Consider the following 57,671-nt stretch of genomic DNA (forward strand, 5'->3'; position numbering starts at 1 on the left):
TTCCCTACGGCTCCCCTAGATGGTTAACCTTGCCACTGAATATAAGTCGCTGACCCATTATACAAAAGGTACGCAGTCACACCACGAAGGTGCTCCTACTGCTTGTACGTACACGGTTTCAGGTTCTATTTCACTCCCCTCACAGGGGTTCTTTTCGCCTTTCCCTCACGGTACTGGTTCACTATCGGTCAGTCAGTAGTATTTAGCCTTGGAGGATGGTCCCCCCATATTCAGACAGGATATCACGTGTCCCGCCCTACTCGATTTCACTTTAAATGCGTTGCCGGTTACGGGGCTATCACCCTGTATCGCACAACTTTCCAGAAGTTTCACCTGACGCATAAAAAGCTTAAGGGCTAGTCCAATTTCGCTCGCCGCTACTTTCGGAATCTCGGTTGATTTCTTTTCCTCGGGGTACTTAGATGTTTCAGTTCCCCCGGTTCGCCTCGCTGCGCTATGTATTCACGCAGCGATACTTACTTATGTAAGTGGGTTTCCCCATTCGGAAATCCCAGACTCAAATGGTTTTTACTACCTAATCTGGGCTTATCGCAAGTTAATACGTCCTTCATCGCCTCTGACTGCCAAGGCATCCACCGTGTACGCTTAGTCACTTAACCATACAACCCGAAGGAGTTTCGAGTTGATGAACAAGTCACCAAAGTTGTCTGCAATTTTTATACATGATGCAGACTCGATTTTGCCGGACTCAAATTCCAAGAACACTTGAATGTGTTGTATTGGTGTTTGTCATAAAGACAAACATTGAGAACTTTACAAACAAACTTAAAAGTTTGTTTTGTCAGCTTTCCAAATTGTTAAAGAGCTAATCACTTCTAATGAAGTAACCATTTTTAAAAGCACTCATCGAATGCGCTTAAAGATGGTGGAGCTAAGCAGGATCGAACTGCTGACCTCCTGCGTGCAAGGCAGGCGCTCTCCCAGCTGAGCTATAGCCCCATCAAGGTGTCGATACTGTATACCAATTCCTTGGGAAGGGAATTGGTGGGTCTGAGTGGACTCGAACCACCGACCTCTCGCTTATCAGGCGAACGCTCTAACCACCTGAGCTACAGACCCAGTATCGTCTCTTTTACTTTATAAACCGTATCAATCTGTGTGGACACTCATCGTGACTCATTTGTCTTCACTTTTTAAAAGTGAAAGCAAACTATCCGTATCGTATAAGGAGGTGATCCAGCGCCAGGTTCCCCTAGCGCTACCTTGTTACGACTTCACCCCAGTCATGAACCACAAAGTGGTAAGCGTCCTCCCGAAGGTTAAACTACCTACTTCTTTTGCAGCCCACTCCCATGGTGTGACGGGCGGTGTGTACAAGGCCCGGGAACGTATTCACCGTGGCATTCTGATCCACGATTACTAGCGATTCCGACTTCACGGAGTCGAGTTGCAGACTCCGATCCGGACTACGACGCACTTTTTGGGATTCGCTCACTCTCGCAAGTTGGCTGCCCTCTGTATGCGCCATTGTAGCACGTGTGTAGCCCTACTCGTAAGGGCCATGATGACTTGACGTCGTCCCCACCTTCCTCCGGTTTATCACCGGCAGTCTCCCTGGAGTTCCCACCCGAAGTGCTGGCAAACAAGGATAAGGGTTGCGCTCGTTGCGGGACTTAACCCAACATTTCACAACACGAGCTGACGACAGCCATGCAGCACCTGTCTCAGAGTTCCCGAAGGCACCAATCCATCTCTGGAAAGTTCTCTGGATGTCAAGAGTAGGTAAGGTTCTTCGCGTTGCATCGAATTAAACCACATGCTCCACCGCTTGTGCGGGCCCCCGTCAATTCATTTGAGTTTTAATCTTGCGACCGTACTCCCCAGGCGGTCTACTTAACGCGTTAGCTCCGAAAGCCACGGCTCAAGGCCACAACCTCCAAGTAGACATCGTTTACGGCGTGGACTACCAGGGTATCTAATCCTGTTTGCTCCCCACGCTTTCGCATCTGAGTGTCAGTATCTGTCCAGGGGGCCGCCTTCGCCACCGGTATTCCTTCAGATCTCTACGCATTTCACCGCTACACCTGAAATTCTACCCCCCTCTACAGTACTCTAGTCTGCCAGTTTCAAATGCTATTCCGAGGTTGAGCCCCGGGCTTTCACATCTGACTTAACAAACCACCTGCATGCGCTTTACGCCCAGTAATTCCGATTAACGCTCGCACCCTCCGTATTACCGCGGCTGCTGGCACGGAGTTAGCCGGTGCTTCTTCTGTCGCTAACGTCAAATAATGCAGCTATTAACTACACTACCTTCCTCACGACTGAAAGTGCTTTACAACCCGAAGGCCTTCTTCACACACGCGGCATGGCTGCATCAGGCTTGCGCCCATTGTGCAATATTCCCCACTGCTGCCTCCCGTAGGAGTCTGGACCGTGTCTCAGTTCCAGTGTGGCTGATCATCCTCTCAGACCAGCTAGGGATCGTCGCCTTGGTGAGCCATTACCTCACCAACTAGCTAATCCCACCTAGGCATATCCTGACGCGAGAGGCCCGAAGGTCCCCCTCTTTGACCCGTAGGTATTATGCGGTATTAGCCATCGTTTCCAATGGTTATCCCCCACACCAGGGCAATTTCCTAGGCATTACTCACCCGTCCGCCGCTCGACGCCGTTATCGTCCCCCGAAGGTTCAGATAACTCGTTTCCGCTCGACTTGCATGTGTTAGGCCTGCCGCCAGCGTTCAATCTGAGCCATGATCAAACTCTTCAATTTAAGATTTTGTTCGGCTCAATGAATACTGAACATTACATAAGTAATGTTTGAATTGACTGTGCTGAATCTTTCGATTCAATGGTCACTTCGTTTCATTGAAACCTAATTTGATACCGAAGTATCTAATTGGATTATCATCAACGAGTGCCCACACAGATTGATAGGTCTATATTGTTAAAGAGCTTGCTTATCGAGAAGTTTTTCTCTCAAAGCGGAGGTGCATTCTAACGAGATAATTGAGAGTGTCAAACACTTTTTTCAATTTATTTTCTCAGAAGCTTTTCACCTCTCCGACCCTGCTGAAGCCTTATCGCGTCTGCCGTGTCGGTGGATGCGCATTATAGGGAACTCAGATCCGTTCGCAACCCTTTTTTGAAAAAAAATGGAAAAAACTAACTGTTCGATGACTATTTCATCAAAAAAGCAAAAAAGAGGGTAAAAAACCCTCTTTTTCTGCCTCAAAAGCTGTATTTAAATGAATGCGTACGCGTCTGCGAACATACGTTCGCTCTTTGCTTTCTTGTTCTGAGTGAACTGTTCACGTGCTGCGCCAGCCATTTCAAAACGGCCTGCAATATAGATATCGTAGTTTTCTAAGCTTTCGAAATCTTCGGCTACTGCTTGTAGCACGTTGCCAACTTTACCTTGCCAGTCTGCAGGTGCTTCTTCTACAACTGGAACAAAGTGAACGTTAGTAAATTTATCAGCAATTTCGACCAGCTCTTCTTTAGCGTACAGCTGGCAGTTATCGCGCGCCCCCCAGTATAGGTAAATAGGGTTGGTTTTGTTCTGTGCAACACAGTGATCTAGAATTGAGCGCACGTAACTAAAGCCTGTACCACCAGCAATCAACAATAGTGGGCGTTCGCTTTCTTCTTGAACCCAAGCATCACCATGTGGAGCATCAATCTCGATATGACCATCTGTTTCTAGTGCCGCTTGCATTGCTTCAACGACTTCTAGCGCATAAGCGTTGTGTTCCGCCGCACCGATATGCAGTTCAAGTTCACCTTCATGACGACATGGACTGCTCGCAATCGAGAAAGGACGTTTGTCTTTTTCACCCATCACAACCATGAGGTACTGACCTGCTTTAAAAGGTACAGGTGATTCTGGGTGAAGAAGGATTTGATAAGTATTACAAGCTAACGGCTGAATAGACTTTACTTTACATTGGATGGTCATGGTGTTCCTCTCGCTTACTCATCAAAAGTAAGCACTAAATTACTTTCTGTATAGGCTTGGCAAGGGAATATCCAACCTTGCTGTTGCTCTTTTTCGGTTAGCATCGGTTCGAGGTGGTAACTCACCTCGCCCGTTAGCTTTTTACACATGCACATGGCGCAAGCGCCAACTTGGCAACGATGTGGGAAGCGAATATTGTTGTTGAGCGCAGCTTCCAACACCGTCTCCCCTTCTTTTACTTGGAACGTAACGTCCATTGGTAGAAGGTGGACTTGATGACTCATAGAATACCTAACTGGTCCCAAATCTCATCGACTTTAGCCACAAGTTTAGGATCTTTTTTGATAGGCGTACCCCACTCGCGCATGACTTCGGATTCAAACTTGTTGGTCGCATCCAATCCTAATTTGGATGAACTAGCAGTCTTACTATGCACTTGAATAGTATCTCTATCTGGATCCATTCGGGTTGTTACAGCCCAAATGATGTCATTCCAATCTCGTGCATTAACGTCATCGTCACACAAGATAATGAATTTGTTATCCGTGTGCTGAGCAAAGAAGTCCCACAGGTATTCCATCAAGGCTTGCGATTGACCAGCTTGGTCTTTCTTCATGGTCACAACAACGAACTGGTTATTTGCTGTTGCAGGTAGATAGATATCGACAATCTCAGGGCGTTGTTGTTTCAACTCATTCAGCTCTGTTTCGGTAATCGCTATGCTGTCTCGCTCAGTGACCTCGGTTCGCGTCGCTAGCTCGGCATCCCATTTAATGGTTGCATCTAGCCCCATCTTGGATCCAAGACCAACCACTGGCGAAGCAAAATCTAGAGAGTCGATTGGCGTGTTATCTATCATCAAGGTATCACGCACAGGATCCATATGCTCTGACATGGCTTTCACGACATCATTCCAATCTCGTGCGTTTACCGATTCATCGCACACAATAACAAACTTGGTATACATGAATTGGCGTAAGAAAGACCACACGCCCATCATTACGCGCTTGGCATGTCCTGGGTACTGCTTCTTCATGGTGACGACTGCCATTCGGTACGAACAACCTTCTGGCGGCAGATAGAAATCTTCAATCTCTGGGAATTGCTTTTGCAGAATCGGCACAAACACTTCGTTTAATGCCACACCCAATACAGCTGGTTCATCTGGCGGACGACCAGTGTAGGTGCTGTGATAAATAGGATCTTTACGCATAGTAATGTGCGTAATGGTGAATACGTGGTGCTTTTCTTTTTCGTTATAGTAGCCAGTGTGGTCACCGTAAGGACCTTCATCAGCAAACTCGTTTGGGTCGATATAGCCTTCCATCACGATTTCCGCGCTCGCTGGCACTTCCAAATCATTACTGACTGACTTCACGACTTCAGTTTTGCTTCCACGCAACAAACCTGCAAATGCGTATTCCGATAGCGTATCTGGCACTGGTGTTACCGCGCCAAGAATGGTAGCTGGGTCTGCACCAAACGCGACCGAAACTGGGAAAGGTTTACCTGGATTGGTTTCCATCCAATCGCGCAGGTCGAGCGCACCACCTCGGTGAGCTAACCAACGCATGATGATTTTGTTCTTGGCAATTTTCTGCTGACGATAAATGCCTAGGTTCTGACGTTTTTTGTTTGGACCTTTGGTTACGGTTAAGCCCCAAGTAAGCAGCGGCGCAACATCTTCTGCCCAACAGCTCATTACCGGAACCTTATCCAAGTCAACTTCATCACCTTGCCAAACAATGTCTTGGCATGGTGCTTTACGTAAACGCTTAGCCGGCATGTTCAATACTTGTTTGAACACAGGCAGTTTTTCCAACGCGTCTTTGAAGCCTTTTGGTGGCTCAGGTTCTTTTAAATAAGCCAGTAGCTTACCGACTTCTCTTAATTCTTTAACGTCTTCGCGTCCCATACCGATTGCGACGCGCTCTGGCGTACCAAATAGGTTCGTCAAAACAGGCACGTCGTAGCCGATTGGGTTCTCAAACAACAATGCAGGACCACCAGCACGCAAGGTGCGGTCACTAATTTCTGTCATTTCGTAAGCGGGATCGACGGGGTGAGTGATGCGTTTAAGTCGACCTTTCTGTTCTAGGTGGTCGATAAATTCGCGTAAATCCTTAAAACTCATAGGCCTTCATGCTGGCTGATTAAACTGTCCGCAGTATAACAAATAGGAGGACGCTAAGATCCTCCTATTTTGTGTGGGTATGTGAGCTAGGTTACTTCAATGATAACAATGCGAAGAAACGGTCTTTAAAGTGTCATCACTTCAAGAATTCCTGAATCTGTCGCGCTTTTACTTGGCGATTACTTGAAACAAGCTCTTCTAACCACGATTGATGCCCCTGTTTTGCTAGCTCTCTCGCAACTAGAGTCGCTTCTTCTGAGAGCGCCATCTTAGCAACGAGGAACTGTTTTACGTCTTGAGAGAGTGGATTGGATCTCGTGAGCAGTTCAATAGCATAAGGTTTTAAGGTCGGATTGACCGTAGAATTCATCAATTGTTGTAATGAGAACTCATCACTAACCTCAGCAAGCCTTTCTAGCTCAGTTTGGCTGTTGTAATCCGCACGCATTCGCCAAAGCAGATCATACATCGCCTCATTTTGGCTAACTTGCGCCAAACGCACCACAACGGCAGTGGATGGTAACCAGCTCGTTACGTTTGCATGGGTCAATTGTTTGGTTAGCGCCTCAAGTGCATCGGGAGATAGGCTATCTAACTCACGTATAAGTAGCGCTTCTCTGGTTTGTACATGTTGCGAAGTGCCTGTTAACCAATCTTTTAGGTTAAGTTCTTGGCGCTCTGCTGCTAGTACAAACTCCAACGTGCTTTGGTCTTGTTTCCAACGTTTAATCAGACGACTCGCAATAGAGGGAAAGTTAAACGCAGGCACAGTGAATTCGTAACCATCACCACGCTCTAAAACTTGGTAAGTTGGGGTGATACTAATTTGGGATTCGACAAAAATCGCCATTCTCGGCGTAAGGATGATTTCTTGTTGCTCTAGTTTTTCGAGCAACAGAAAACGAACGACTTCTTGTTGAGGAAAAGCCAGTCGGTCGAGAGCAAATTTGAGAGAGTCGACCTCGTCTCTGACTGCATAATCGAGCAATTCAGATACTTTGGTCTGTATATGGGTATCCTGAAGCCACTGCTCTACCACGGTCTCCTGCATTTCCTTAGCAGATAAAGTCACGGGTAGCGTGATAAGTGACAAGCTCAGGAGTAATGACGACAACATTCCTTGTTGCATGTTAACCTCCCGATAACATTTTCTTCATTCTGATACTTCTATCGGGAGAAAGCAATAAAAAAGCCACCGATATACGGTGGCTTTTCGCAGAATTACTTATCTGAGACTATTGGCGACGCATTGCATCAAAGAATTCGTCGTTAGTCTTCGTCATCGCTAGCTTGTCGATTAGGAATTCCATTGCATCGATTTCACCCATTGGGTGAACAATCTTACGTAGAATCCACATCTTCTGAAGCTCTTCATTCTTAGTTAGAAGCTCTTCACGACGTGTGCCACTGCGGTTGAAGTCAATCGCTGGGAATACACGCTTCTCTGCGATCTTACGGTTCAAGTGGATTTCCATGTTACCTGTACCCTTGAACTCTTCGTAGATAACTTCATCCATCTTCGAACCAGTATCAACTAGAGCAGTAGCAAGGATAGTTAGGCTGCCACCTTCTTCTACGTTACGCGCTGCACCGAAGAAACGCTTAGGACGGTGTAGTGCGTTTGCATCCACACCACCAGTTAGTACTTTACCTGATGAAGGGACTACGGTGTTGTATGCACGAGCTAGACGAGTAATAGAGTCAAGCAGGATAACCACGTCTTTCTTGTGTTCAACAAGACGTTTTGCTTTCTCGATTACCATTTCCGCTACTTGTACGTGGCGAGAAGCTGGCTCATCGAACGTTGACGCTACTACTTCACCTTTAACTAGACGCTGCATCTCTGTCACTTCTTCAGGACGTTCGTCGATTAGAAGTACCATCAACTCACACTCAGGGTGGTTGTATGCGATGCTTTGAGCGATGTTTTGCAGAAGCATTGTCTTACCCGCTTTAGGCGGAGCAACAATCAGACCACGTTGACCTTTACCAATTGGCGATGCCAAGTCTAAAACACGTGCTGTGATGTCTTCTGTAGAACCGTTACCGCGCTCCATAACCATACGCTCGTTAGCGTGTAGAGGCGTTAAGTTCTCGAATAGGATCTTGTTACGAGCGTTGTCTGGTTTGTCGTCGTTTACTGTGTTGACTTTTAGCAGGGCAAAGTAACGCTCACCGTCTTTTGGTGGACGAATCTTACCAGCAATTGAGTCACCAGTACGTAGGTTGAAACGACGAATCTGACTTGGTGAAACGTAGATGTCGTCTGGACCAGCAAGGTATGAGCTGTCCGCACTACGTAGGAAACCAAAGCCGTCTTGCAGAATCTCCAGAACCCCATCGCCAAAGATGTCTTCGCCGCCTTTCGCGTGCGCTTTAAGAATTGCGAAGATGATGTCTTGTTTTCTTAGACGAGCTAGGTTCTCAAGACCCAGGCTTTCGCCAAGCTTTACAAGGTCAGACACAGGTCTGTTCTTCAGTTCAGTAAGATTCATGGTGGTGGATGCTTGTTTAGTCAAAATAAGATCTGTTTTCTAGTTAAGATGGATTTGGTCTCAGGATCGACCAAGAAGAGAAATTTGTTCAATTAACGCGCGATAAGTTAGCACTAATTAATATTCTAGTCCAGAGTTAGAAAAACAAAACCGCGCATTGTCATATTGCACGGTTTTGTTTGTAATCACTTAGTGATTATAGGTTTGCGTCTAGGAACTCTTTTAGTTGAGTCTTAGACAAAGCACCAACTTTCGTTGCCGCTACGTTACCGTCTTTAAATAACAGTAGCGTTGGAATGCCGCGAATACCAAACTTAGGTGGTGTACCTGCGTTATGGTCAATGTTTAGTTTACCGATAGTGAGTTTGCCTTCGTACTCGTCAGCGATTTCGTCCAGGATAGGAGCGATCATTTTACAAGGACCACACCATTCTGCCCAAAAATCAACTAGAACCGGGCCTGCAGCATTGATTACATCGTTTTCAAAACCGTCATCAGTAAGCTGCAAAATCTTATCACTCATCTTCCACTCCAATGTGTTTTTCGAAACTGGTTGGATGATAACCAGTAAATAGATGCCCTATTGGAATGTATTTACTTTCTTATTGCAAGCTTTAGCTGATATTCTATCGCTATGAAAAAGACGCATATCACAGAGCAAAAGTTCGCCGATTTGGGTTTAAAGCCCCAAGTTATTGAAGGATTGGACAAAAAAGGGTTCGAATATTGTACCCCTATCCAAGCCTTGGCGTTGCCGGTACTGCTCACCGGCCAAGACATTGCAGGCCAGGCCCAAACGGGTACTGGTAAAACCCTCGCGTTTCTTACTGCTACCTTCAACCACCTTCTAACGACACCAGAGCACGAAGGTCGCAAGCCAACTCAGCCGCGCGCGATCATTATGGCGCCAACGCGTGAGCTAGCGATTCAGATCTTTAACGATGCTGAACCTTTGATTGCTAGCACGGGTCTTAAAGCCGCTTTAGCGTACGGTGGCGAAAGCTACGACAAGCAACTGGCAAAACTGCAAGACGGCGTAGACATTCTTATCGGCACTACAGGCCGTATCATCGACTTCTACAAGCAACGCGTATTCAACCTAAACAACATTCAAGCGGTTGTTCTGGATGAAGCGGACCGTATGTTTGATCTTGGCTTTATTAAAGACATTCGTTTCTTGTTCCGTCGTATGCCTGAGCCAAAAGAGCGTTTGAACATGCTGTTCTCAGCAACATTGTCTTATCGCGTACAAGAATTAGCTTTCGAACACATGCACAATCCTGAGCATGTTGTGGTTGAGCCAGAGCAAAAAACGGGTCACCGCATCCAAGAAGAGCTTTTCTACCCTTCTAATGAAGACAAGATGGCACTGCTTCAAACTCTTATTGAAGAAGAATGGCCAGACCGCGCGATCGTTTTTGCTAATACGAAGCATAAGTGTGAGTCGATTTGGGGTCACCTAGCAGCAGATGGTCACCGTGTGGGTCTACTGACTGGCGATGTACCACAGAAGAAGCGTGAAAAGATTCTTGAGCAATTCACTCGCGGTGAAGTTGACCTACTAGTCGCAACCGATGTTGCTGCTCGTGGTCTTCATATTCCTCAAGTAACACACGTATTCAACTTCGACCTACCGGATGACTGTGAAGATTACGTTCACCGTATCGGTCGTACTGGTCGTGCTGGCGCAAGTGGTCACTCTATTAGCTTTGCTTGTGAAGATTACGCAATCAACTTGCCACCAATCGAAGAATACATTGAGCACGCAATCCCAGTTTCTGATTACGATGCCTCGGCTCTAATCCAAGACTTGCCTGCACCACTTCGTATGCGCGCGCCTCGTACTCAACAACGTCGCACCAATACAGGTGGCACTCGCTCTGGTAACCGCAAGCCGCAAGGACGTCGTCCTCGTCAGCCGCGTCAATCAGCGCCAAAACAATCATAAAAGGAAACTGAAGTCGTTTATGAGTCAAGCAGGATCATCACCGCTATACGCCGCCATCGACCTCGGGTCGAACAGTTTTCACATGCTCGTTGTGCGTCACATCGATGGCAGCGTTCAAACTATGGCTAAAATTAAGCGCAAAGTTCGTCTAGCCGCGGGCTTAGATGAACATAACTCTCTTAGTATGGAAGCTATGCAGCGAGGATGGGACTGCTTAAGTCTATTTGCAGAACGCTTGCAGGATATTCCTAAACAGAACATCCGTATTGTGGGTACCGCGACATTGCGTACCGCGACCAATGTGGATGTTTTTCTAGAGAAGGCGAACCAAATTTTAGGTCAGCCTATCGAAGTGATTACCGGCGAAGAAGAAGCCGCCACTATATATAAAGGTGTTGCTCACACCTCAGGTGGCAGCGGTCGTCGCCTTGTGGTCGATATCGGCGGTGCGAGTACCGAACTGATTATCGGTGAAGGTTTCGAAGCCAAAGCACTGACCAGTCTAAAAATGGGCTGTGTCACTTGGTTAGAGAACTTCTTTAAAGACCGCCAATTAAATGCACGTAACTTCGAAGCCGCAATTGAAGGCGCGAAGCAAACTCTGATGCCAATCTTAGAGCAGTACACCGACCTAGGTTGGGATGTGTGTGTTGGGGCATCTGGTACCGTTCAAGCACTACAAGAGATAATGCTAGAGCAAGGTATGGACGAAGTAATTACTCACTCCAAACTTAAGCGTCTACAAAAGCAGGCGATGCTTGCTGATCACTTGGAAGAGCTTGACATTGAAGGTCTGACCCTAGAGCGAGCTTTGGTGTTCCCAAGTGGCTTATCTATTTTGATTGCGATCTTTGAGCTACTAGAAATCGATGCCATGACACTGGCTGGCGGCGCACTACGTGAAGGCTTGGTGTACGAGATGGTTGACGAACTTCGTCAAAACGACATCCGTGCACGCACCGTTTGTAGCGTACAAAACCGTTACCAGCTAGATTGCCAATACGGCGAACAAGTTGCAAAACTTGCGGGCAAACTGCTTGAGCAAGTTGGCGGTGAAGCTTGGGTTGCAGAACCTCAGGGTAAAGTCCTGCTGGAAACAACAGCCAAGCTGCATGAAATCGGTCTAACTATCGACTTCAAAAAGGGCGGTGAGCACAGCGCTTACCTGCTACAGCATCTGGATTTGCCTGGTTACACCCGTGCGCAGAAGTTCTTTATCGGTGAAATTGCTCGCCGTTACCGTGAACAACTGACGTCACTGCCTGAGCAACATGCCCTTTCAGGCACGAGTGGTAAACGCGTACTGCGCCTATTGCGTCTTGCGGTTTTACTCAGCCACCGTCGTAATCCAGCTCTAGAGCCATGTGTGACTCTCACTGCGGAAGGCGACAAACTGACGCTCAATATTGATGCGAAGTGGTTAGAGGCAAACCCATTGACTGCGGCTGAATTGGAAATTGAATCCAACCGTCAAACAGACATTGGTTGGCCGTTAAGTATTGTGACTTGTTAAATCTCACGATGACTTAATACTTGGTTAAAGGTCCCTATTGGGACCTTTTTTATTACTCCATTTTTACCTTTGTACAGCTTAGGGAGCTTTTGGACACCCATGATCTAATTACTCCCCACGCTGTACAAAACACTCTGAACCCAAGCAAACAGGCACAAAAAAGCCGCTTGATTTGAGCAAGCGGCTTTCGGGGTTCCCACTGATATTAAGACTGAACGCTTGTCGTCACCTTAAAGTCAGGGTTCACCGCAGTCAGCTTCTTAATTAGGTAATTCAGTAGTACACCATACATAGGAACGAACAGACCAAGACTGATAATCAGTTTGAAGCCGTAATCCACCAGCGCGATTTCCGTCCAATGCTCCGCCATAAATGGATCTGGGCTTTGGTAGAACGCAATGGCGAAGAAAGCGATGGTATCAAGTGCATTACCGAAAAGCGTTGAACACGTTGGTGCCACCCACCATTGCTTCATTTGGCGTAGGCGGTTGAACACATGCACATCCATGATCTGACCAAGTAGGTACGCCATGAAGCTAGCAATCGCGATACGAGCAACGAATAAGTTAAATTCCCCTAGGTGGCCAAAACCTTGGAATTGACCTTCGAAGAACACCACCGATAAGAAGTAAGACACTGCTAAAGCAGGCAACATCACTAAGAAGATGATCTTACGCGCCAACTGAGCACCGAAAATACGTACGGTTAAATCAGTCGCTAAGAAGATAAATGGGAAAGTGAATGCACCCCAAGTGGTATGGAAACCGAAAATAGTAAACGGTAGCTGAACTAGATAATTGCTAGATGCAATAATGACTAGGTGGAATAGAACCAGATAGATAAGGGCGTTGCGCTGCTGCGCAGGGGTAAAGTTACTCATGCGATACCTTTTTAGTTTGGTTTGGGGGTGAGGGAACCCAAATCGAGTCACTGAATAGAGTGGCTCTTACCAACAATGTAAAATGAAAAATAAACTGGCTTGGCTCATTCTGAGCGAAGCGGTGGGCGATTATACATTAACCACTTTTCGCCGCAAGTCGTCTGTTTTACGCAAACGTTTGAGCATAAAAAAGGGTGTTTCATGTGAAACACCCTTTCAAGAAAAATTCTATTTTAGAAACCGCGCTGGAACAATCCTGCGAGATAATCCAACTCTTCTCTGCTCTCTTCAATCGCTAACGCTTCAAACCAAATCGCTTCGCTGTAATGCTCTGCTTTCATAAACAGTCGGCAACCTTCAAAATCGATCAGCCAAGAGTGAATGTCCGCATCCCACTGCTTTTCCACCACAGTACCAGAAAGCAGTCCGACTAAACGCTCACCTAAGGCAGGAAAGCTATCGAGGTCAAAGCTCGGCGCGGTAATGATTAAGCGCCCTTCTTGTGCCATGTAGTCCGCTAAGCCAAATTCCTTTTGCATCTTGGTTCCTTATCCGTGGTGAGTAATGTGTTCTTGAATCAAATCGAGGAATGGGTCGGCGTACTTTTCCAGTTTGCGCTGACCAACGCCGCTGACTGCCAGCATTTCACCGTAAGACGTTGGCAGAATTTCCGCCATATCAATCAGAGTCGCGTCACTAAAGACCACGTATGGTGGCAAACCATCTTCATCAGCAATCGACTTACGCAGCTTACGTAACTTAGCAAACAGCTTTTTGTCGTAGTTCTTGCTGGTCAGTTTATCTGACTTCGCCGCACGTGCTGCGGTGTCTAAACGCGGAACCGCTAACTCTAGGGTCACATCGCCACGTAGCAGCGGACGCGCCTCTTCAGTAAGTTGCAGCGTTGAGTTGCGCATAATGTTTTGGAACAGCAGCCCTTTGTGGATTAACTGACGGAAAATACTCACCCAGTAATCGTGGCTGTGATCGCGACCTATCGCGTAGGTAGAAATCTTATCGTGCCCGTTTTCACGTACACGAATGTTTTGCATGCCACGTAGCACTTCTACCACGTAACCCATACCAAAGCTCTGATTAACACGGTACACACAAGACAACGCCTTACGCGCTTCTTCTGTTGCATCAAAGTGTTTCGGTGGATCTAAGCAAATATCACAGTTGCCACATGGCTTCTCGCGATACTCACCAAAGTAATTCAGTAGCACCTGACGACGACAGGTTTGCGCCTCAGCAAAGGCACTCATCGCATTCAGTTTGTGAGTTTCCACCTGCTTCTGTGGACCATCGTCCTTCTCATCCAACATACGGCGCAGCCAACTGATATCCGCTGGGTCATACAACATCATCGCTTCCGCAGGCAAACCATCACGCCCTGCACGACCGGTTTCCTGATAGTAAGACTCGATGTTGCGCGGGATATCAAAGTGAACCACAAAGCGCACGTTTGGTTTGTTGATGCCCATACCGAATGCCACTGTCGCCACTACGATTTGGATATCATCGCGTTGGAAAGCTTCTTGAACGTAAGCGCGCTCATCGGCGTCCATACCTGCGTGATAACCAGCAGCACGAATGTGGTTGTTGCACAGCTTCTCAGTCACCATCTCAACTTTCTTACGGCTACCACAATAAATGATGCCGCAATTACCCTTCTGGGTCTCAAGATAACGAACGATTTGCGAAACCGGTTTGTGCTTCTCAACTAAGTTGTAGCGGATGTTAGGACGGTCGAAGCTGCCTAGGTAAACCTCTGGATTATTCAGTTGCAGACGCTCAAGAATATCTCGGCGCGTTGCGTCATCCGCCGTCGCCGTCAGCGCCATAAATGGCACATGGGAAAACTGCTGCTTAAGTTGACCAAGCGCGGCGTATTCTGGACGGAAGTCGTGTCCCCATTGGGAAATACAGTGCGCTTCATCGACAGCAATCATCGATAACGGCAGGTTTTCCAAGCGCTCAATAAAATCACGCATCAATACGCGTTCTGGTGAGACGTACACCAACTTAAGATGACCTGTGTGCATGCGGTTATACACGCTGAGCAGCTCTTCACGAGGCATGGTCGAGTTAATGCATTCAGCCGCTACACCGTTGGCTTTAAGCTGGTCCACTTGGTCCTTCATCAGCGAGATAAGCGGAGAAATGACCAAAGTAATTCCAGAGCGAACCAAAGCAGGAATTTGATAACACAGCGACTTACCGCCACCAGTAGGCAGGATAACTAAGCTGTCGCGACCTTCTACCGCGGCGTCAATCACCAACTGCTGACCATCACGGAACTCTTGGTAACCAAACACATCCTCCAACACACGTTGAGGCGTTACAGGCGAGTCTGATTGTTCGGCTAACAAGGTAGAGGTCATGAAAAATCTCAGATTGGGTCTTAAAAAGAGGTGCTTATGCATGCCACTAGCACGCAAAGTGAGGGCACATTGTAATGGGGTTTCATGGTGAATAAAACCGCAAATTGTTAGGTGATTCAGCTCACGACTCGTATACTGATTTTCTGCTCTATAAAAACTCAATTAGGTGACATCCCATGACACCAGAAGAACAACAACGCTCACGGCAAGGCGTCTTGCTTGCTATTGGCGCGTACACCATGTGGGGCATCGCACCCATTTACTTCAAATCGATTGCTGAAGTCTCGCCACTTGAGATCTTAAGCCACCGAGTGATTTGGTCTTTCTTTTTGCTAGCCGCACTCCTCCATTTTGGTCGCCATTGGCGCTCGGTTCGCGACATCATTAAAAACAAAACCAAGATGATGTTTCTGGTTTCTACTGCCATTTTGGTGGGTGCAAACTGGTTGATCTTCATTTGGGCGGTGAACTCGAATCACATGCTCGATGCCAGCTTAGGTTATTACATTAACCCACTGATCAACGTCTTACTCGGGATGGTCTTCCTTGGCGAGCGTCTACGTAAGCTTCAGTGGTTCGCGGTTGTCCTTGCTGCTTGTGGCGTATTAGTTCAGCTGATCGTCTTTGGCTCGGTGCCTGTGGTCGCGATAGCGCTGGCAATGAGTTTCGGCTTTTATGGCTTGCTGCGTAAGAAAGTCAGTGTGGAAGCACAAACCGGACTGTTTATTGAAACCTTGGTGATGTTACCTGCTGCAGCAATTTACTTGCTGTTTATTGCGAGTTCACCGACGTCCAACATGCTTGATAACCCAATGCAGCTGAATACCTTGTTAATTGCCGCTGGCGTGATCACTACCCTGCCGCTACTGTGTTTTACTGGCGCAGCAACCCGCTTAAAACTATCGACGTTGGGCTTCTTCCAATACATTGGTCCAAGTTTGATGTTCTTGCTTGCGGTGCTGATCTACGGCGAACCGTTCACCAGCGATAAAGCCATCACCTTCGCCTTTATTTGGGGCGCCTTGGTGGTATTTAGCTTTGATGGTCTGCGTAATAACCGCAAGTCACGCAAAGCGGCTCGTGCTGCCTGATCGTTTTTTACAAGACATTTAAGAAATTGATGGATAAGCTTGGTCATAATGTGACCAAGCTTTTTTTATTTAATGGAACATATTCAGTACTACGCAACCGACCATGACAACCTGAGTCTGATAGAGGCGAAATACCAGAAATTTGCTTTTCAAAGGCATTACCATCTGGATTTTCATCTCGGTCTGATCACGCATGGCGCGCAGAAGTTCCAATACCAAGGTAACAGCCACCAAGTTGGTCACGGGCAAATTGTGATTATGCCGCCAGATGAACTGCACGACGGGCAATCTAAGCTCGAAAGTGGCTATGAAGTAAATGTATTTGCGATCGAACCTCACCTATTGAGCGATCTGGCTGATCTTAAGCAAAACGGTCAAATAATACACTTCAACGAGCTGATCATCTCGGATCCACAGATATTTTCACAACTTAGTAACTTACACGGGCTACTTCGTCGTGAAAACCTCAGCCAACTCACCAAAGATTGCCTTCCTTTTGAAGGATTTAACCAGCTTTTTGATCGCTACGGATCGCTTGAGCGACAAAAAGTGGTGCCATTAGGAAATCAATCACTTGGAACGTTAAAAGATTATCTAATGGCGAACCTCGACCAAGCAGTGCGTTTGGATTCACTTTCAGAGCTGTGCCAACTGAGCCCAACTCAGTTCCAGCGCCACTTTAAAGCGCAAACTGGCATGACGCCTTACGCATGGTTCGCACGTCTGCGCCTAGAACAAGGCATGAAGTTACTGCAATCTGGTCAATGTGGTACCGACGTCGCCCATCAAATCGGTTTCTACGATCAAGCGCATTTCAGCAAAGCGTTTAAGCAGACCTACGGTGTTTCCCCTTCTCAAGTGACTCGCTAATTTCATTTACCGAGAAAGCTGTCAGTTTTTTACAAGCGCCACAGGTGACTTGCCACGACAATAGCCGCATTGGTTATATTTGAGATGTGTTATGAATGAGTCCACCATATTGCTGACGCTTGCCAGCATTCACTTTATTGCCCTAATGAGTCCAGGTCCCGACTTTGCGCTGGTCGTACAAAACGCGACGCGTCATGGTCGTCAAACTGGCTTGTACATTGCGTTGGGGTTGTCTGTCGGTATTTTGCTGCACTCTTTGTTTAGCCTGACAGGCGTGAGTTATATCGTCCACCAGCACCCAGTGTTGTACTCCGTGGTGCAACTGCTCGGTGGTAGTTACCTACTCTATTTAGGTATTGGTGCATTGCGCGCCGTGATCTCGATGATCAAAAAACCGCTGGCGGATCAACCTAAGAAGCAAAGCAACCTCGTGATCAGCAATAAGCGTCAGGCATTTGCTAAAGGATTTGCGACCAACATTCTTAACCCGAAAGCTTTGGTGTTCTTTATCAGTTTGATGTCGAGCTTAGTCCCTGCAGGTATGTCGATAACTGGCAAAGGTATTGCTTTGGTCATCTTGTTTAGCTTGTCGCTATTCTGGTTCTCTAGCCTTGCATGGATGCTGTCGACGCAGCGCTTACAACGTAAATTGCAACAAGCAAGCATCTACATTGACGGTCTGTGTGGCGTGGTATTTACTCTCGTGGGCGGCAGCATTTTGTACCAAACCATCAGCACTTTTATCGGATAAAGTACTGATTTAAAAGCGTAGCACAATCGACATTTCTAAGATTGCTGACTCGACGTGACTCTTCATGACTGCCAAGCTGAAAGCACAAAACTGGCAACATGGAGAGTCATCATGCATTGGACGTTCAACCGACTCGTGACCACGGGTCTTTTTCTTACTTCCCCACTCGTCTTATCTACCTCAGCCTTTGCTAACCAAGCAGCAGATGCCGTTGCGCCAGAGCACAGCACTGGCTTCGAGCAAAAGCAATTGGTTAAAGCCAAAGATTATATGGTCACAGCAGCCAACCCACTAGCCACCCAAGCTGGGGCAGACGTTCTTGCACAAGGTGGTAATGCTATTGATGCCATGGTTGCCGTACAACTGATGCTGGGCTTGGTAGAACCGCAATCTTCAGGCATTGGTGGTGGCGCCTTCTTAGTGTATTGGGACAGTGAGAAACAAAAACTGACTACATATGATGGACGCGAAACCGCACCGCTCGCCGCAACGCCGAAACTCTTCCTAGATGACAAAGGACAACCACTGCAATTTTACGATGCGGTTGTCGGTGGGCGTTCCGTTGCCACTCCTGGCACAGTGAAACTACTTTGGGACACGCACCAGAAATACGGCAAGTTAGAATGGAAGAAAATCATCCAACCTGTAATTACCTTGGCTGAGCAAGGTTTCGAAGTCAGTCCTCGTCTCGCGAGTCTGATTGAGAAAGATGCCAAGCGCCTATCACGCTTCCCTGCGACTAAGGCTTACTTCTTCAATCCAGATGACTCACCAAAAACCGAAGGCACGTTGTTGAAGAACCCTGAATACGCGCAAACTCTGACGGCAATTGCAGAACAGGGGGCAAAAGCTTTCTATCAAGGCGATATCGCCACAGACATCATCAAGACAGTACAGAATGCACCGGGCAATCCTGGCGTATTGGCACAACCTGACTTTGATGCGTTCCAAATTAAGCAACGTGAACCGGTTTGTGCGGCTTACCAAAGCTATGACATCTGCGGTATGGGACCACCAAGCTCTGGCGCATTGACGGTTGGGCAGATTCTTGCGATCACCGAGCAATACGATCTGAAAGGATGGGGAGCCGAAAGCGCAAAATCATGGCAAGTGATCGCCGATGCATCTCGTCTTGCGTTCGCGGATCGCGGTAAATACATGGCTGACCAAGATTATGTGCCAATGCCAACCGAAGGCTTGCTTGATAAAGATTATCTCAAACAACGTGCTGAGCTTATCCAAATCGGTAAAGCCTTGAGTAAGGTTGAAGCCGGCAATCCACCGTGGTCACACGCGATGAACTTAAGCATGGATCAATCGATCGAGCTGCCTTCCACCAGCCATTTCAATATCGTTGATAAGCAAGGCAATGTGGTTTCAATGACAACGACCATTGAGAACGCTTTTGGCTCACGCTTGATGGTGCGCGGCTTCTTGCTCAACAACGAACTGACCGATTTCTCTTTCCGCACTCATCAAGATGGTGTGCCAATCGCGAACCGCTTAGAACCGGGTAAACGCCCACGCTCATCCATGGCACCAACCATTATGATGAAGGATGACAAACCTTACATGGCAATTGGCTCACCGGGTGGCAGCCGCATCATTGGTTACGTCGCACAAGCCATTATCGCCCACACGCAATGGGATATGGACATCCAAAGCGCGATTAATCAACCACGATTACTGAACCGTTTTGGTACTTTAGATATTGAGCAAGGTACTGCTGCAGAAGGCTTGCAGCCTGAGTTGGAAAAGATGGGTTTTAAAACTGATGTTCGTGATTTGAACTCTGGACTGCATGCGATACGTATAACAAAAGACGGTCTTGAGGGCGCAGCCGATCCAAGGCGTGAAGGTGCCGCTATCGGGCAGTAAGAGTCTTTCGCTCGACCCCTTGTGCGAGATCTCTCACAAAGGGTTGAGCAAACCTCTCTTTTTTAATGGTAAAACCGTACAACAAAGAACATAAGTCATTGAATTTAATATTTATGTATCTTTTTTGAACGCAAAGAGAGTGAAAAAATGTGAGATTAGCCCGTTGTTGGAAATCGTTAAACACGTAATATTAAACCTGTCGGAAGGATGCTGACACGGAACAGGAAACACCACGGACTTGGTGAACTTCAGGAAGAAGAAACGGTTATTCAGGATGAATAGTCGGGCATGGATTGCAAAATTGGACATTGAACGGAATCAATAGTGACTAGGATGGTTGCTACTAAGGACGGGAAATGGACACCTCTGGACGAGGCAAGGATTTGAACATCAGGATGATGTCAGGGACGCCGCTCAGGGAACAAGTGATGAGAGCTAACGAGGATGGTTAGCAGACCAGGATAAGGTCATTAAGGACACCGCTAGGAAGGCGACGTAAGGATTAAGCTGACGGATTCAGCACACTATCATGGATTAGATGCATGGAGCACTCTTAGTAGCCGGATTGCTGCGAGTAAGACTATAACCCCGATGGGCGCAAGCCCTCGGGGTTTTTCTTTGCCTAAAATTTTTCTCAGCAGCTCTGCTGAAAGTAGACATTCACCCACAACGCTCATCTTTCACTTCAAACGGTATAGTTAAATCGCGCTTTCGCACTCCATTTATCATTCCATTTTTTACTGCATTAGCGACACAAAAACAGCACAAACAAAAAGAGCCGCCGAAGCAGCTCTTGAGTTGATGATACCAATCACAGTAAATTAGTGATCAGAAATAGCGTAGGGAAAATGCTTGAGAACAAGGCGCAATTTTTCGATAAGTAGTTATTCTACAATCAAAAATTGCAACGCAGTTATCGAGTATTTTAACAAGCTAGAATGACTAGTTATTTACTACGATTGGTATGAGTTTTGGGGAAGCCTTACAGTTTCTCTAGTCGAGCGTAAGCAGTCACCAACCATTTGATGCCCTCACCATTAAAGGCAATCTGTACGCGGCTCTGTGGACCACTGCCTTCGAAGTTGATGATGGTGCCTTCACCAAACTTAGGATGCATCACACGAGAACCTAGCGTAAAGCCAGTTTCATTGAAGCTCTCTTTCACTGCCGTTTGGCTAAATCGACCACTGCTTGCAGGACGGCTAACTTGCGCCTTCATGCGTACTTCGTCTAAACAAGTTTCTGGCAGTTCACGGATAAAGCGAGACGGTTTATGGTACTTATCCTGACCGTACAAGCGGCGCATTTCAGCATAAGTGATGTACAGTTTCTGCATCGCACGGGTCATGCCTACGTAACACAGACGACGTTCTTCTTCCAAACGCCCTGCTTCTTCTGCCGACATTTGGCTTGGGAACATGCCTTCTTCCACACCGACCATAAACACCAATGGGAACTCTAGACCTTTCGCACTGTGCAATGTCATGAGCTGAACCGCATCTTCAAACTCATCCGCTTGTCCTTCACCCGCTTCTAATGCTGCATGGGTAAGGAATGCCGTCAGCAGTGACATGTCTTCGGCTTCTTCTGGTTTCTCGAATTGGCGAGTTGCGGTCACCAATTCCTCCAAGTTCTCAATACGCGCCTTAGACTTTTCGCCCTTCTCTTGCTCGTACATTGCGAACAAGCCCGAGTATTTGATCACATGGTCAGTTTGGTGATGCAGCGGCATCTCGATGGTGTCGTCTTCTAGTGCTGTGACAAGCTCGATAAAACGGCTCAGAGCACCAGCAGCACGACCAGCAAGCACCTTCTCATCCAACATCGCCACACTCGCTTCCCACATGGTGCAACCACGATCACGAGCCGCAAAACGGATGGTTTCAAGCGTCTTATCACCCAAGCCTCGCGTTGGCGTATTCACCACACGTTCAAATGCCGCATCATCATTACGGTTGGCAATCAAACGCATGTAGCTCAAGGCATCTTTGATTTCCTGACGTTCGAAGAATCGCATGCCGCCGTAGATACGGTAAGGCAGACCAGCTTGGATTAATGCTTCTTCAAGTACACGCGACTGGGCGTTATTACGGTAAAGCATTGCAGCGTCATTCAGAGCCCCGCCCTTGTCTTGCCACTCTTTGATTTTGTTTACCGCAAAACGGGCTTCGTCTAGTTCGTTGTAAGCGCTATATACCGAGATAGGCTCACCGACAACGCCATCAGTCCAAAGCTCTTTCCCCATACGCTCGGTGTTATTCGCGATCAGAGCATTGGACGCTTCCAGAATAGTCTTGGTTGAACGGTAGTTTTGCTCAAGACGAATGGTATTCACGCTTGGGAATTCCAGCGTAAACTTCTCAATATTCTCGACTTTTGCACCACGCCAACCGTAAATCGACTGGTCGTCATCACCTACAATCATAACGTGACACTCAGGACCCGCCATCATACGTAGCCAAGCGTATTGGATGTTGTTGGTATCTTGGAACTCGTCCACCAAGATATGCTTAAAGCGTGCTTGGTAGTGTTCACGAACGAACTTGTTATCACGCAGTAGCTCATGTGCGCGCAGCAAGATTTCCGCAAAATCGACTAAACCAGCACGATCACACGCTTCTTGGTAAGCGGTGTATAGCTGCAGATATGTCTTGGTCACTGGATCATGGTACGCATCAATGTGCGACGGGCGCAGACCTTCGTCTTTCTTACCGTTAATCCACCATGCCACTTGGCGTGCTGGCCACTGCTTCTCATCGAGGTTTTGCGCTTTGATCAAACGCTTTAGCAAACGCTGTTGGTCGTCACTGTCGATGATTTGGAAATCTTCCGGTAGCTTGGCATCAAGATAGTGCGCGCGCAGAATACGGTGACAAATGCCGTGGAAAGTACCATTCCACATACCGCCTGCACTGCCCATCATTAGCTCTTCGATACGTCCACGCATCTCTGCCGCCGCCTTATTGGTAAAGGTTACCGACATGATTGAGAACGGAGATGATTGCTCGACCGACATCAACCAAGCGATACGGTGAACAAGAACGCGTGTCTTACCACTCCCTGCACCAGCAAGGACGAGCAAGTTTTCTAAAGGTGCTGCAACGGCTTCACGTTGTTTGTCGTTCAAACCGTCGAGTAATAGAGATGGATCCATCATGATGAGAGCTACTGGTTATTTATACATAAAAATAGATTATAACCTAAACAACCTCTTCAGATTAGACAAAAATTCATAAAAAATTCGTCGTTTTTTTACTCTACACATCAATAAGTTATATAAATTCCATTCTTTAAAACCATTTGTTTCGAAAATTTTTCTGAAAGTTTTTTAGCCAGTTTCCTATCTTTTAAGTTAAGCAAGTTGATAACAAAAACGCCAAAACAGGCGATTCATCTTGCCAACTTAAAGTAAAGGAAATCATTCAGAGGAATTTATTATGAAAAAGTCGAATCTAGCTGTTACTGCTGCTGTTACTGGTCTTCTAGCTCTTGGTGGCACAATGCTAACTGCAGCTCCAGCTGTCGCTGCTGATAAAGAAAAGTGCTACGGCGTTTCTAAAGCAGGTAAAAACGACTGTGCAACGAAAAGCAGCTCATGTGCTGGTACTTCTAAAGAAGATAACCAAAAAGACGCATTCGTAGTCGTACCAAAAGGTCTATGTGACAAACTCGTTGGCGGTAGCACTTCTTCTTCATAATCTTTTATCGCTAGCTACTGCAAGGATGCGTTGACGCTCAACCAGCGCATCCTTCTCTTCCCGCACGATTTGAAAAGGAGTTTCACGTGAAACACCACACCTTCCACGACCTAGTTGGAGTTGGATTAAGAACCCCTCACCTCGATTACTTTAGCCAAAACAAACCCGAGTTATCTTGGTTAGAAATCCACAGTGAAAACTATTTTCAACCCAACGCTGCTGAGCGCAATCAATTACAAGCATTGCGCGAGCAGTATCAAATTAGCTGCCATGGCATTGGTCTGTCACTAGGTTCGGTGGAACGTGTGAATCAAAAGCACCTTGCTCAACTTAAAGCGCTGATTGACTCAATCGACCCGATTCTTGTTTCTGACCATTTGAGTTGGAGTGAAAACGGCGGTCACTACTTTAATGACCTGCTTCCACTTCCTTATACGGAAGAAGCGCTCAAAGTGTTCACTCGTAACGTGAATGAAGTGCAGGATTATTTGCAACGCGAGATCTTGATAGAGAACCCATCTAGTTATGTGAAGTTTCAACATTCGACCATCAGCGAATGGGAGTTTCTTACCGAAGTGCAAAAGCGCACTGACTGTCGTTTATTGCTCGATTTAAACAATGTTTATGTCTCGGCGTTCAACCACGGTTTTGATTGCGACACATACCTAGATGCAATTCCAGCCGACAAAGTGGATGAGATTCACTTGGCAGGTTTTACCATCAAACAACTCGACAAAGGTGAGATATGGATCGATACCCATAGCCGCCCAGTTAGTGATGAAGTTTGGCAGCTGTTCGCACAGTGGACCAAAAAACACGGTCCACGTCATGCGTTGATTGAATGGGATTTGGATATCCCCGCGCCAGAAGTCTTGCTCGGAGAAGCGCAGAAAGCATCCCGACTGCTGTTGCAAGGCACACTTCCAAGTGAACAAAGCGAACCAAGGAAGGCATCATGAATCTAGCCACCTTACAAAGCCAGTTTGCTAAAGCCCTACACTATCAAGCACTCGGTGAAGATTGCGATATTGCCAGTGATGAGTTTACCGCTGATGAACGCATGCAGATTTACCGCAATAACTTTATCGTCAGCTTAAGCGAAGTGTTATCCGCTACCTACCCAATGGTTGAAGCGCTACTTGGTGAAGAATGCTTTGAACAGATGGCTCGCCAACATGTTCTCACTTATCCATTAGAGGAAGGAAATGTGGTGCATTATGGCGAAGGTTTTCAAGACACCATCATGCAGTTTAGTCAGGTGATCGCACAAGCCCCTTACAGCCCTGAAGTCGCACGCTTCGAGTGGCATATCGACCTCGCTCGTCAAGCGCAGTATGAACAATCCAGTGCTGCACAATTAAAACCGCTTGCGTTACTTGGCGAAGTGAGTGAAGAGCAACAACCCGCTTTGGTTTTGCACCTCAAACAAGGCTGCCGCAGCTTTGACTCCAGTTATGCAGTATTTGATTTGTTCAGCGCGATTCAAACTGGGCAATTCGAACAACTTAATATCAACCAATTACAGCAAGGTGTCATCTCGATTCAAGCCAATGGAGAAGCCTTGTGTCACGCACTCGATGCCGATGTGTTCCAACTGCTGCAATGTTTAGAGCAGAAACAGAGTTTGAGCGAAATACCTGAAGTTTTACTCGCTCATCTCAATAGCATCATGGCACTCGATCTCGTTGACGGCTTTACATTGAAATCAATCTAAGGAGCACTCTATGACGGATACGGTTAAAAACTTAGTGAATCGGTACGACGATTTAATCAGCACCCTACAAGCTGGCTTTGTCCCTTTACTACTTCTCTTTTGTCGCTTGTGGGTTGCATGGGTGTTCTTCAATTCAGGGCTAATCAAACTCTCGTCTTGGGATAGCACACTGTATTTATTTGAGCTGGAATACCAAGTGCCAATACTGCCATGGGAATTGGCGGCTTACTTAGGAACGGCTGCAGAATTGGTTCTACCGGTGTTCTTGGCACTAGGATTGATTACCCGCCCGATGGCTGCGATTCTGTTTGTATTCAACATCATCGCCGTGGTCTCTTACCCGCTGTTATGGGAGAAAGGTTTCTATGATCACCAACTTTGGGGATTGATGATCCTAGTTGTGATTGTTTGGGGACCAGGACCATTATCCCTCGACCACATACTGAAGAAGAAAATCACTCACTAAAAAAATCCCCGCATGATGCGGGGATTTTTTTATTATTTATTTAAGTAAGCCAGTAGCTCTTCAGGTGAGATACCCTGCTTCGCGAGATCTTTTGCCATCTGCTCTACTTGCTCGCCTTTACGTGACTCAATCACTTGCTGAAATTGGTACACGATATCGCGTAGGACTGGCACTGGAACTTGTTTTGCCGCGCTACGAATGCGCTCAGAGCTTTGGTTACCTAATTCGTTAAGCAACTTACCAAACATCACCTTTTCTGGTGACTCTTCCATTTGCTCTAGGATACGAGCCATTTCATACGTGGTTAACGACATTACTTTATGAGTTCCGTTATGGTGTCGAGAAAAGTTTGAACGACAAATATACACGCGTTAAGTACATTGGAAAATACTAAATTACCGAGTTTTACGCATTCGCCAATTTCGCATGCCAGTTCTTACCAGCTTTGCTAAACAGAATCACTAATGCTGGAAGCAATACCCACATATGAATCGCAATCAGAGTTTGTGGATCCAGTGATAAACGCTGTAGCGTACCCACCAACAAACCAGAGCCACTCATTTGGAACAAACCAAGTAGTGCAGCCGCAGTACCCGCTTTATCACCGAACGGTTCCAACGCTTTACCTGCTGCTGCGCCAAGAATCCAAGCAAAGCCGACCGATGAGATAAAGATTGGTAGCATGAAAGACAGTGCCGTGTGGTGCTCTTTCATCACCATCATGATCACGCCAGCAATTGCCAGTAAGCAGATACCAACAACCAGTGAATTGTGTGTGCCCCAGCGATCCATGAACTTAGGCGCAAGCATACAAGCAGCAATGTTGAACGCCGCATTCAGACCAAACCAGAAGGTGAATTCATTCATCGATAGTCCCATGCCTGTCATCAACACTACAGGTGCAGACGTTACATAAGCAAGAATGACCGCCATCGCCATCAAACACAGTGAAGCGTGGAAGATGAATGATGGTGTGCTCAAGACTGCCCAGTAGCGGCTCAGTTTAAATACCGCCTGCTTTTCTGTTGCAGGGTTGGTTTCCTTCATTCCAAAGAACATCATCGCTCCTGCAATTACAGCGAAACCCGCCATAAAGCTGAAGTTTGCACGCCAATCAAATTGTTGGGTTAACCAACTACCAAGAATCGGTGCTAATGCTGGGATAAAGCAGATCGCACCGTTAAGGTAGCTGATCATTTTGCCGCTTTTTTCCGGACCAAATATATCGCGAACTGTTGCAAAGGCTGCTACAGATGTTGCACAAGCACCTAAGCCTTGTAGCAAGCGAGCCGCCAACATCCACTCAATATTTTGAGCACTCCACGCCAATAAAGCGCTCAATGCGTAGATGGTGATGCCTCCCAATGCAACAGTTCGACGTCCGAGTTTATCTGCCAAGGGACCAGCGAATAGCTGACCAACGCCCATAGCAAATAGGAACCAAGTGATGGTGTCTTGTGCCAATGCATTTTCTACCTGAAAAGTGGACGCGATAAGAGGCAAAGCAGGTAGATAGATATCAATCGCAAGCGGACTGAACAGAACTAACATGGTCAACAGCGCCATCTGTTTTTTGCTATTTGTAATATGGCTAGACACAAAACACTCCAAATTGAACAAGAACTTTTGAGCAAAGCTTAATCATCTGATGATATGAATGGAAATGATGTATACTCATGACCATTATTCCAATGGGGAAAATCACTGTGAACGTAGAGAAACTGGCACGCATCGACCTCAATTTGCTGGTCTGTTTTAAAGTGCTGATTGAAGAGTTGAATGTCACCCGAGCCGCCCACCGACTGTGCTTGAGTCAGTCTGCCGTAAGTAAATCCTTAGCGAAATTACGTACCCAATTTGATGATCCTCTATTCACTCGAAACTCACACGGATTGACGCCAACACCGCGCGCATTGTTCCTTAAACCAAAACTGGATCTGTTGATAAACCAACTTGAGGTGCTGACTCAACCCGAAGAGTTCTCGCCACAGAGCAGTGAGTACCGTTTTCAAATCGCAGCGGTAGAGAGTGTCTACCCGCTCATTCTGCCCCACTTCTTGCCAGCAATATTCCAACAAGCGCCAGGCGTGACCATAAGCACCCACTCTTGGTCGGAACAAACGTTCAAGATGATTCAACGCGGTGAAATCGATTTAGGCATGACAGGTCGAGATATCGACATCAACGATGCCAAGCTGACTATGCTGCCGCCCGATGACATTTGTGAACAGGAAATCTATCGCGACCACCAAATGTGTATCGTACGTAAAGACCACCCGGCTTTGCGTGGAAATTGGAACTTAGAAGCTTATCTAGCCCTGCGTCATGTACAGGTGCGTTGTGATGGCAACGACCGTTGGTTGCTCGATTATCGTTTAGCCGACATTGGTCGTGAACGTGATATCGCAGTCACCGTCCCGGACTTTAATAGCGCCGCCAGTTTGTGCTCTTACACTGATTTTGTGTTTACCGCGCCAAGTCACTTTGTAAAGCTGGCAGCCAAGCAACACGACATGGCATTGCTGCCGCTGCCACTCGAATTCCCGCCAATGGCTTACACTTTGTTCTGGCACCGAGACAGAGAAAATGACCCGGCTTTAACTTGGCTACGTACCATGATCACGCAAAAAACCGATCATCTTAGATAAAAATCCCGAACGTGATTTGCGCTCTTACGGTAAAATGAGTAGCTTAACAGTCGATAGTCCTTTTTGGCTCATCTATGGCCTGTTGTACTCCGACTCTATTGAAGTGATTGCGAACCTCAATGGAATCGTAAACTGCATGAAGCAGATGGAAACAGCTCCCACACCTGAGCATGAAGGAGCGGTAATTTGAAGGAATAACACAGATGCACAACGATACCCAAAGCCGCGTGAATGCAATTCGCGAATGGCTAGCACAACATAATATTGATGCCCTACTTGTCCCACATGAAGACGAGTACTTGGGCGAATACGTACCAGCGCACAACGAGCGTTTACACTGGCTAACTGGTTTTACCGGTTCTGCTGGTGCTGCGGTAATCACCAAAGACAAAGCCGCTATCTTTGTTGATGGTCGCTACACGGTACAAGTCACTAAGCAGGTTCCTGCTGATCTATTCGAATACCGTCACCTGATTGAAGAGCCTGCACTAGATTGGATTAAAGACCATCTTGCAAATGGCGCATCTGTGGCAATCGACCCTCGCATGCACAACTCTGCTTGGTTAGACATGGCACAAGCAAAACTTACAGGTGCACTTGAGCTTAAGATTCTCGACAGCAACCCAATTGATGAACTGTGGCACGACCGCCCTGCTCCTGTGGTTTCTGATGTTCGCCTAATGGCAACAGAAGCAGTTGGTCAATCAAGTGAAAGCAAACGCCAAGAAATCGCAGAGCTAGTGAAAAAAGCCGGCGCAGACAGTGCAGTGATCACAGCACTTGATTCTATCTGTTGGCTGCTTAACGTTCGTGGTCTAGATGTATCACGCCTACCAGTTCTGCTCTCTCATGCGATTCTGCATTCAGATTCAAGTGTGGAATACTTCCTAGATCCAGCTCGCCTACCTGCTGAGTTTGACGCTCACGTTGGTTCTGGCGTAACAGTTCATCACCCAGAAGCATTACAAGCACGACTAGAAACTCTAACTGGCAAGAATGTACTGGTTGACCCTGCGACAAGTAACGCGTGGTTTAAGCTGGTTCTACAAAATGCTGGTGCATCAGTGGTGAGTAAAGCTGACCCATGCCTAATGCCAAAAGCAGCGAAGAACCCAGTTGAAATTGCAGGCATGAAAGCATGTCATATCCGCGATGGCGTGGCGATGAGTAAGTTCCTATCATGGTTAGATGCTGAAGTCGTTGCGGGTAACCTGCATGATGAAGCGACGCTGGCAGACAAACTGGAAGCGTTCCGTAGCGAAGACCCGACACTTATGGATCTTAGCTTCGATACTATTTCAGCTGCGGGCGGCAACGCGGCAATGTGTCACTACAACCACGAGAACCAACCTGAACCTGGCAAGCTAGAACTGAACACGCTTTACCTAGTGGATTCAGGCGGTCAGTACCTAGATGGCACGACAGACATCACGCGTACCATCGCGATCGGTCAGCCTTCACAAGAGATGATTAAACAATTCACTCTCGCGCTAAAAGGTCACATCGGCGTTGCTCGTGCACGTTTCCCGAAAGGCACACGTGGTTACCAAATCGATACGCTAGCTCGTCAGCACCTGTGGGCGGAAGGCTACGATTACGACCACGGTACTGGTCACGGTGTTGGTCACTTCCTAAGTGTTCATGAAGGTCCAGCGAGCATTTCTAAGAAGCAAATCGACGTGCCTCTAACAGAAGGCATGGTGCTATCCAACGAGCCAGGCTACTACCGTGCAGATGCGTTTGGTATCCGTATTGAAAACCTAGAGCTTGTTGTTGAAACACCAACTAACGGTGACTTCCCTGTTTTGTCATTTGAGTCGCTAACACGCTGCCCAATCGACAAGCGCAACATCAACGTTGATATGCTAACTCGTCCAGAACTTGCTTGGCTGAATGATTACCATCAGAAAGTATGGGATGAGATCAGCCCACTTGTTGAAGGTGATGTGAAAGAGTGGCTTCGTCAAGCAACGCTACCAGTAGCACACAGCTAGAAGCTAGAAGCTAGAAGCTAGAAGCTAGAAGCTAGAAGCTAGAAGCTAGAAGCTAGAAGCTAGAAAAAGTAGAGGGTTGATGTTTTACATCAACCCTCTTTTTTTGCTTATGTTTCACGTGAAACATAACGATGACAGTGGCTTTATTTGTTACTTAACCGGAATACGCCGAGTGCCAATCTCGCCATACAGGGTCAAAGCCTTTGGCTCGAATCATATCTTCAACAGAAGCCGCGCTTCGCTCATCACTGATCTCAAACTGCTCGAGTTCAACATCATCCATCGCATACCCCCCCGGCTGAGTTTTCGATGCAGCAGACATACTGGTGATACCTAACGGTAATGCGTTGTCTCTGAACTTCGGTGATTCACGAGTCGATAATGACAACTCAACTTCTGGATTCAACAAACGATAAGCGCAAATCAACTGAACAAGCTGCTTATCCGTCATGACTGATTTTGGTTGGAGCGCGCCCTCACAAGGACGTAAACGCGGGAAAGAAATCGAGTAACGAGTCTGCCAATATGTGCGCTCTAGATAGTCCAAGTGCGCTGCCACATAAAAGCAATCGGTACGCCACTCTTCCAACCCTATCAAAGCACCGATACCGATCTTATCAATACCCGCTTTTGCAAGACGATCGGGTGTATCCAATCGGTATTCGAAATCCATCTTGTTGCCACGCAAATGGTGCTCGGCGTAAGTCGAAGGATGATACGTTTCTTGATAGACCATCACCGCATCCAAACCCAATGTCTTGAGCTCAGCGTATTCGTCTTGATCTAGTGGCTGTACTTCCATCGCCAAATAGTTAAAGCGCTTCTTAATCATCGGCACCATTTCGCGGAAGTATTTCATGCCCACTTTGGTTTCGTGTTCGCCAGTCACCAGCAATACGCTATCAAACTTCATGCGTTTAATAGCTTCAACTTCAGCAGCCACTTCGTCCCTATTCAAAGTACGACGCTTGATTCTGTTCTCCATAGAGAAGCCACAATAAGTACAAGCATTGGCGCACAAGTTAGAAAGGTACAGTGGAATGTAAAGCGACATGGTATTACCAAAACGCTTGCGAGTTGCCGAGTATGACAACTGCGCCATTTGCTCTAAGTACGCTTCAGCCGCTGGTGAAATTAGCGCTTTAAAGTCTTCCAAATCACGTTTGGGTTTATTCAATGCTCGCTCGACATCTTGTGCCGTTTTCGCGTAGATCGACATCGATATGTCATCCCAATTAAGCTGCTTAAATTGTTCAACGAAGCTCATGTTTTCCTCGCTTAATAGCTAAACCAATCTAGGACTAAAGCTCATCTAGGAATGACGTCAGTGGACTCGACGCAACCGCATGAGAAACCTTACCGGCAAGTCCGGCTTCATAAGCCATACGCCCCGACTCTACCGCCAACTTAAATGCCTTCGCCATCGCAACGGGATCGCTCGAAGCTGCAATCGCAGTATTGACAAGCACAGCATCCGCACCCATTTCCATCGCACGCGCGGCATGTGAAGGAGCGCCAATACCCGCATCCACAACCACAGGAACATTAGCTTGGTCGATAATAATCTCTAGGAAATCGTGAGAAACTATCCCTTTGTTGGAACCAATCGGCGCACCTAATGGCATGACTGCAGCACAGCCTACTTCTTCCAATCGTTTACACAGAACCGGGTCAGCATGACAATAAGGAAGGACAATGAAGCCCTCACGAACCAGTTGCTCAGCGGCTGCAAGTGTCTCAATTGGATCGGGCATCAAGTACTTCGGGTCTGGATGAATTTCCAGTTTTAGCCAGTTTGTACCTAACGCTTCTCGCGCCAGTTGCGCAGCAAACACAGCATCTTTAGCATTCTTTGCACCTGAGGTGTTCGGCAATAAGTTCACACCCGATTGTACTAACGGTAGCAAAATATCGTCTTGTTGGTCGTTCACATCGACACGCTTCAACGCCATGGTCGCAAGTTGAGATCCCGACACTTGAATCGCTTCTGCCATTAATCGGCTGTTGGCAAACTTCCCTGTTCCCGTGAACAGTCTTGATTCGAATTGTTTATCACCAATTTTAAGCATCGACGTTAACCCCCTGCGATCGCTTGAAACAAAGAGATGCTATCTCCCTGTGAAAGAACTGTGCTAGCCCACTCACTGCGCGGCACAACATTGTTGTTAATTGCAAAAACACAGCCCATTTCAGGCAGCGCAAATTGACTAATGATTTGCTGTAGATTCGACTCACTAGCAACTTGATGTGACTGGTCATTGATGACAATAGTGATCACATCTAAGTCAGCAGCGATCATTTGTGTTGTTTGTTGTTCTGATAACGTCATTGCTTCCAACTCTCTTAATTCTGCCCATTGCTCGTAAGCTAAATCTGAGCACACACTTGGCACTGTTTGTCTTTGCTTATCGCCATGGTTTGCCATTGCATTTTCAACCCATCAAACAGATGCAACTTGGCAGTCTCGACATGAAACTTTCCCGTCGCCAGTTTTTGAATTGCCGCTATCGCTTGGTAGTTACCAAGTGTGCCCACCACCGGACCGACGACACCGCTCTCACTGCATTTTTGACTTTGTGGTAATTCGTCAAACGGATACAAACAGCGGTAACAGGCTTTACTCTGCGCTTCTTGTTCACTTGGTGTTTGGTAATCAAAGACAGCGAATTGTCCTTGCCAACCAATTGCTGCCGCCGAGATGAGCGGCGTATTTTGCTCGAAACAAACTTGGTTAATTAGCTGGCGCGTTGGCATGTTATCGGTGCAGTCGAGCACCACATCCGCTAGCATCACCTCAAGCTGCAGTTGTGCTTTGTCTAATCGCTTATTGAGAGCTCGAATTTGGACCATAGAATTAAGTTCGGCCAGTTGCTTTACAGTCGCTTTTGTTTTCGCAACTTGGAGGTCTTGTTCACGATAAATGATCTGACGTTGTAGGTTACTGCTATCAACTTCATCGTCATCGACCACAACCAATTTACCAACACCCGCTGATGCCAAGTACAAACTCGCAGCACTTCCTAACCCACCACAACCGATGATCAGCACATGCGATTTACTCAATCGCTCTTGCCCAACTTCGGCAATTTCTGGCAGAGCGACTTGACGTTGATAGCGAAGGAACTGCTTATCCGTGAGCATGCTCGCCTCTCTTGCTATGCGCCAACTCACTATTCTGCTCAGTAAACGTTAGTTGTCTTTCCTTCATCAGTTGTGCAAAAAACTCGATAACGGACTGAGGTGATTCTGCCAACGTAAGAGCACGCACAACCGCCAAACTAGAAACACCCGTTTGCCAAACTTGGTCTGCATTAGATTGATCAATGCCACCAATTGCGACCGTCGGAAAGCCAAGCACACAGTCACTACCTGCTTTGTCTTTTGCAGGTCTGAAAGCAGCCTCTGTATTTGTATAAGGAATGCTATCAATCAGCTTTTGATACAGAGCCAAGCGCACCAAACCTTGTGGTTTCGATGGCATCTGTTTTGTGGTGGTTGGGAAAATATGCCCTAGTGCGATGTAGCTAGGATGAATTTGTACGATGCGCAGTAGTTCGTAATAACCATGCGTAGAAAGACCAAGACGAATGCCGGCTTTAGTTATCTGAGCCAAATTCGATTCTTCTATGTCTTCTTGTCCTAGGTGAACACCATAAGCGCCATGCTTGATTGCCAACTGCCAATAGTCATTGATGAACACTTGTGCTTGATACTGACGACCTAGCTCAATTGCTCGAATGATCTGTTGTTCTAAATCGGCTTGTTGTGGGTTCTTGATTCGCAGTTGAATAGTGTTGATGCCTAGTGACAGTAAACGCTCAATCCAAGCAACATCATCAACGACTGGGTAGAGCCCAAGACTTTGCTTGATTAGAGTTGGAAAGCTAACGCACTCCCCTTGTGCAGACCAACCAACTTGAATACCTAGTCGGTTATCCTCCAGTACAGGTGTGGGGAAATCATCAAATTGGTCAGCCCACCGAGTAGATCTTCCCTCGTCAAGGTTGTCATTCAACAGTGTTTCACGTGAAACATTCGCTTGTTGAGTTAGCATTCCTCGAGCAAGTGTTAACGCATCTTCGATAGGAAAATCGAGTACTGTCAGCGTTACAATCCAAGCAAGGTGATGTTCGGGATCGAACATTGCGTTGAGTTTGGACTTAACAGAGAGCGCTCTCACTTCGTCGTTAATTGGGTGACGCCAGATATCAAGCTGAAGCACTTTCTCCTTTTCATCGGATACCTGCGTATCAGCAATGCCAATATAAATCGCTTTCGACGGTTGCTTAGCACACGCTTCTACCGATAAAGCAGAGCGGTAATAGAGCACAAATGAACTCTCATGCTCGGAGTCATAACCATCAATAAGATCTGTCATTATGCGTGTGGTCTGTTGGTCGCGAACAAGCTGAATAGATTGAGTTGGGCTCACACCCAACTCAATGTCTTCGATGCTAAAACCCTGTTCTTTCGCCAACAACAAACATTGCTGAACTAAACCTGTCAGTTCAATCAATGATGACGGAATAAGGATTTTGCTCATTAGTCACTTACCTCGGCATGTGCTGCTGGGTGGTATAACTCTGAACCTGTGTCTCTAAACTCTTGCGATTTCTGACGCATCCCCTCAAGAGGATCATCAAGCATTTTGATTGAGATAGCTTGGTCCGCAGCAACTTGCTCAGTATCTTTCGCGTATTCTCGTACCTCTTGCGAAATCTTCATCGAGCAGAACTTTGGTCCGCACATGGAACAGAAGTGAGCAACTTTTCCAGACTCTTGAGGCAATGTTTCGTCATGGAAAGCGCGCGCGGTATCAGGGTCGAGCGACAAGTTAAATTGGTCTTCCCAGCGGAACTCGAAGCGAGCTTTAGAAAGCGCGTTATCACGAACTTGTGCACCAGGGTGTCCTTTCGCCAAATCAGCGGCGTGCGCAGCAAGCTTGTAAGTGATCATGCCTACTTTCACGTCTTCTTTGTTTGGTAAACCAAGATGCTCTTTAGGAGTTACGTAGCAAAGCATTGCACAGCCATACCAACCAATCATGGCAGCGCCAATACCTGAAGTAATATGGTCGTATCCAGGAGCGACGTCTGTCGTCAATGGACCAAGGGTATAGAAAGGAGCCTCATGACAGTGCTCTAACTGCTCTTCCATGTTCTCTTTGATCATGTGCATTGGAACATGACCAGGGCCTTCAATAATCACCTGTACGTCGTATTCCCACGCAACCTTGGTCAATTCGCCAAGAGTACGAAGCTCTGCAAATTGCGCTTCATCGTTAGCATCAGCAACCGAGCCAGGACGCAGACCATCACCAAGAGATAGTGCGACATCGTACTTAGCACAGATTTCACAGATCTCTCGGAAATGGGTGTATAAGAAGCTTTCTTGGTGATGCGCTAAACACCATTTCGCGATGATAGAACCACCACGAGAGACGATGCCAGTAACGCGTTTTGCAGTCATTGGCACATAACGAAGTAGTAAACCGGCATGGATAGTGAAGTAGTCAACACCCTGCTCTGCTTGCTCGATCAGAGTATCGCGCATCACTTCCCAGTTAAGGTTTTCAGCAACACCATTCACTTTCTCAAGCGCTTGATACATAGGTACGGTACCGATCGGAACCGGACTGTTACGTAGAATCCACTCACGAGTTTCGTGAATATTACGTCCAGTAGAGAGATCCATAACGGTATCGCCACCCCAGCGCGTTGCCCATACTAACTTCTCTACTTCTTCCTCAATCGAAGAAGTGACCGATGAGTTACCGATGTTGGCATTCACTTTGACCAAAAAGTTACGTCCAATGATCATTGGTTCGGATTCTGGGTGGTTGATATTAGAAGGGATAATCGCGCGACCTTCGGCGACTTCTTTACGCACAAACTCGGCGGTAATGTCTTTTGGAAGATTCGCTCCGAAGCTTTGACCCGAATGTTGTTGATTCAGCACTTCATCGCGGTATTGAGCACGTCCCATATTTTCACGTAGGGCGATGTACTCCATTTCTGGGGTAATAATGCCTTTGCGAGCATAGTGTAACTGAGTCACACACAGCCCATCTTTGGCACGTCGAATACGTGGTAGATTACCGTAGCGAAGATCGTCTAACGTTTCATCTTCTAAGCGCTCTTTGGTGTATACCGAGCTTACTTCATCAAGTAGTTCAGTATCAGCGCGCTCTTCAATCCATCCTTCTCTCAGCTTAGGTAAGCCGTTGTAGAGGTCTATGGTGTGTTCTGGATCTGTGTATACACCCGAGGTATCGTAAACGCGGACTGGCTCATTAGGCTCGAAAATAGGCGCCTCTTTTGTGCCTCCAATAAGGCTATCAGCGAGTGATATTTCACGCATTGGCACACGAATATCGGGACGTGAACCTTCTACGTAGACTTTGCTTGAATTTGGGTACGGTTGTACCGAGAGTGTATCAATGAACTGTTTTGCTTCCAGTCTCGCTTGCTTGCGACTCGACATAGCATTTTTCCTTGCTTTGTTATGCTTAGATAAAAAGTATTGGGATAAAAATGCTTGGCGGATAGATGCGACAAGAGGAATCGAATTAAAGACAAGTTGAGCGAGTGCTCTTCGTCTATAACAACATTCGACTATTTGATAGGTCAACCAGATAGAACTCTGGTGTAGATATCTTCTCTTGTTCCCTTCGCAGATTCTAATCTGATCAGGTTCAACGGATCCCGAATTAACGGTCTCAGCCTTATGGCACTCCGACAAGTAAAATCAGTATATAAAAACGGCTTGGTTAAACCAAGCCGACCTGATTAAGATTTGAGTATTTTTGCTAGCTACGCATCAATAATTGGAAACCAATCCACGCAGCTGAAATGCTTAACACGACATTCAGTAGTACGTTCAATCCCATCTTAAAGAAAGCGCCCTGCTGCATAAGCAACACGTTGTCCATCGAGAAAGTAGAGAATGTAGTTAATGCGCCCAAAAAGCCAAGACCGATGATTTGACGCCATGGGTCAGTGACCATCAACTCCGTTTCAAACGCAGCAATCAGTAGACCCATAATAAATGAGCCAACCACGTTCACGGTTAAGGTACCGTACGGAAAGCCACGACCGAGTAGCATCACACAAAGTTCAGAAATTAAGTACCGAGAACATGCACCAAATGCACCACCCAATGCAATAAAACCCAAAACGGATAGTTGTCCCATAATTCCCCCAGAAAAGTTAATGGCGATATTGTAATCAAATTTACGGCAATAGTGATTATACAATCTTAGAATTCAGCAAAGTATAGCGCTTAAAACTTATCAAGATTTAAAAAGTTACAGGAGTCACTTTACTTCAATATAACCCATCAACCCCGTCTTCATGTGTTCGATCACATGGCAATGGTACATCCAACGTCCTGGGTTATCTGCAACAAATGCCGCTTTCGCACTGCCGTTTTTTCCAAGCAAGACAGTATCGGTATGAAACGGTTCATCAAGTTTTTTGCCATCTAACTCAAGAACAGTAAATGTGTGCCCATGAAGGTGAATAGGATGATGATATTGGGTGACGTTCTTAAGGTTGAAAATATAGGTTTTCCCGAGATCCAATGTTGAAAGTGGCGCAGGGATATTATCTTTACTCATCCCCTCCCAAGCTCGTTTATTCATCAGCCAGAACTTAGGTATCGCTTTGCCCGATTTATCGGCAGGAGTGACCGCCCCCTCCCATTCAAACACATAATCAATTTGTTCCGCATTTTCCAAATCAAGATCTGGCACAGGGTTGAGAGGCAATAAAGGCAGTTTCTGATTACTCAGCAGGTCAGACTCAACAACTTCGAACTCACACAAAGGGAATGGGAAGCGTCCTTTCATTTGACGCACATAAACACGTTCTCCAGCCTTCGGAGCAATCAATCCGACATCTAACCTCATTCCCGGACCAATTTTGTGCTGAGTGAGCTGATAAGGCGTTTTAACAGGATTACCATCTATAGCAATAACCCAAGCCTCTGCGCCTTCTATAGCGATCGGGTAAGTAATGGTGTTATCGACATTAGCAATTCTTAATCGCGTGGTAGCATTCTGCTTCAGCGTATAAACAGGTTCATGCACACTATTGACGCTACTCCACTCTCCGGGAGTCCCCATACGTGCGCTCAAGCGCGGCACCATAAGGTTCTTCCACTGACCTTGGTTGTCTATATGCCAATGCTTGAGAACGACTTCATGCTCTTCATCAAACTGAACAGGCTCTGCCTCTTCAACGACAATTAGCCCGACTAAGCCCATACCAAGCTGCTTAACACTATTCATATGTGGGTGATACCAAAATGTGCCCGCATCTGGCGGTGTAAATTCATAAACGAATGTTTCACCTGGCATGATAGGCGGCTGGCTCAAGAAAGGGACACCATCCATTTCAATAGGGATTCGCAAGCCATGCCAGTGGATTGTAGTTGGCTCTGAAAGCTTGTTAGTAAACCGAATAATAACTTTCTCGCCTTGGCGACAACGAATCGTAGGCGCTGGAATCGAGTCATTAAATACAAGTACATCCGTGGTAAACCCTGGTACCAATTCAGCAGTAGAAGGCTCTGCAGTGATGTCGTATATACGCTGACCCTGTTTATTAGTGCTCTCGGATAGAGAACATGCAGGTAGAACGGTAAGTGCAGAGATCGCTAAGGAAGATTGAAGAAAGCGTCGACGAGATATATCCATGTATTTAGTCACTCATTATTCCAATTGATGTGAGTGTAACTAAATATTAATAATGATTCTCAGTTATCTTTTAAAGGTGTGCACTTATGATGCTTAGGGTCAGAGATTGTAAGTGAAGATCCATATATTGTGGACACTAAAAAGGTAGTAAGCACCTACACACATATAGTAAACAAGTAAAAGAGTTCAGTTTAAGAAGAAGGGAGCTTAATGGTAAATAAGGCTAGAGCGAGTAGGAAATTGAAGGCTCTAGAAACGACGAAAGCCTTGCTATTTCTAGCAAGGCTTTCTGAATAAGTGGCGGAGCGGACGGGACTCGAACCCGCGACCCCCGGCGTGACAGGCCGGTATTCTAACCAACTGAACTACCGCTCCGCACTGGTTAGACCTAAAGTCTAAGTTTTTGTCTTCACTTTTTCATAAAAAGTGAAAATAAAATACAAGCCTGGCGATGTCCTACTCTCACATGGGGAAGCCCCACACTACCATCGGCGCTAATTCGTTTCACTTCTGAGTTCGGAATGGAAGTCAGGTGGGTCCAAATCGCTATGGTCGCCAAGCAAATTCTTTAATCTGGAAAACTGATTTTAAGTTCTACTTACACACATTCAATGTTCTTACATTGAGTCCATCAAAACCCCTTGGGTGTTGTATGGTTAAGCCTCACGGGCAATTAGTACAGGTTAGCTCAACGCCTCACAACGCTTACACACCCTGCCTATCAACGTTCTAGTCTCGAACAACCCTTTAGGATACTTAAAGTATCAGGGAAGACTCATCTCAGGGCTCGCTTCCCGCTTAGATGCTTTCAGCGGTTATCGATTCCGAACTTAGCTACCGGGCAATGCGTCTGGCGACACAACCCGAACACCAGAGGTTCGTCCACTCCGGTCCTCTCGTACTAGGAGCAGCCCCCTTCAATCTTCCAACGCCCACGGCAGATAGGGACCGAACTGTCTCACGACGTTCTAAACCCAGCTCGCGTACCACTTTAAATGGCGAACAGCCATACCCTTGGGACCGACTTCAGCCCCAGGATGTGATGAGCCGACATCGAGGTGCCAAACACCGCCGTCGATATGAACTCTTGGGCGGTATCAGCCTGTTATCCCCGGAGTACCTTTTATCCGTTGAGCGATGGCCCTTCCATTCAGAACCACCGGATCACTATGACCTGCTTTCGCACCTGCTCGAACCGTCATTCTCGCAGTCAAGCGGGCTTATGCCATTGCACTAACCTCACGATGTCCAACCGTGATTAGCCCACCTTCGTGCTCCTCCGTTACGCTTTGGGAGGAGACCGCCCCAGTCAAACTACCCACCAGGCACTGTCCGCAACCCCGATTAGGGGTCAACGTTAGAACATCAACACTACAAGGGTGGTATTTCAAGGACGGCTCCACACAATCTAGCGACCGTGCTTCAAAGCCTCCCACCTATCCTACACATGTAGGGTCAATGTTCAGTGCCAAGCTGTAGTAAAGGTTCACGGGGTCTTTCCGTCTAGCCGCGGGTACACTGCATCTTCACAGCGATTTCAATTTCACTGAGTCTCGGGTGGAGACAGCGTGGCCATCATTACGCCATTCGTGCAGGTCGGAACTTACCCGACAAGGAATTTCGCTACCTTAGGACCGTTATAGTTACGGCCGCCGTTTACCGGGGCTTCGATCAAGAGCTTCGACCGAAGTCTAACCCCATCAATTAACCTTCCGGCACCGGGCAGGCGTCACACCGTATACGTCATCTTACGATTTTGCACAGTGCTGTGTTTTTAATAAACAGTTGCAGCCACCTGGTATCTGCGACTCTCAATAGCTCCATCCGCGAGGGACTTCACCGTCGAGAGCGTACCTTCTCCCGAAGTTACGGTACCATTTTGCCTAGTTCCTTCACCCGAGTTCTCTCAAGCGCCTTGGTATTCTCTACCCGACCACCTGTGTCGGTTTGGGGTACGATTCCTTACAATCTGAAGCTTAGAGGCTTTTCCTGGAAGCATGGCATCAATGACTTCACTACCGTAGTAGCTCGACGTCGTGTCTCAGCCTTAAAAAGAGCCGGATTTACCTAACTCTTAAGCCTACGCACTTGAACCTGGACAACCGTCGCCAGGCCCACCTAGCCTTCTCCGTCCCCCCATCGCAATTGTAAGAAGTACGGGAATATTAACCCGTTTCCCATCGACTACGCCTTTCGGCCTCGCCTTAGGGGTCGACTTACCCTGCCCCGATTAACGTTGGACAGGAACCCTTGGTCTTCCGGCGAGGAGGTTTTTCACCCCCTTTATCGTTACTCATGTCAGCATTCGCACTTCTGATACGTCCAGCATGCGTTACCACACACCTTCAACCGCTTACAGAACGCTCCCCTACCCAATGCACTAAAGTGCATTGCCGCAGCTTCGGTTTACTACTTAGCCCCGTTACATCTTCCGCGCAGGCCGACTCGACCAGTGAGCTATTACGCTTTCTTTAAATGATGGCTGCTTCTAAGCCAACATCCTGGCTGTCTGAGCCTTCCCACATCGTTTCCCACTTAGTAGTAATTTGGGACCTTAGCTGGCGGTCTGGGTTGTTTCCCTCTCCACGACGGACGTTAGCACCCGCCGTGTGTCTCCCGGATAGTACTTACTGGTATTCGGAGTTTGCAAAGGGTTGGTAAGTCGGGATGACCCCCTAGCCTTAACAGTGCTCTACCCCCAGTAGTATTCGTCCGAGGCGCTACCTAAATAGCTTTCGGGGAGAACCAGCTATCTCCAGGTTTGATTGGCCTTTCACCCCTAGCCACAAGTCATCCGCTAATTTTTCAACATTAGTCGGTTCGGTCCTCCAGTTGATGTTACTCAACCTTCAACCTGCCCATGGCTAGATCACCTGGTTTCGGGTCTATATCCAGAGACTGAACGCCCAGTTAAGACTCGGTTTCCCTACGGCTCCCCTAGATGGTTAACCTTGCCACTGAATATAAGTCGCTGACCCATTATACAAAAGGTACGCAGTCACACCACGAAGGTGCTCCTACTGCTTGTACGTACACGGTTTCAGGTTCTATTTCACTCCCCTCACAGGGGTTCTTTTCGCCTTTCCCTCACGGTACTGGTTCACTATCGGTCAGTCAGTAGTATTTAGCCTTGGAGGATGGTCCCCCCATATTCAGACAGGATATCACGTGTCCCGCCCTACTCGATTTCACTTTAAATGCGTTGCCGGTTACGGGGCTATCACCCTGTATCGCACAACTTTCCAGAAGTTTCACCTGACGCATAAAAAGCTTAAGGGCTAGTCCAATTTCGCTCGCCGCTACTTTCGGAATCTCGGTTGATTTCTTTTCCTCGGGGTACTTAGATGTTTCAGTTCCCCCGGTTCGCCTCGCTGCGCTATGTATTCACGCAGCGATACTTACTTATGTAAGTGGGTTTCCCCATTCGGAAATCCCAGACTCAAGTGGTTTTTACTACCTAATCTGGGCTTATCGCAAGTTAATACGTCCTTCATCGCCTCTGACTGCCAAGGCATCCACCGTGTACGCTTAGTCACTTAACCATACAACCCGAAGGAGTTTCGAGTTGATGAACAAGTCACCAAAGTTGTCTGCAATTTTTATACATGATGCAGACTCGATTTTGCCGGACTCAAATTCCAAGAACACTTGAATGTGTTGTATTGGTGTTTGTCATAAAGACAAACATTGAGAACTTTACAAACAAACTTAAAAGTTTGTTTTGTCAGCTTTCCAAATTGTTAAAGAGCTATGTTTCTTCACAAGGAAGTACATTTTCTAAAGACTTTCAGAGACGAAGATTCTAACCACGTACGTTTTACTGAAGTGGTTTGGAATTCCTATCCAAAAATACTTAGAGAATGGTGGGCGATACCGGGCTCGAACCAGTGACCCCCTGCTTGTAAGGCAGGTGCTCTCCCAACTGAGCTAATCGCCCACGTAAGTTTTGATTCTTCGTGGAGAAGAATGGTGGGTCGTGCAGGATTCGAACCTGCGACCAATTGATTAAAAGTCAACTGCTCTACCAACTGAGCTAACGACCCAATGGTATCCCGTAGGGGAGTCGAACCCCTGTTACCGCCGTGAAAGGGCGGTGTCCTAGGCCTCTAGACGAACGGGACACTGGATTGAAGAGTTTGGGAACTCTTCCTCTCTTACTTTATAAACCGTATCAATCTGTGTGGACACTCATCGTGAGTAATCATCGTATAAGGAGGTGATCCAGCGCCAGGTTCCCCTAGCGCTACCTTGTTACGACTTCACCCCAGTCATGAACCACAAAGTGGTAAGCGTCCTCCCGAAGGTTAAACTACCTACTTCTTTTGCAGCCCACTCCCATGGTGTGACGGGCGGTGTGTACAAGGCCCGGGAACGTATTCACCGTGGCATTCTGATCCACGATTACTAGCGATTCCGACTTCACGGAGTCGAGTTGCAGACTCCGATCCGGACTACGACGCACTTTTTGGGATTCGCTCACTCTCGCAAGTTGGCCGCCCTCTGTATGCGCCATTGTAGCACGTGTGTAGCCCTACTCGTAAGGGCCATGATGACTTGACGTCGTCCCCACCTTCCTCCGGTTTATCACCGGCAGTCTCCCTGGAGTTCCCACCCGAAGTGCTGGCAAACAAGGATAAGGGTTGCGCTCGTTGCGGGACTTAACCCAACATTTCACAACACGAGCTGACGACAGCCATGCAGCACCTGTCTCAGAGTTCCCGAAGGCACCAATCCATCTCTGGAATGTTCTCTGGATGTCAAGAGTAGGTAAGGTTCTTCGCGTTGCATCGAATTAAACCACATGCTCCACCGCTTGTGCGGGCCCCCGTCAATTCATTTGAGTTTTAATCTTGCGACCGTACTCCCCAGGCGGTCTACTTAACGCGTTAGCTCCGAAAGCCACGGCTCAAGGCCACAACCTCCAAGTAGACATCGTTTACGGCGTGGACTACCAGGGTATCTAATCCTGTTTGCTCCCCACGCTTTCGCATCTGAGTGTCAGTATCTGTCCAGGGGGCCGCCTTCGCCACCGGTATTCCTTCAGATCTCTACGCATTTCACCGCTACACCTGAAATTCTACCCCCCTCTACAGTACTCTAGTCTGCCAGTTTCAAATGCTATTCCGAGGTTGAGCCCCGGGCTTTCACATCTGACTTAACAAACCACCTGCATGCGCTTTACGCCCAGTAATTCCGATTAACGCTCGCACCCTCCGTATTACCGCGGCTGCTGGCACGGAGTTAGCCGGTGCTTCTTCTGTCGCTAACGTCAAATAATGCAGCTATTAACTACACTACCTTCCTCACGACTGAAAGTGCTTTACAACCCGAAGGCCTTCTTCACACACGCGGCATGGCTGCATCAGGCTTGCGCCCATTGTGCAATATTCCCCACTGCTGCCTCCCGTAGGAGTCTGGACCGTGTCTCAGTTCCAGTGTGGCTGATCATCCTCTCAGACCAGCTAGGGATCGTCGCCTTGGTGAGCCATTACCTCACCAACTAGCTAATCCCACCTAGGCATATCCTGACGCGAGAGGCCCGAAGGTCCCCCTCTTTGACCCGTAGGTATTATGCGGTATTAGCCATCGTTTCCAATGGTTATCCCCCACATCAGGGCAATTTCCTAGGCATTACTCACCCGTCCGCCGCTCGACGCCGTTATCGCTCCCCGAAGGTTCAGATAACTCGTTTCCGCTCGACTTGCATGTGTTAGGCCTGCCGCCAGCGTTCAATCTGAGCCATGATCAAACTCTTCAATTTAAGATTTTGTTCGGCTCAATGAATACTGAACATTACATAATGTAATGTTTGAATTGACTGTGCTGAATCTTTCGATTCAATGGTCACTTCGTTTCATTGAAACCTAATTTGATACCGCTTTCCGTTAAGAAAGAAATATCTAATTGGATTATCATCAACGAGTGCCCACACAGATTGATAGGTCTATATTGTTAAAGAGCTTTCCTATTGAGCTTTGCTCAAATCGGATGGCCATTTTAGCGAGTTAAAGTTTAGTGTCAATCACTTTTTTCAAACTTTTTATCAAGCGTTTCCGCTTAGCTAATTGGCTTGCTAACTTGAATTCGTTTCTTTCGAAGCGTTGCCGTGTCAGCGAGGTGGCATTATAGAGATTGCGATCACATTGGCAAGCCCTTTTTCTCGTTTTTTTTGATTTTTTTATTGTTTGAGTGTTTTTTATTCTAAAAGGCGAGTTTTTGCTACTCTTCCCTCCAGATATCCCGATTATTAACGCTTTATAAGGAGTAAAGATGGGTTCTATTAGAAGTTATAAAGGTATTCGACCTCAACTAGGCAAGCGCGTATATGTCGACTCAACTTCTGTTCTTGTCGGTGATATCCAAATTGGTGACGACTCGAGTGTTTGGCCATTAGTTGCAGCTCGTGGTGATGTGAACCATATCCACATTGGTGCTCGAACCAATATTCAAGATGGTAGCGTACTGCATGTAACCCATAAAAATACTGAGAATCCCAACGGCTATCCGCTAATCATTGGTAATAATGTCACTATTGGTCATAAAGTCATGTTGCACGGCTGCGAAATCCACGATCGTGTATTGGTTGGTATGGGAGCGATCGTTTTAGATAACGTTGTTGTCGAATCAGACGTAATGATAGGCGCTGGAAGTTTAGTCCCACCGGGGAAAAGGTTGGAAAGCGGCTATTTATATGTTGGTAGTCCAGTAAAACAAGCTCGCCCCTTATCAGAGAATGAACGAGCTTTCTTACAAAAGTCTGCCAATAACTATGTACAGAATAAAAATGACTACATAAACGAAGTAGAAGACGTCAACGACGAATGATGTAGTTGGTTAGCAATAAGCTAATCGATGATGATATTGCCTTCTTCATTGAAGGCTTCATCTTCAATTAGCTCTTCCGCGATTTCTTCTAGGTCGAATCGATAATCAATAAATACTTTAATTGCCGCTTGTTCAGTTTCAACCAAGGAGCCACTAAGCTTTTCTAGCTTCTGCTTTGTTACATAGCATTCAATCAGAGCTCCTGATTGCTGCGCGGTAAAGTTTACCGCTTGTAATGTTTTATCCCATGATTGCATATCTGGGAATAAGATGGACTGATTCATCGTTTACTGACCTTCAAGGTTCTTTCTTAATTCTCTAAGGATTTGTTTTGCGCCAGGGCGTAAACCACGCCACAGCATAAAGCTTTCCGCAGCTTGTCCCACTAACATTCCAAGACCATCATAAGCATGAGCGGCACCACTTTCTTTTGCCCATAAGTTAAAACTGGTCGTCCCTTGCCCGTAAATCATGTCGTAGCTCGTACTGTTAGCTGCAAAGATAGAAGAGGAGATAGCCGGCAGCTCACCGCTTAGGGAAGCAGACGTGGAGTTAATAATCACGTCGAACTCATCACTAATATCATCCATCTCTTTGGCAATGATAGAGCCATGTGCAATAAACAACTCCGCAAGCTCCTGCGCTTTGCTGAAGGTTCGATTAGTAATGGTTAAAGAACTAGGCTTTTGATCAAGAAGTGGCTTGATCACTCCACGAGCGGCACCGCCAGCGCCAATGATCAGGATTCGCGCACCTTCTAACACAACTTGATGTTGAAGTAGGTCTTGAACCAAACCTGCTCCATCGGTGTTATCGCCAATGATCTCACCATCATCTAACTTCTTGAGCGTATTGACTGCCCCGGCTAACTGAGCACGTTCGGTCAGTCTACTAGCAAATTGATAAGCATCTTCTTTAAATGGCATGGTGATGTTGCACCCCTTGCCTCCTTCAGCAAAGAACAGCTTCGCTGCGTCAATAAAACCATCTACAGGAGCACTTTCTGCGGTATACACCAAAGATTGATTGGTTTGACGAGCAAACAAGGTGTGAATGAATGGCGACTTGCTGTGTCCAATAGGATTACCAAACACGGCATAGCGATCAATTTGCTGAGTCATTTCCTTACCTTTATTCCTTACCTACTATAGAGAAAAAACAGGGCCATCTGATTACAGATGACCCTATCACTATCTATCTATATAGAAAAGGAGATTCAACGCTCACCACTCTCGTGGCGTTAAGTATCGCTCGTAAAGTTCAGCCTCTGGAGAACCAGGTTGTGGCTCATAGCTGTATTCCCAACGCGCAAGTGGTGGCATCGACATAAGAATTGACTCTGTACGACCGCCACTTTGCAGACCAAATAGAGTTCCACGATCATACACTAGGTTGAATTCAACGTAGCGACCACGACGGTAAAGTTGGAATTCACGCTCACGCTCACTGAATTCAATTTCTTTACGACGAGACACAATCGGTAGGTAAGCTTGGCAGTATCCTTCACCAACCGCCTTGATGTAATCAAAACACTTGTCGAATTCCCACTGGTTTAGGTCATCAAAGAACAAACCACCAACACCACGAGTTTCATTTCGATGCGGTAGGAAGAAATACTTATCACACCAAGCTTTATGCTCTGCATAGACATCATCACCGAAAGGTGCACAAAGTTGTTTTGCGGTTTCATGCCATGATTGGCAATCTTCTTCGAATGGATAGAAAGGTGTTAGATCAAAACCACCACCAAACCACCAAATAGGCTCTTCACCCTCTTTCTCTGCGATAAAGAAGCGTACGTTAGCGTGAGAAGTCGGTACATATGGGTTGTGGGGATGGATAACCAAAGAAACACCCATCGCTTCAAAGCGGCGACCAGCTAACTCTGGACGATGCGCCGTAGCTGATGCTGGCATCTCATTACCTTCGACATGAGAGAAATTCACTCCCCCTTGCTCAAAAACGTCACCATCACGCAAAACACGGGTACGACCACCACCACCAAGGCGCTCCCCTTTTTCACGTTGCCATGCGTCTTCAACAAAGACGGCCTTTCCATCTTCTTGTTCTAACTGCTGACAAATGGAATCCTGAAGTGACATCAGGAACTGTTTTACGGCGTGCTTATCGATTGCTGACATACGTGTAGTACCTATTGATTGCTGACTAGCAGGGTTAGCCCTGTCTTAATATTTGCGAGGTTTTAGCATCACGAATTTCACTAGGCTTGTCACGACCGCTGGTTTCACCACGTAAGATCGCCACAAGCCGGTCACCCAATTGTTGCTCTACTTCTTCAGTCGTCATACAAGGAGGCTGACCAGTGAGGTTCGCGCTGGTAGAGGTTAGCGGCTTTCCGAAAGCATTACACATCTTTTGTACCAAAGGATGATCCGTCACACGCACTGCAATCGAATCAAATTGCCCCGATACCCAATGAGAAACTTTGTCACTCGCAGGCATAATCCAAGTGTATGGACCAGGCCATGTTGCGTGTACTTTATCTAACTGCTCTTGAGTCAACTGAGATTCATCAACATAAGGCAAAAGCTGTTCATAGTTTGCCGCAATTAAGATTAATCCTTTCTCAACAGGGCGTTGTTTTAGCTCTAGCAATTTTTGAATCGCTTCTGGGTTATCTGGGTCACAGCCAACACCAAACACCCCCTCTGTTGGGTAGGCAATCACTTCGCCTTTTTGTAGTGCTTCTAGCACCTGTTCAAAGTTCTCCACCGGTACTTCCTGATAATCTTGTCTGTTGTGTTTGTACTAAGTGTACAAATATTCATTCTCAGAGACTAAAGCAATTTGTTTATAAAATGTATCAATCGTATTTACAAACGCACGCAAACGTTTGCTTGAGGTAAAAATCCCCGTATAATGCGCACAAATTTATCAGCTCACCTAATTTTGCAGCTTGAAGGAGTTTGAGATGAAAGTCGGTATCATCATGGGTTCTAAATCAGATTGGCCAACCATGAAACTAGCAGCGGACATGCTGGATCAATTTGGCGTGTCTTACGAAACAAAGGTGGTGTCAGCTCACCGTACTCCTCAATTGTTGGCTGATTACGCAAGCAGTGCTAAAGAACGTGGCATTAAAGTCATCATCGCAGGTGCGGGCGGTGCTGCCCACCTACCAGGCATGGCGGCGGCGTTTACCAGCGTACCTGTACTTGGCGTTCCCGTTCAGTCTCGCGCACTGAAAGGCATGGACTCACTACTTTCTATCGTACAGATGCCAAAAGGTATTGCGGTTGGTACATTAGCTATTGGCGAAGCAGGCGCAGCAAACGCTGGTATCCTAGCGGCTCAAATCCTTGGTACACATGATGAAGCGATCATGGCAAAAGTCGAAGCGTTCCGTAACGAACAAACGGAAACCGTATTGGCGAACCCAAACCCTTCTGAGGATTAATCAGATGCATGTACTGGTTCTTGGTGCGGGTCAGTTAGCTCGTATGATGTCTCTGGCTGGTGCGCCACTGAATATTCAAATTTCAGCTTACGATGTGGGCAGCGGTAATATCGTTCATCCACTGACTCAACATGTACTAGGCAACGGCTTAGAAAATGCGATCGAACAAGTTGATGTAATCACTGCTGAGTTCGAGCATATCCCGCATGACGTGCTTGATATTTGCGAAGCGAGCGGTAAGTTCTTACCAAGTACACAAGCTATCAAAGCAGGCGGTGATCGCCGCATTGAAAAGGCATTACTTGATGATGCTGGCGTACGTAATGCGAAATACTATGTGATCAAAACTCGTGAAGATTTTGACCGCGCAATTGAACACGTCGGCATGCCAATGGTTCTGAAAAGTGCATTGGGCGGTTACGATGGAAAAGGTCAGTGGCGTTTAAAAGAACCTTCTCAGATCGACATAATTTGGACAGAAATGGTGGAATGCATTGCTTCAACACCAAATCAAGCCATTGTTGCTGAGGAGTTTGTTCCTTTTAACCGTGAAGTTTCACTGATTGGTGCTCGCAGTAACGATGGCAGTATTGAAGTTTACCCTCTCGCAGAAAACATCCACACAAATGGTGTATTAAGCCTCTCAACAGCAATTGATGCTCCAGAGTTGCAAGAACAAGCAAAAGAGATGTTCACGGCCGTCGCCAATAGTTTGAATTACGTTGGCGTGCTAGCCCTGGAGTTCTTCGACGTTGACGGCAAGTTGCTGGTTAACGAAATCGCACCACGCGTACACAACTCAGGTCACTGGACTCAGCAGGGTGCAGAAACTTGTCAGTTTGAGAACCACCTACGCGCTGTGTGTGGTATGCCTTTAGGTAGTACTAAGCTCGTTCGCGAGACCTCGATGATCAATATTCTCGGTGAAGATACCTTGCCAGATGCGCTACTCGCGATGAATGGTTGCCATATTCATTGGTATGGCAAAGAGAAACGAGAAGGTCGTAAGATGGGTCACATCAACGTATGCGGTGATTACACTGGTGAGTTGAATCGTAGGTTGTGTGCATTAACAAACGTGCTTGATGAAGAAACCTTCCCAGCAGTTCATGAATTTGCCAAACAGTGGCAAGCATAGAAAAGTTGATAAATAGACAACAAAGGGTCGCATGATGCGACCCTTTTTAATTTTGCCTGAGATTTATTGTGATTGTGTATGCTGGCACTTGCGACTTGCACATTGCAACTTAACCCCGCTGGCGAGTTTCTTTTCTACCAACAAGGTAAACCCGCATTCCTCACAGCGACCTCTTACAGGTGGTAAGTTTACCGCAAACTTGCACTTCGGATAGTTATCACACGCGTAGAATGTCTTACCAAATCGGGTCTTACGTTCAACTAAATGCCCTTTACCACACTCAGGGCAAGCGTATAGCTCTTTCGATTCTTGCTCGGGTTCGGGCTGATTGATTGATTCGATATGATGACAAGTTGGGTAATGACTACAGCCAACGAACATGCCGTATCGCCCTTGTCGGAGCACCAACTCATTGCCACAGTCAGGGCAAGGCACACCTAACTCTTTTACGATGTGGCCATCATTACTGTGCAACGGCTTGATATAGTCGCAGCTTGGGTATTGGCTACAACCAAGAAAAGGACCATGTTTGCCATGTTTCAGCCTGACTTCCCCACCACATTTAGGGCACGGCTCTCTCTCAAGCGCATGCTCGTGTGCCGAGAAAAGGTTGTGATCGATTTTACTACTCATACTCACCGTTAAAGCAGAAGATATTAGTGAAGAATACCCTGTTCCTTGGTGTACAGCAGCTCTTCCATCAGCGTGTAGGCATTTTCGTTGCCAGGGACATTAAACAGAACCATAAGAATGATCCACTTAAGGTCTTCAAGCTCAAATTCATTGGTTTCTAGCCCCATTACACGATCGATAACCATCTCACGTGTTTCTGTGGTTAGAACATTAATTTGCTCTAAGAACAGCAGAAAACCACGACATTCAAGATCTAAGCGCTGCATCTCTGATGCCGTATAGATACGTGTCGATGCCGATGCTATGCAAGTTGAAATCGCTGAATGCTCATCACTTTGTTGCAATGCTGCCAGCTCTTCTAACCAGACAAGGGCTTTGTAGATGTCTTTTTGCTGGAAGCCTGCACGAAGCAATTCATCTTCCAACTCGTCTTGTTCGACCTGTAACTCTGCATCGCTATGGATGTAGGTTTCGAATAGATACATAAGTATATCCATCATCATAGCTAGCCCCTCCCCTTTCGAATATAGCCACCGGATACTGCAACAACATGCCCTGAAAGCTCAAGCTCTAAGAGCTGCATCATGACTTCTTGGACAGGTATATTGGTCCTGCTTGCAAGAATATCAACTGGTGTAGCCTCATTTCCTACGTTAGCTAACAGCTGAGGAAATGGCAATTCTTCTTCATCAATTGCCGTAGAAAATAAATCCAAGCTCTGATTAATAGACCAGTCGAGCAAAGACTGTATTTCATTCAACACCTCCTGAGTATTTTGTACGAGACAAGCCCCATTACGAATCAACTGATTACCACCACTGGCATTGGGAGCATTAATCGAAGCTGGTATAGCGAAAACTTCACGGTCTTGCTCAAGAGCGTAGCGAGCGGTGATTAATGAGCCACTCTTTTCTGCTGCTTCGACAACCAACACGCCAAGCGACAAACCACTAATGATTCGATTACGTCGTGGGAAGTTTTCTGCTCGAGGTTTTGCATCTGGGCGAAACTCAGAGACTAACGCACCGTTTTCCATCACTCGCCGCGCTAAACCTCGGTGACGGGCTGGATAAACTTGCTCTAACCCTGAACCCAATACCGCAATGGTTTTACCGTCCGCTTGCAAAGCACCATCATGAGCGTGTCCATCGATACCCAAAGCCAAACCACTGGTAACAATCAGATCATGTTTCACCAAATCTGCAGCGAACTGACGTGCGTGTTGAAGCCCATCAACACTAGCATTACGGCTGCCGACCATGGCAATTTGAGGTTGAGACAAACAACTCGCTTCTCCCTTTATAAATAGTAAAGGAGGTGGAGCGACCGTTTGTTTGAGAAGTGGGGGATACAGAGTATCCGCCAAAGTAACAATATGATGATGAGATGAGGCGCTAACCCAAGTAAGACAAGCGTCGACTTCTTTATCGACCTCAGACCATGCTTGCAGTTGCTTCGTGGTAAAACCCAAAAGCTGAAGCTGCTCAGTTGAGTATCCGACAATATTGCTTGGCGTATCTTTACTCAGCAGCTTATTCATCTTCACCCCGCCAATGCCTGGCAAGCAGCTCAGCTTTAACCAGGCGGCGAGGTCAGTATCATTGCGTAGTTTCATTCGTGGTCGATTCCTCAGCCAGAGGAGAAACCACTGATACCTCTTTATTGATTGGCTTAGTGCTATTGGTAATCAGTGCAAGACTGAAATATTCATAAGGACGAATGACCAGCAGTTCACCAACCTTACTTTGCGGCAAGGTGATCTTAGAGTCGAGTAAGCCACTGTCTTTCACAAAACCATCGCCACCTTTGAAAACCGGGTGCGCATCTTCTTTAAGATCAAACACACTGCCTTGGCGAAGTTGATCGGATGTTCCTTTATCAATCACAACCACTTGATTGGTTGAGCTAAATCGAATGCCCTCAATATTACCCAGCAATGCTGCAGAACTGCCTTTTGGTGATGGCAGTGGGTAAAAGGTCGTCGTGAAATCACCATTTTCTAATGTTTGGACCGGCAAAGCGATATCGTTACGAATAATCTCTTGCAGTTGAGTGGTGATCTTTAGTCCTGAGTACTCGCTTGATGCCTCGATAAGTTCCCCTTTTGCAATCAAACGTAAAGCGGTAATTTGCTTAGATACGTCTTCACGGGAAAATGTTTCGACTGGACGATAGATAGCCCAACCTGTCGCCGTTTGTTCACCACTAATATACAGGGTGTCCTCAGCAGTCAGATATTTACTGCCTTTGCTACTACCCATCACTTTAGCCGCGTTTTCTAGCGTTTCATCGTCCACCAAACGGTCCGACTTGAGGTAAGGCATAACCAAACCTTCAGCAACGGTTGGCACCGCTTTCTTTTCCGTGATACGAGCTTTAGGGCTGAGCTTTTTCACCGCTTTTAAGCTCAATACTGGTTGACCATTAATCCATACCAGCGACAACTTGTCTCCGGGATAAATAAGGTGCGGATTATCGATCTCTGGATTGACCTGCCACAAACGAGGCCACAACCATGGGCTATCCAGATACATTGCTGAAATATCCCAAAGCGTGTCACCTTTGACCACAACATAAGTTTTAGGTGCGTCATCTTTGACGGTAAGCGGTTGGGAGTCCGTGTTTGCTACGGCATTGAAAGAGAAAAGTAACGGCAACGTAATGCGAGAAACGTTGCGGAAAATTCGATTCATGACCCTCGTCCTTGGTCTGTTAGGCAACTACCAGAATGGAAATTGGTATAAGGATGCTGTCATTTAGGTCATAAAATGTCTAGAATTGAGCCAACAAGGTTTGTGCTGTTACGGCACAGTTCAATATTTCGAGTGAATATGTCTGTATTACAAGTATTAACATTCCCAGATGATCGCCTGCGTACCGTTGCAAAACCTGTAGAAGAGGTGACACCTGAGATTCAAAAAATCGTCGATGACATGATTGAAACCATGTACGACGAAGAGGGTATTGGCCTGGCTGCAACGCAGGTTGATATCCACAAACGTATCGTAGTAATTGATATTTCAGAAACTCGTGATGAGCCAATGGTGCTTATCAACCCTGAGATTCTGGAAAAGCGTGGCGAAGATGGCATCGAAGAAGGCTGTCTATCGGTACCAGGTGCTCGTGCACTTGTGCCGCGTGCTGCTGAAGTTACTGTTAAAGCACTAGATCGTGATGGCAAAGAGTACACTTTTGAAGCCGACGATCTGCTAGCCATCTGTGTTCAACACGAACTAGACCATTTGATGGGTAAGTTGTTCGTTGATTACCTATCGCCACTGAAGCGTAAGCGTATTCAGGACAAGCTAGCAAAAATCAAACGCTTTAACGAGAAACAGCAAAACGCTTAATCTCGATACAATTTAATTAGAAGGAAGCCTACCTTGAGTCAGTCTTTACGTATTGTCTTTGCAGGTACTCCGGATTTCGCCGCCCGTCACTTGGCGGCGTTGTTGTCTTCGGAGCACGAAGTAATTGCGGTTTATACTCAACCAGATCGCCCAGCAGGCCGTGGTAAGAAGCTTACTGCAAGCCCAGTAAAAACCATCGCGCTTGAGCATGACATTCCGGTTTATCAACCAGAAAACTTCAAATCAGATGAGGCTAAGCAAGAACTAGCGGATCTGAATGCCGACATCATGGTTGTTGTCGCTTATGGTCTATTACTTCCGCAAGTTGTGTTAGACACGCCTAAACTAGGCTGTATCAATGTTCACGGTTCGATTCTTCCTCGTTGGCGTGGCGCAGCTCCTATCCAACGTTCAATTTGGGCAGGTGATACTGAAACTGGTGTTACCATTATGCAGATGGACATTGGTTTGGATACGGGTGACATGCTTAAAATCGCAACGTTACCGATTGAAGCAAGCGACACTAGTGCATCAATGTACGAAAAACTCGCAGGTTTAGGTCCTGATGCGCTGATTGATTGTTTAGCAGACATCGCAGCCGGCAAAGCAGAGCCCGTGAAACAAGACGACGAGTTAGCAAACTACGCGAAGAAGCTGAGCAAAGAAGAAGCGCGCATTGATTGGAACGATGATGCTGCGCACATTGAACGTTGTGTTCGCGCATTCAACCCATGGCCAATGAGCCACTTTGAAGCGGCTGAAAACAGCATCAAAGTATGGGAAAGTCGTGTCACGGATCAAACCAGCGACAAGCCAGCAGGCACCATTTTGCAAGCGGACAAAACCGGTATTTATGTTGCGACAGGCAACGGTGTATTGGTTCTGGAACAACTGCAAGTTCCGGGCAAAAAAGCCATGTCAGTTCAAGATATTCTGAACTCACGTGCATCTTGGTTTGAAGTTGGCACTCAACTGGTTTAAAAACCAGATAACCGTGTCAAAGACCAATAATACGAACTTTTAGAGGGCAGAGATGCCCTCCTTTACTTTAAGGTACTTATCATGAATGTTCGCGCTGCGGCTGCCAACGTCTTGTATCTTGTCGTCGACAAGGGCCACTCACTTTCAAGCGCTCTTCCAGCGGCTCAACAAAACGTACGACCACGTGATCACGCTCTTTTGCAAGAAATTTGCTATGGTGCTCTACGTTACCTCCCTCGCCTAGAAATGATTGCAAACCAGTTGATGGACAAGCCGTTAAAGGGCAAACAACGCGTTTTCCATCACCTGATTTTGGTTGGCATTTACCAATTGAGCTTCATGCGTATTCCTGCACACGCTGCAGTGGGTGAAACGGTTGAAGGTACTAAAGAGCTGAAAGGCCCCCGCTTGCGCGGTCTTATCAACGCAGTATTACGTAACTACCAGCGCAACCAAGAAGAACTGGATCAAATGGCTGTCAGCAACAATGCGGGCAAATACGGTCACCCGAGCTGGTTACTTAAACTGCTGCAAGAAGCTTACCCACAACAATGGGAAAGCATTGTTGAAGCCAACAACCAGAAAGCGCCAATGTGGCTGCGTGTAAACCACCAGCACCACACTCGTGATGAATACCTTGCGCTACTCAAAAATGAAAACATTGATAGCACGCCACACACACAAGCAATGGACGCCCTAAAATTGGCGGCGCCATGCGATGTGATGAAACTGCCGGGCTTTGAAAAAGGTTGGGTATCGGTGCAAGATGCGGCAGCGCAGCTGTCGATTAACTATCTTGAGCCAAAAGATGGCGAGCTGATCCTAGACTGCTGCGCAGCACCAGGCGGTAAGACAGCGCACATTCTTGAGCGTACATCTGGTAGTGAAGTGGTTGCCATTGATTGCGATGACACGCGCCTTAAACGTGTGCACGAAAACCTGAAGCGCCTCAACCTTCAAGCAAAAGTGGTTTGCGGCGATGCGCGTAATCCTCAAGAATGGTGGCAAGGCGAACAATTTGATCGCATTTTGCTGGATGCTCCGTGTTCTGCAACTGGCGTGATTCGTCGTCACCCAGACATCAAATGGCTACGTCGTGCTGATGATATTGCCGCACTTGCGGATCTACAGAGCGAAATTTTTGATGCAATGTGGGCGCAACTAAAACCTGGCGGCACCATGGTTTACGCGACTTGTTCAATCACACCACAAGAAAACGTGGAACAAGTAAAAGCGTTCTTAGCACGTACTGCAGACGCGCAATTAGTGGACTCCGATCCAAAGCAACCTGGTCGTCAGATTCTACCAGGCGAAGAAGATATGGATGGTTTCTACTACGCAGTGCTAACAAAAAAACACGCGTAACAGCATGCTAAATAGGGCGATTGAAGTGAATTCAATCGCCTTTTTCAGATAACGAGTAAAGAGTATGAAGATCATTATTCTTGGTGCTGGTCAGGTTGGCGGCACACTGGCGGAAAACCTAGTTGGTGAGAACAACGACATCACCATCGTCGACAAAAATGGCGACCGACTGCGTGAGTTACAAGACAAATACGACCTACGAGTGGTCAACGGTCACGCAAGCCACCCAGATGTTCTGCACGAAGCCGGTGCGCAAGACGCCGATATGCTTGTCGCAGTAACCAACACCGATGAGACCAACATGGCAGCCTGTCAAGTTGCGTTCACTCTGTTCAATACCCCAAACCGTGTTGCACGTATTCGTTCTCCAGAGTATCTGGCAGAAAAAGAAGCCCTATTTAAGTCTGGTGCCATTCCTGTCGATCACCTTATCGCACCAGAAGAGCTGGTAACGAGCTACATCGAGCGCCTCATCCAATACCCAGGCGCACTGCAAGTGGTAAGCTTTGCCGAGCAGAAAGTCAGCCTAGTAGCCGTTAAAGCCTATTACGGTGGTCCGCTTGTGGGCAACGCTCTGTCTGCCCTGCGTGAGCACATGCCACACATCGATACTCGTGTTGCTGCGATTTTCCGTCAGGGTCGTCCTATTCGTCCACAAGGCACTACCATCATTGAAGCTGATGATGAGGTGTTCTTCGTTGCAGCAAGTAACCACATTCGCTCGGTAATGAGTGAGCTTCAGCGACTTGAGAAACCTTACCGCCGCATCATGATTGTTGGCGGTGGTAACATCGGTGCAAGTTTAGCCAAACGCCTTGAACAAACTTACAGCGTGAAGCTGATCGAACGTAACTATCAGCGTGCAGAAAAGCTGTCC

Annotated in this window: 47 protein-coding genes, 6 tRNA genes, 5 rRNA genes and 1 riboswitch (2 of these 59 only partly in view); of the genes, 19 read left to right on the plus strand and 39 right to left on the minus strand. The window is 46.9% G+C overall.

The window, feature by feature from the left end; translation table 11 throughout:
- The 10 genes from J4N44_RS16430 to trxA form a co-directional block, all read right to left on the minus strand.
- Window positions 1-620: ribosomal RNA gene (locus J4N44_RS16430) — 23S ribosomal RNA — on the minus strand; it reaches 2,270 nt to the left of the window's first position.
- A 264-nt stretch (window positions 621-884) separates the two neighbouring features.
- Window positions 885-960, minus strand: a tRNA-Ala gene (locus J4N44_RS16435).
- 43 nt (window positions 961-1,003) lie between these two features.
- Window positions 1,004-1,080 (minus strand) — tRNA-Ile (locus J4N44_RS16440).
- A gap of 105 nt (window positions 1,081-1,185) precedes the next feature.
- Window positions 1,186-2,737 (minus strand): 16S ribosomal RNA (locus tag J4N44_RS16445).
- Together the 16S and 23S rRNA genes with 2 tRNA genes alongside form the textbook arrangement of a ribosomal RNA operon.
- Window positions 2,738-3,208: 471 nt before the next feature.
- Entirely contained in the window at window positions 3,209-3,922 is a 714-nt protein-coding gene (gene fre, locus J4N44_RS16450; RefSeq protein WP_154203322.1) for an NAD(P)H-flavin reductase, read from the minus strand.
- 14 nt (window positions 3,923-3,936) lie between these two features.
- Window positions 3,937-4,206 carry a 2Fe-2S iron-sulfur cluster-binding protein gene (locus tag J4N44_RS16455; RefSeq protein WP_009696789.1) on the minus strand — a complete coding sequence of 90 codons (270 nt, stop codon included), beginning with the start codon at window positions 4,204-4,206 and terminating at the stop codon, window positions 3,937-3,939.
- Entirely contained in the window at window positions 4,203-6,056 is a 1,854-nt protein-coding gene (gene ubiD, locus J4N44_RS16460) for a 4-hydroxy-3-polyprenylbenzoate decarboxylase (protein WP_252044674.1), read from the minus strand. Before ubiD ends, J4N44_RS16455 begins: the two co-directional genes overlap by 4 nt.
- 136 nt (window positions 6,057-6,192) lie before the next feature.
- Window positions 6,193-7,185 (minus strand): hypothetical protein, encoded by a 993-nt coding sequence (locus J4N44_RS16465; RefSeq protein ID WP_005451187.1) that lies wholly within the window; start codon window positions 7,183-7,185, stop codon window positions 6,193-6,195.
- Between the two features lie 106 nt (window positions 7,186-7,291).
- Entirely contained in the window at window positions 7,292-8,551 is a 1,260-nt protein-coding gene (rho, locus tag J4N44_RS16470) for a transcription termination factor Rho (RefSeq protein ID WP_005440042.1), read from the minus strand.
- A 196-nt stretch (window positions 8,552-8,747) separates the two neighbouring features.
- Window positions 8,748-9,074, minus strand: a complete 327-nt coding sequence (gene trxA / locus J4N44_RS16475) for a thioredoxin TrxA (protein WP_004745500.1) — start codon at window positions 9,072-9,074, stop codon at window positions 8,748-8,750.
- A gap of 111 nt (window positions 9,075-9,185) precedes the next feature.
- On the opposite strand from trxA, the gene rhlB reads away from it, so the two are divergent.
- A complete protein-coding gene (rhlB, locus tag J4N44_RS16480; protein ID WP_005451190.1) occupies window positions 9,186-10,499 on the plus strand; it encodes an ATP-dependent RNA helicase RhlB in 1,314 nt (437 codons plus the stop codon).
- 19 nt (window positions 10,500-10,518) lie between these two features.
- Complete coding sequence (gppA, locus tag J4N44_RS16485) at window positions 10,519-12,012, plus strand: guanosine-5'-triphosphate,3'-diphosphate diphosphatase (protein WP_252044675.1); 1,494 nt, start codon at window positions 10,519-10,521, stop codon at window positions 12,010-12,012.
- A 205-nt stretch (window positions 12,013-12,217) separates the two neighbouring features.
- Here the strand turns inward: gppA and J4N44_RS16490 are convergent, their stop codons facing one another.
- From J4N44_RS16490 to recQ, 3 genes are all read right to left on the minus strand, one after another.
- The gene (locus J4N44_RS16490; protein WP_005378770.1) at window positions 12,218-12,892 is read right to left on the minus strand and encodes a 7-cyano-7-deazaguanine/7-aminomethyl-7-deazaguanine transporter; all 675 of its coding nucleotides are present in this window, start codon (window positions 12,890-12,892) and stop codon (window positions 12,218-12,220) included.
- A gap of 233 nt (window positions 12,893-13,125) precedes the next feature.
- Complete coding sequence (locus J4N44_RS16495) at window positions 13,126-13,431, minus strand: DUF3630 family protein (RefSeq protein WP_154203321.1); 306 nt, start codon at window positions 13,429-13,431, stop codon at window positions 13,126-13,128.
- Between the two features lie 9 nt (window positions 13,432-13,440).
- Window positions 13,441-15,276 (minus strand): ATP-dependent DNA helicase RecQ, encoded by a 1,836-nt coding sequence (gene recQ / locus J4N44_RS16500; protein ID WP_154203320.1) that lies wholly within the window; start codon window positions 15,274-15,276, stop codon window positions 13,441-13,443.
- A 176-nt stretch (window positions 15,277-15,452) separates the two neighbouring features.
- On the opposite strand from recQ, the gene rarD reads away from it, so the two are divergent.
- The 4 genes from rarD (at window position 15,453) to ggt (ending at window position 19,866) form a co-directional block, all read left to right on the plus strand.
- Window positions 15,453-16,367, plus strand: coding sequence for an EamA family transporter RarD (rarD, locus tag J4N44_RS16505; RefSeq protein WP_005440031.1), 915 nt, complete (start codon window positions 15,453-15,455; stop codon window positions 16,365-16,367).
- 72 nt (window positions 16,368-16,439) lie between these two features.
- On the plus strand, window positions 16,440-17,237 hold the full coding sequence (locus tag J4N44_RS16510; RefSeq protein WP_009696782.1) for an AraC family transcriptional regulator: 798 nt from the start codon (window positions 16,440-16,442) through the stop codon (window positions 17,235-17,237).
- Window positions 17,238-17,328: 91 nt separating this feature from the next.
- Window positions 17,329-17,988, plus strand: coding sequence for a LysE family translocator (locus J4N44_RS16515; protein ID WP_252044677.1), 660 nt, complete (start codon window positions 17,329-17,331; stop codon window positions 17,986-17,988).
- A 111-nt stretch (window positions 17,989-18,099) separates the two neighbouring features.
- A complete protein-coding gene (gene ggt, locus J4N44_RS16520; RefSeq protein ID WP_252044679.1) occupies window positions 18,100-19,866 on the plus strand; it encodes a gamma-glutamyltransferase in 1,767 nt (588 codons plus the stop codon).
- Between the two features lie 982 nt (window positions 19,867-20,848).
- On the opposite strand, the gene uvrD is transcribed toward ggt, so the two are convergent.
- Entirely contained in the window at window positions 20,849-23,023 is a 2,175-nt protein-coding gene (uvrD, locus tag J4N44_RS16525; RefSeq protein WP_017817563.1) for a DNA helicase II, read from the minus strand.
- 280 nt (window positions 23,024-23,303) lie between these two features.
- Between uvrD and J4N44_RS16530 the strand changes: the two genes are divergently transcribed.
- From J4N44_RS16530 to J4N44_RS16545, 4 genes are all read left to right on the plus strand, one after another.
- Window positions 23,304-23,564 carry a BufA1 family periplasmic bufferin-type metallophore gene (locus J4N44_RS16530; RefSeq protein WP_005451246.1) on the plus strand — a complete coding sequence of 87 codons (261 nt, stop codon included), beginning with the start codon at window positions 23,304-23,306 and terminating at the stop codon, window positions 23,562-23,564.
- An 86-nt stretch (window positions 23,565-23,650) separates the two neighbouring features.
- The gene (gene bufB, locus J4N44_RS16535) at window positions 23,651-24,523 is read left to right on the plus strand and encodes an MNIO family bufferin maturase (RefSeq protein ID WP_009703117.1); all 873 of its coding nucleotides are present in this window, start codon (window positions 23,651-23,653) and stop codon (window positions 24,521-24,523) included.
- Window positions 24,520-25,278: an HvfC/BufC N-terminal domain-containing protein gene (locus J4N44_RS16540; RefSeq protein ID WP_009703118.1), complete on the plus strand. Its 759-nt coding sequence runs from the start codon at window positions 24,520-24,522 to the stop codon at window positions 25,276-25,278. The genes bufB and J4N44_RS16540 overlap by 4 nt, the downstream gene beginning before the upstream one ends.
- Window positions 25,279-25,288: 10 nt before the next feature.
- Complete coding sequence (locus tag J4N44_RS16545) at window positions 25,289-25,744, plus strand: DoxX family protein (RefSeq protein WP_009696777.1); 456 nt, start codon at window positions 25,289-25,291, stop codon at window positions 25,742-25,744.
- Between the two features lie 32 nt (window positions 25,745-25,776).
- Here the strand turns inward: J4N44_RS16545 and tsrA are convergent, their stop codons facing one another.
- Window positions 25,777-26,058: an H-NS-like global regulator TsrA gene (gene tsrA, locus J4N44_RS16550; protein WP_005447240.1), complete on the minus strand. Its 282-nt coding sequence runs from the start codon at window positions 26,056-26,058 to the stop codon at window positions 25,777-25,779.
- Window positions 26,059-26,149: 91 nt separating this feature from the next.
- Window positions 26,150-27,343: a multidrug effflux MFS transporter gene (locus J4N44_RS16555; RefSeq protein ID WP_009696776.1), complete on the minus strand. Its 1,194-nt coding sequence runs from the start codon at window positions 27,341-27,343 to the stop codon at window positions 26,150-26,152.
- A gap of 107 nt (window positions 27,344-27,450) precedes the next feature.
- On the opposite strand from J4N44_RS16555, the gene J4N44_RS16560 reads away from it, so the two are divergent.
- Together J4N44_RS16560 and J4N44_RS16565 are read left to right on the plus strand one after the other, a co-directional pair.
- On the plus strand, window positions 27,451-28,392 hold the full coding sequence (locus tag J4N44_RS16560; protein WP_005447244.1) for a LysR substrate-binding domain-containing protein: 942 nt from the start codon (window positions 27,451-27,453) through the stop codon (window positions 28,390-28,392).
- A gap of 203 nt (window positions 28,393-28,595) precedes the next feature.
- Window positions 28,596-30,386 carry an aminopeptidase P family protein gene (locus J4N44_RS16565; protein ID WP_252044680.1) on the plus strand — a complete coding sequence of 597 codons (1,791 nt, stop codon included), beginning with the start codon at window positions 28,596-28,598 and terminating at the stop codon, window positions 30,384-30,386.
- Window positions 30,387-30,540: 154 nt separating this feature from the next.
- Here the strand turns inward: J4N44_RS16565 and thiH are convergent, their stop codons facing one another.
- The 15 genes from thiH to J4N44_RS16640 form a co-directional block, all read right to left on the minus strand.
- Window positions 30,541-31,653: a 2-iminoacetate synthase ThiH gene (thiH, locus tag J4N44_RS16570; RefSeq protein ID WP_252044681.1), complete on the minus strand. Its 1,113-nt coding sequence runs from the start codon at window positions 31,651-31,653 to the stop codon at window positions 30,541-30,543.
- Between the two features lie 34 nt (window positions 31,654-31,687).
- Window positions 31,688-32,455: a thiazole synthase gene (locus J4N44_RS16575; protein ID WP_045403455.1), complete on the minus strand. Its 768-nt coding sequence runs from the start codon at window positions 32,453-32,455 to the stop codon at window positions 31,688-31,690.
- Between the two features lie 5 nt (window positions 32,456-32,460).
- Window positions 32,461-32,715 (minus strand): sulfur carrier protein ThiS, encoded by a 255-nt coding sequence (gene thiS / locus J4N44_RS16580; RefSeq protein ID WP_045403475.1) that lies wholly within the window; start codon window positions 32,713-32,715, stop codon window positions 32,461-32,463.
- A 38-nt stretch (window positions 32,716-32,753) separates the two neighbouring features.
- Window positions 32,754-33,527, minus strand: coding sequence for a HesA/MoeB/ThiF family protein (locus J4N44_RS16585; protein WP_199479541.1), 774 nt, complete (start codon window positions 33,525-33,527; stop codon window positions 32,754-32,756).
- Window positions 33,514-34,929 (minus strand): thiamine phosphate synthase, encoded by a 1,416-nt coding sequence (locus J4N44_RS16590; RefSeq protein ID WP_252044682.1) that lies wholly within the window; start codon window positions 34,927-34,929, stop codon window positions 33,514-33,516. Before J4N44_RS16590 ends, J4N44_RS16585 begins: the two co-directional genes overlap by 14 nt.
- Window positions 34,929-36,869, minus strand: coding sequence for a phosphomethylpyrimidine synthase ThiC (thiC, locus tag J4N44_RS16595; protein ID WP_252044683.1), 1,941 nt, complete (start codon window positions 36,867-36,869; stop codon window positions 34,929-34,931). Before thiC ends, J4N44_RS16590 begins: the two co-directional genes overlap by 1 nt.
- Window positions 36,870-37,034: 165 nt before the next feature.
- Window positions 37,035-37,133: riboswitch (TPP riboswitch) on the minus strand.
- Window positions 37,134-37,194: 61 nt separating this feature from the next.
- Window positions 37,195-37,578 carry a fluoride efflux transporter CrcB gene (gene crcB, locus J4N44_RS16600; RefSeq protein WP_005430379.1) on the minus strand — a complete coding sequence of 128 codons (384 nt, stop codon included), beginning with the start codon at window positions 37,576-37,578 and terminating at the stop codon, window positions 37,195-37,197.
- A gap of 123 nt (window positions 37,579-37,701) precedes the next feature.
- Window positions 37,702-39,084, minus strand: a complete 1,383-nt coding sequence (locus J4N44_RS16605; protein WP_252045113.1) for a multicopper oxidase family protein — start codon at window positions 39,082-39,084, stop codon at window positions 37,702-37,704.
- A gap of 298 nt (window positions 39,085-39,382) precedes the next feature.
- Window positions 39,383-39,459 (minus strand) — tRNA-Asp (locus J4N44_RS16610).
- Between the two features lie 68 nt (window positions 39,460-39,527).
- Window positions 39,528-39,644, minus strand: a 5S ribosomal RNA gene (gene rrf / locus J4N44_RS16615).
- A gap of 92 nt (window positions 39,645-39,736) precedes the next feature.
- A 23S ribosomal RNA gene (locus J4N44_RS16620) occupies window positions 39,737-42,626 on the minus strand.
- Window positions 42,627-42,945: 319 nt separating this feature from the next.
- Window positions 42,946-43,021: transfer RNA gene (locus J4N44_RS16625), tRNA-Val, on the minus strand.
- 30 nt (window positions 43,022-43,051) lie between these two features.
- Window positions 43,052-43,127 (minus strand) — tRNA-Lys (locus tag J4N44_RS16630).
- 2 nt (window positions 43,128-43,129) lie between these two features.
- A tRNA-Glu gene (locus J4N44_RS16635) sits at window positions 43,130-43,205 on the minus strand.
- A gap of 88 nt (window positions 43,206-43,293) precedes the next feature.
- Window positions 43,294-44,845: ribosomal RNA gene (locus J4N44_RS16640) — 16S ribosomal RNA — on the minus strand.
- Window positions 44,846-45,354: 509 nt separating this feature from the next.
- On the opposite strand from J4N44_RS16640, the gene J4N44_RS16645 reads away from it, so the two are divergent.
- Entirely contained in the window at window positions 45,355-45,909 is a 555-nt protein-coding gene (locus J4N44_RS16645; RefSeq protein ID WP_252044684.1) for a gamma carbonic anhydrase family protein, read from the plus strand.
- A gap of 20 nt (window positions 45,910-45,929) precedes the next feature.
- Here J4N44_RS16645 and J4N44_RS16650 read toward each other — a convergent pair whose 3' ends face one another.
- From J4N44_RS16650 to tsaC, 4 genes are all read right to left on the minus strand, one after another.
- Window positions 45,930-46,193 (minus strand): DUF1488 family protein, encoded by a 264-nt coding sequence (locus tag J4N44_RS16650; protein WP_005450963.1) that lies wholly within the window; start codon window positions 46,191-46,193, stop codon window positions 45,930-45,932.
- A gap of 3 nt (window positions 46,194-46,196) precedes the next feature.
- Window positions 46,197-47,030 carry a shikimate dehydrogenase gene (aroE, locus tag J4N44_RS16655; RefSeq protein ID WP_017190966.1) on the minus strand — a complete coding sequence of 278 codons (834 nt, stop codon included), beginning with the start codon at window positions 47,028-47,030 and terminating at the stop codon, window positions 46,197-46,199.
- 102 nt (window positions 47,031-47,132) lie between these two features.
- Window positions 47,133-48,050: an oxygen-dependent coproporphyrinogen oxidase gene (hemF, locus tag J4N44_RS16660; RefSeq protein ID WP_017817571.1), complete on the minus strand. Its 918-nt coding sequence runs from the start codon at window positions 48,048-48,050 to the stop codon at window positions 47,133-47,135.
- A gap of 34 nt (window positions 48,051-48,084) precedes the next feature.
- Window positions 48,085-48,642 carry an L-threonylcarbamoyladenylate synthase type 1 TsaC gene (gene tsaC, locus J4N44_RS16665; RefSeq protein ID WP_017190968.1) on the minus strand — a complete coding sequence of 186 codons (558 nt, stop codon included), beginning with the start codon at window positions 48,640-48,642 and terminating at the stop codon, window positions 48,085-48,087.
- A gap of 199 nt (window positions 48,643-48,841) precedes the next feature.
- Between tsaC and purE the strand changes: the two genes are divergently transcribed.
- Both purE and J4N44_RS16675 read left to right on the plus strand, forming a co-directional pair.
- Window positions 48,842-49,327 carry a 5-(carboxyamino)imidazole ribonucleotide mutase gene (gene purE, locus J4N44_RS16670; protein WP_061065488.1) on the plus strand — a complete coding sequence of 162 codons (486 nt, stop codon included), beginning with the start codon at window positions 48,842-48,844 and terminating at the stop codon, window positions 49,325-49,327.
- Window positions 49,328-49,331: 4 nt separating this feature from the next.
- Window positions 49,332-50,465, plus strand: a complete 1,134-nt coding sequence (locus J4N44_RS16675) for a 5-(carboxyamino)imidazole ribonucleotide synthase (RefSeq protein WP_252044685.1) — start codon at window positions 49,332-49,334, stop codon at window positions 50,463-50,465.
- A 63-nt stretch (window positions 50,466-50,528) separates the two neighbouring features.
- Here the strand turns inward: J4N44_RS16675 and J4N44_RS16680 are convergent, their stop codons facing one another.
- From J4N44_RS16680 to J4N44_RS16695, 4 genes are read right to left on the minus strand one after another with little or no spacing between them, the layout of a single operon-like run.
- Entirely contained in the window at window positions 50,529-51,098 is a 570-nt protein-coding gene (locus J4N44_RS16680; protein ID WP_005450974.1) for a DNA topoisomerase family protein, read from the minus strand.
- Window positions 51,099-51,121: 23 nt separating this feature from the next.
- Window positions 51,122-51,601: a DUF494 family protein gene (locus tag J4N44_RS16685; protein WP_005429833.1), complete on the minus strand. Its 480-nt coding sequence runs from the start codon at window positions 51,599-51,601 to the stop codon at window positions 51,122-51,124.
- Between the two features lie 2 nt (window positions 51,602-51,603).
- Complete coding sequence (gene dprA / locus J4N44_RS16690; protein WP_252044686.1) at window positions 51,604-52,713, minus strand: DNA-processing protein DprA; 1,110 nt, start codon at window positions 52,711-52,713, stop codon at window positions 51,604-51,606.
- Window positions 52,697-53,791 (minus strand): LysM peptidoglycan-binding domain-containing protein, encoded by a 1,095-nt coding sequence (locus J4N44_RS16695; protein WP_009701852.1) that lies wholly within the window; start codon window positions 53,789-53,791, stop codon window positions 52,697-52,699. The genes dprA and J4N44_RS16695 overlap by 17 nt, the downstream gene beginning before the upstream one ends.
- 138 nt (window positions 53,792-53,929) lie before the next feature.
- On the opposite strand from J4N44_RS16695, the gene def reads away from it, so the two are divergent.
- From def to trkA, 4 genes are all read left to right on the plus strand, one after another.
- A complete protein-coding gene (gene def / locus J4N44_RS16700; RefSeq protein WP_005450979.1) occupies window positions 53,930-54,448 on the plus strand; it encodes a peptide deformylase in 519 nt (172 codons plus the stop codon).
- A gap of 33 nt (window positions 54,449-54,481) precedes the next feature.
- A complete protein-coding gene (fmt, locus tag J4N44_RS16705) occupies window positions 54,482-55,429 on the plus strand; it encodes a methionyl-tRNA formyltransferase (protein WP_252044687.1) in 948 nt (315 codons plus the stop codon).
- A gap of 81 nt (window positions 55,430-55,510) precedes the next feature.
- The gene (rsmB, locus tag J4N44_RS16710; RefSeq protein WP_239212941.1) at window positions 55,511-56,794 is read left to right on the plus strand and encodes a 16S rRNA (cytosine(967)-C(5))-methyltransferase RsmB; all 1,284 of its coding nucleotides are present in this window, start codon (window positions 55,511-55,513) and stop codon (window positions 56,792-56,794) included.
- 64 nt (window positions 56,795-56,858) lie between these two features.
- Window positions 56,859-57,671, plus strand: the 5' portion of a protein-coding gene (trkA, locus tag J4N44_RS16715; protein WP_005429806.1) for a Trk system potassium transporter TrkA. The gene runs 564 nt beyond the window's last position; 813 of the gene's 1,377 nt are visible here — the first part of the coding sequence; it begins with the start codon at window positions 56,859-56,861; its stop codon lies off the right edge, out of view.

It is taken from the genome of Vibrio sp. SCSIO 43155 (assembly GCF_023716605.1).
GTDB lineage: Bacteria > Pseudomonadota > Gammaproteobacteria > Enterobacterales > Vibrionaceae > Vibrio > Vibrio harveyi.

Bases quoted from the DNA above. Each gene is read 5' to 3' on its own strand.
- J4N44_RS16530 (WP_005451246.1), top strand. From the start codon at position 23,304: ATGAAAAAGTCGAATCTAGCTGTTACTGCTGCTGTTACTGGTCTTCTA.
- rarD (WP_005440031.1), top strand. From the start codon at position 15,453: ATGACACCAGAAGAACAACAACGCTCACGGCAAGGCGTCTTGCTTGCT.
- purE (WP_061065488.1), top strand. From the start codon at position 48,842: ATGAAAGTCGGTATCATCATGGGTTCTAAATCAGATTGGCCAACCATG.
- J4N44_RS16605 (WP_252045113.1), bottom strand. From the start codon at position 39,084: ATGGATATATCTCGTCGACGCTTTCTTCAATCTTCCTTAGCGATCTCT.
- J4N44_RS16490 (WP_005378770.1), bottom strand. From the start codon at position 12,892: ATGAGTAACTTTACCCCTGCGCAGCAGCGCAACGCCCTTATCTATCTG.
- thiS (WP_045403475.1), bottom strand. From the start codon at position 32,715: ATGACGTTATCAGAACAACAAACAACACAAATGATCGCTGCTGACTTA.
- rhlB (WP_005451190.1), top strand. From the start codon at position 9,186: ATGAAAAAGACGCATATCACAGAGCAAAAGTTCGCCGATTTGGGTTTA.
- J4N44_RS16515 (WP_252044677.1), top strand. From the start codon at position 17,329: ATGAATGAGTCCACCATATTGCTGACGCTTGCCAGCATTCACTTTATT.
- tsrA (WP_005447240.1), bottom strand. From the start codon at position 26,058: ATGTCGTTAACCACGTATGAAATGGCTCGTATCCTAGAGCAAATGGAA.
- J4N44_RS16565 (WP_252044680.1), top strand. From the start codon at position 28,596: ATGCACAACGATACCCAAAGCCGCGTGAATGCAATTCGCGAATGGCTA.
- J4N44_RS16545 (WP_009696777.1), top strand. From the start codon at position 25,289: ATGACGGATACGGTTAAAAACTTAGTGAATCGGTACGACGATTTAATC.
- J4N44_RS16585 (WP_199479541.1), bottom strand. From the start codon at position 33,527: ATGCTCACGGATAAGCAGTTCCTTCGCTATCAACGTCAAGTCGCTCTG.
- thiH (WP_252044681.1), bottom strand. From the start codon at position 31,653: ATGAGCTTCGTTGAACAATTTAAGCAGCTTAATTGGGATGACATATCG.
- J4N44_RS16650 (WP_005450963.1), bottom strand. From the start codon at position 46,193: ATGAATCAGTCCATCTTATTCCCAGATATGCAATCATGGGATAAAACA.
- fre (WP_154203322.1), bottom strand. From the start codon at position 3,922: ATGACCATCCAATGTAAAGTAAAGTCTATTCAGCCGTTAGCTTGTAAT.
- hemF (WP_017817571.1), bottom strand. From the start codon at position 48,050: ATGTCAGCAATCGATAAGCACGCCGTAAAACAGTTCCTGATGTCACTT.
- J4N44_RS16685 (WP_005429833.1), bottom strand. From the start codon at position 51,601: ATGATGATGGATATACTTATGTATCTATTCGAAACCTACATCCATAGC.
- thiC (WP_252044683.1), bottom strand. From the start codon at position 36,869: ATGTCGAGTCGCAAGCAAGCGAGACTGGAAGCAAAACAGTTCATTGAT.
- crcB (WP_005430379.1), bottom strand. From the start codon at position 37,578: ATGGGACAACTATCCGTTTTGGGTTTTATTGCATTGGGTGGTGCATTT.
- J4N44_RS16680 (WP_005450974.1), bottom strand. From the start codon at position 51,098: ATGAGTAGTAAAATCGATCACAACCTTTTCTCGGCACACGAGCATGCG.
- J4N44_RS16540 (WP_009703118.1), top strand. From the start codon at position 24,520: ATGAATCTAGCCACCTTACAAAGCCAGTTTGCTAAAGCCCTACACTAT.
- rho (WP_005440042.1), bottom strand. From the start codon at position 8,551: ATGAATCTTACTGAACTGAAGAACAGACCTGTGTCTGACCTTGTAAAG.
- def (WP_005450979.1), top strand. From the start codon at position 53,930: ATGTCTGTATTACAAGTATTAACATTCCCAGATGATCGCCTGCGTACC.
- dprA (WP_252044686.1), bottom strand. From the start codon at position 52,713: ATGAAACTACGCAATGATACTGACCTCGCCGCCTGGTTAAAGCTGAGC.
- J4N44_RS16695 (WP_009701852.1), bottom strand. From the start codon at position 53,791: ATGAATCGAATTTTCCGCAACGTTTCTCGCATTACGTTGCCGTTACTT.
- uvrD (WP_017817563.1), bottom strand. From the start codon at position 23,023: ATGATGGATCCATCTCTATTACTCGACGGTTTGAACGACAAACAACGT.
- trxA (WP_004745500.1), bottom strand. From the start codon at position 9,074: ATGAGTGATAAGATTTTGCAGCTTACTGATGACGGTTTTGAAAACGAT.
- recQ (WP_154203320.1), bottom strand. From the start codon at position 15,276: ATGACCTCTACCTTGTTAGCCGAACAATCAGACTCGCCTGTAACGCCT.
- aroE (WP_017190966.1), bottom strand. From the start codon at position 47,030: ATGACTCAGCAAATTGATCGCTATGCCGTGTTTGGTAATCCTATTGGA.
- J4N44_RS16510 (WP_009696782.1), top strand. From the start codon at position 16,440: ATGGAACATATTCAGTACTACGCAACCGACCATGACAACCTGAGTCTG.
- J4N44_RS16465 (WP_005451187.1), bottom strand. From the start codon at position 7,185: ATGCAACAAGGAATGTTGTCGTCATTACTCCTGAGCTTGTCACTTATC.
- J4N44_RS16645 (WP_252044684.1), top strand. From the start codon at position 45,355: ATGGGTTCTATTAGAAGTTATAAAGGTATTCGACCTCAACTAGGCAAG.
- J4N44_RS16495 (WP_154203321.1), bottom strand. From the start codon at position 13,431: ATGCAAAAGGAATTTGGCTTAGCGGACTACATGGCACAAGAAGGGCGC.
- J4N44_RS16575 (WP_045403455.1), bottom strand. From the start codon at position 32,455: ATGCTTAAAATTGGTGATAAACAATTCGAATCAAGACTGTTCACGGGA.
- J4N44_RS16675 (WP_252044685.1), top strand. From the start codon at position 49,332: ATGCATGTACTGGTTCTTGGTGCGGGTCAGTTAGCTCGTATGATGTCT.
- J4N44_RS16590 (WP_252044682.1), bottom strand. From the start codon at position 34,929: ATGAGCAAAATCCTTATTCCGTCATCATTGATTGAACTGACAGGTTTA.
- J4N44_RS16455 (WP_009696789.1), bottom strand. From the start codon at position 4,206: ATGAGTCATCAAGTCCACCTTCTACCAATGGACGTTACGTTCCAAGTA.
- rsmB (WP_239212941.1), top strand. From the start codon at position 55,511: ATGAATGTTCGCGCTGCGGCTGCCAACGTCTTGTATCTTGTCGTCGAC.
- ggt (WP_252044679.1), top strand. From the start codon at position 18,100: ATGCATTGGACGTTCAACCGACTCGTGACCACGGGTCTTTTTCTTACT.
- ubiD (WP_252044674.1), bottom strand. From the start codon at position 6,056: ATGAGTTTTAAGGATTTACGCGAATTTATCGACCACCTAGAACAGAAA.
- gppA (WP_252044675.1), top strand. From the start codon at position 10,519: ATGAGTCAAGCAGGATCATCACCGCTATACGCCGCCATCGACCTCGGG.